At 68.5% G+C, this 57,671-nt stretch carries 46 protein-coding genes and 2 pseudogenes (1 of these 48 running past the window's edge); 14 read left to right on the top strand and 34 right to left on the bottom strand.

The genetic code is table 11. From position 1 onward, the window contains the following. The 6 genes from NGB36_RS28525 to NGB36_RS28500 form a co-directional block, all read right to left on the bottom strand. Positions 1–184, bottom strand: the 5' portion of a protein-coding gene (locus NGB36_RS28525) for a TadA family conjugal transfer-associated ATPase (RefSeq protein ID WP_255923464.1). 1,124 nt of this gene lie to the left of the window's left edge; the window shows 184 of its 1,308 coding nt (coding positions 1–184); its start codon is at positions 182–184; its stop codon lies beyond the left edge, outside the window. A gap of 41 nt (positions 185–225) precedes the next feature. Beyond that, on the bottom strand, positions 226–816 hold the full coding sequence (locus NGB36_RS28520; RefSeq protein WP_255923455.1) for a CpaE/TadZ family protein: 591 nt from the start codon (positions 814–816) through the stop codon (positions 226–228). Between the two features lie 239 nt (positions 817–1,055). Further along, on the bottom strand, positions 1,056–1,664 hold the full coding sequence (locus NGB36_RS28515) for an SAF domain-containing protein (RefSeq protein ID WP_255923454.1): 609 nt from the start codon (positions 1,662–1,664) through the stop codon (positions 1,056–1,058). A 249-nt stretch (positions 1,665–1,913) separates the two neighbouring features. Beyond that, a complete protein-coding gene (locus tag NGB36_RS28510) occupies positions 1,914–2,786 on the bottom strand; it encodes a hypothetical protein (RefSeq protein WP_255923453.1) in 873 nt (290 codons plus the stop codon). Further along, complete coding sequence (locus NGB36_RS28505; protein ID WP_255923452.1) at positions 2,780–3,379, bottom strand: hypothetical protein; 600 nt, start codon at positions 3,377–3,379, stop codon at positions 2,780–2,782. The genes NGB36_RS28510 and NGB36_RS28505 overlap by 7 nt, the downstream gene beginning before the upstream one ends. Positions 3,380–3,471: 92 nt before the next feature. Beyond that, entirely contained in the window at positions 3,472–3,933 is a 462-nt protein-coding gene (locus tag NGB36_RS28500) for an ATP-binding protein (protein ID WP_255923463.1), read from the bottom strand. Between the two features lie 374 nt (positions 3,934–4,307). Here NGB36_RS28500 and NGB36_RS28495 point away from each other — a divergent pair, with 374 nt between their 5' ends. Next, complete coding sequence (locus NGB36_RS28495) at positions 4,308–5,120, top strand: hypothetical protein (RefSeq protein ID WP_255923451.1); 813 nt, start codon at positions 4,308–4,310, stop codon at positions 5,118–5,120. 49 nt (positions 5,121–5,169) lie between these two features. On the opposite strand, the gene NGB36_RS28490 is transcribed toward NGB36_RS28495, so the two are convergent. Next, positions 5,170–5,484, bottom strand: a complete 315-nt coding sequence (locus NGB36_RS28490; protein ID WP_255923450.1) for a YciI family protein — start codon at positions 5,482–5,484, stop codon at positions 5,170–5,172. A 172-nt stretch (positions 5,485–5,656) separates the two neighbouring features. Between NGB36_RS28490 and NGB36_RS28485 the strand changes: the two genes are divergently transcribed. Then, entirely contained in the window at positions 5,657–6,295 is a 639-nt protein-coding gene (locus NGB36_RS28485) for a DJ-1/PfpI family protein (RefSeq protein ID WP_255923449.1), read from the top strand. Between the two features lie 271 nt (positions 6,296–6,566). Here the strand turns inward: NGB36_RS28485 and NGB36_RS28480 are convergent, their stop codons facing one another. From NGB36_RS28480 to NGB36_RS28425, 12 genes and pseudogenes are all read right to left on the bottom strand, one after another. Further along, positions 6,567–7,658: a hypothetical protein gene (locus tag NGB36_RS28480; protein ID WP_255923448.1), complete on the bottom strand. Its 1,092-nt coding sequence runs from the start codon at positions 7,656–7,658 to the stop codon at positions 6,567–6,569. Between the two features lie 81 nt (positions 7,659–7,739). Next, entirely contained in the window at positions 7,740–9,821 is a 2,082-nt protein-coding gene (gene fxlM, locus NGB36_RS28475; protein WP_255923447.1) for a methyltransferase, FxLD system, read from the bottom strand. Positions 9,822–9,845: 24 nt separating this feature from the next. Then, a complete protein-coding gene (locus tag NGB36_RS28470) occupies positions 9,846–11,120 on the bottom strand; it encodes a lanthionine synthetase C family protein (protein ID WP_255923446.1) in 1,275 nt (424 codons plus the stop codon). Then, positions 11,117–14,191 carry a lantibiotic dehydratase gene (locus NGB36_RS28465; RefSeq protein ID WP_255923445.1) on the bottom strand — a complete coding sequence of 1,025 codons (3,075 nt, stop codon included), beginning with the start codon at positions 14,189–14,191 and terminating at the stop codon, positions 11,117–11,119. The genes NGB36_RS28470 and NGB36_RS28465 overlap by 4 nt, the downstream gene beginning before the upstream one ends. A gap of 86 nt (positions 14,192–14,277) precedes the next feature. Continuing rightward, entirely contained in the window at positions 14,278–14,460 is a 183-nt protein-coding gene (locus tag NGB36_RS28460; protein ID WP_255923444.1) for an FxLD family lanthipeptide, read from the bottom strand. Positions 14,461–14,848: 388 nt separating this feature from the next. After that, the gene (locus NGB36_RS28455) at positions 14,849–15,121 is read right to left on the bottom strand and encodes a hypothetical protein (RefSeq protein WP_255923443.1); all 273 of its coding nucleotides are present in this window, start codon (positions 15,119–15,121) and stop codon (positions 14,849–14,851) included. Between the two features lie 83 nt (positions 15,122–15,204). After that, entirely contained in the window at positions 15,205–15,381 is a 177-nt protein-coding gene (locus NGB36_RS28450; RefSeq protein ID WP_255923442.1) for a hypothetical protein, read from the bottom strand. Further along, positions 15,378–15,623 (bottom strand): hypothetical protein, encoded by a 246-nt coding sequence (locus NGB36_RS28445; RefSeq protein ID WP_255923441.1) that lies wholly within the window; start codon positions 15,621–15,623, stop codon positions 15,378–15,380. Before NGB36_RS28445 ends, NGB36_RS28450 begins: the two co-directional genes overlap by 4 nt. A 184-nt stretch (positions 15,624–15,807) precedes the next feature. Next, positions 15,808–16,278, bottom strand: coding sequence for a recombinase family protein (locus NGB36_RS28440; RefSeq protein WP_255923440.1), 471 nt, complete (start codon positions 16,276–16,278; stop codon positions 15,808–15,810). Positions 16,279–16,424: 146 nt separating this feature from the next. Beyond that, positions 16,425–17,570, bottom strand: coding sequence for a helix-turn-helix domain-containing protein (locus NGB36_RS28435; protein WP_505016754.1), 1,146 nt, complete (start codon positions 17,568–17,570; stop codon positions 16,425–16,427). 209 nt (positions 17,571–17,779) lie between these two features. Beyond that, a pseudogene (locus NGB36_RS28430) lies at positions 17,780–18,942 on the bottom strand (IS110 family RNA-guided transposase). A gap of 244 nt (positions 18,943–19,186) precedes the next feature. Then, complete coding sequence (locus tag NGB36_RS28425; protein ID WP_372509550.1) at positions 19,187–19,861, bottom strand: HAD-IA family hydrolase; 675 nt, start codon at positions 19,859–19,861, stop codon at positions 19,187–19,189. A 520-nt stretch (positions 19,862–20,381) separates the two neighbouring features. Here NGB36_RS28425 and NGB36_RS28420 point away from each other — a divergent pair. From NGB36_RS28420 to NGB36_RS28410, 3 genes are all read left to right on the top strand, one after another. Further along, positions 20,382–20,822, top strand: a complete 441-nt coding sequence (locus NGB36_RS28420; protein ID WP_255923437.1) for a VOC family protein — start codon at positions 20,382–20,384, stop codon at positions 20,820–20,822. 73 nt (positions 20,823–20,895) lie between these two features. After that, positions 20,896–21,237, top strand: a complete 342-nt coding sequence (locus NGB36_RS28415; protein ID WP_255923436.1) for a hypothetical protein — start codon at positions 20,896–20,898, stop codon at positions 21,235–21,237. Between the two features lie 168 nt (positions 21,238–21,405). Next, positions 21,406–21,714, top strand: a complete 309-nt coding sequence (locus NGB36_RS28410; protein WP_255923435.1) for a hypothetical protein — start codon at positions 21,406–21,408, stop codon at positions 21,712–21,714. A 208-nt stretch (positions 21,715–21,922) separates the two neighbouring features. Here NGB36_RS28410 and NGB36_RS28405 read toward each other — a convergent pair whose 3' ends face one another. The 5 genes from NGB36_RS28405 to NGB36_RS28385 form a co-directional block, all read right to left on the bottom strand. Beyond that, positions 21,923–23,179 carry a hypothetical protein gene (locus NGB36_RS28405; RefSeq protein WP_255923434.1) on the bottom strand — a complete coding sequence of 419 codons (1,257 nt, stop codon included), beginning with the start codon at positions 23,177–23,179 and terminating at the stop codon, positions 21,923–21,925. 135 nt (positions 23,180–23,314) lie between these two features. Next, complete coding sequence (locus NGB36_RS28400; RefSeq protein ID WP_255923433.1) at positions 23,315–23,995, bottom strand: hypothetical protein; 681 nt, start codon at positions 23,993–23,995, stop codon at positions 23,315–23,317. Between the two features lie 287 nt (positions 23,996–24,282). Continuing rightward, entirely contained in the window at positions 24,283–24,936 is a 654-nt protein-coding gene (locus NGB36_RS28395; RefSeq protein WP_255923432.1) for a hypothetical protein, read from the bottom strand. Positions 24,937–25,394: 458 nt separating this feature from the next. Further along, positions 25,395–26,231, bottom strand: coding sequence for a hypothetical protein (locus NGB36_RS28390; RefSeq protein ID WP_255923431.1), 837 nt, complete (start codon positions 26,229–26,231; stop codon positions 25,395–25,397). 61 nt (positions 26,232–26,292) lie between these two features. Beyond that, positions 26,293–26,772, bottom strand: a complete 480-nt coding sequence (locus NGB36_RS28385) for a hypothetical protein (protein WP_255923430.1) — start codon at positions 26,770–26,772, stop codon at positions 26,293–26,295. A 399-nt stretch (positions 26,773–27,171) separates the two neighbouring features. Between NGB36_RS28385 and NGB36_RS28380 the strand changes: the two genes are divergently transcribed. Together NGB36_RS28380 and NGB36_RS28375 are read left to right on the top strand one after the other, a co-directional pair. After that, on the top strand, positions 27,172–27,438 hold the full coding sequence (locus tag NGB36_RS28380) for an effector-associated constant component EACC1 (RefSeq protein WP_255923429.1): 267 nt from the start codon (positions 27,172–27,174) through the stop codon (positions 27,436–27,438). Between the two features lie 80 nt (positions 27,439–27,518). Next, positions 27,519–28,178: a transposase gene (locus tag NGB36_RS28375; protein ID WP_443741616.1), complete on the top strand. Its 660-nt coding sequence runs from the start codon at positions 27,519–27,521 to the stop codon at positions 28,176–28,178. Here NGB36_RS28375 and NGB36_RS28370 read toward each other — a convergent pair. The 5 genes and pseudogenes from NGB36_RS28370 to NGB36_RS28350 form a co-directional block, all read right to left on the bottom strand. Next, positions 28,154–29,059: pseudogene (locus tag NGB36_RS28370) on the bottom strand (IS630 family transposase); the annotation flags it as partial. The gene NGB36_RS28375 and the pseudogene NGB36_RS28370 overlap by 25 nt on opposite strands. A gap of 83 nt (positions 29,060–29,142) precedes the next feature. After that, positions 29,143–29,886 (bottom strand): IS5 family transposase, encoded by a 744-nt coding sequence (locus NGB36_RS28365; protein WP_255923427.1) that lies wholly within the window; start codon positions 29,884–29,886, stop codon positions 29,143–29,145. A gap of 198 nt (positions 29,887–30,084) precedes the next feature. Continuing rightward, positions 30,085–31,116, bottom strand: a complete 1,032-nt coding sequence (locus tag NGB36_RS28360) for a hypothetical protein (RefSeq protein WP_255923426.1) — start codon at positions 31,114–31,116, stop codon at positions 30,085–30,087. A gap of 72 nt (positions 31,117–31,188) precedes the next feature. After that, positions 31,189–35,151, bottom strand: coding sequence for a DUF6531 domain-containing protein (locus NGB36_RS28355; RefSeq protein WP_255923424.1), 3,963 nt, complete (start codon positions 35,149–35,151; stop codon positions 31,189–31,191). Positions 35,152–35,158: 7 nt separating this feature from the next. Next, positions 35,159–35,884, bottom strand: coding sequence for a WXG100-like domain-containing protein (locus NGB36_RS28350; protein ID WP_255923423.1), 726 nt, complete (start codon positions 35,882–35,884; stop codon positions 35,159–35,161). Between the two features lie 479 nt (positions 35,885–36,363). Between NGB36_RS28350 and NGB36_RS28345 the strand changes: the two genes are divergently transcribed. Then, the gene (locus tag NGB36_RS28345) at positions 36,364–37,200 is read left to right on the top strand and encodes an SCO4651 family lipoprotein (RefSeq protein ID WP_255923422.1); all 837 of its coding nucleotides are present in this window, start codon (positions 36,364–36,366) and stop codon (positions 37,198–37,200) included. Between the two features lie 375 nt (positions 37,201–37,575). Here the strand turns inward: NGB36_RS28345 and NGB36_RS28340 are convergent, their stop codons facing one another. From NGB36_RS28340 to NGB36_RS28320, 5 genes are all read right to left on the bottom strand, one after another. Then, positions 37,576–39,108 carry a serine/threonine-protein kinase gene (locus NGB36_RS28340; protein ID WP_372509551.1) on the bottom strand — a complete coding sequence of 511 codons (1,533 nt, stop codon included), beginning with the start codon at positions 39,106–39,108 and terminating at the stop codon, positions 37,576–37,578. Positions 39,109–39,301: 193 nt separating this feature from the next. After that, a complete protein-coding gene (locus NGB36_RS28335; RefSeq protein WP_255923420.1) occupies positions 39,302–42,511 on the bottom strand; it encodes a type I restriction endonuclease subunit R in 3,210 nt (1,069 codons plus the stop codon). Continuing rightward, positions 42,508–43,800: a restriction endonuclease subunit S gene (locus NGB36_RS28330; protein ID WP_255923419.1), complete on the bottom strand. Its 1,293-nt coding sequence runs from the start codon at positions 43,798–43,800 to the stop codon at positions 42,508–42,510. Before NGB36_RS28330 ends, NGB36_RS28335 begins: the two co-directional genes overlap by 4 nt. After that, positions 43,797–45,788 carry a type I restriction-modification system subunit M gene (locus NGB36_RS28325; protein ID WP_255923418.1) on the bottom strand — a complete coding sequence of 664 codons (1,992 nt, stop codon included), beginning with the start codon at positions 45,786–45,788 and terminating at the stop codon, positions 43,797–43,799. Before NGB36_RS28325 ends, NGB36_RS28330 begins: the two co-directional genes overlap by 4 nt. A gap of 79 nt (positions 45,789–45,867) precedes the next feature. After that, positions 45,868–48,054, bottom strand: a complete 2,187-nt coding sequence (locus NGB36_RS28320) for an N-6 DNA methylase (RefSeq protein ID WP_255923417.1) — start codon at positions 48,052–48,054, stop codon at positions 45,868–45,870. A gap of 301 nt (positions 48,055–48,355) precedes the next feature. Here NGB36_RS28320 and NGB36_RS28315 point away from each other — a divergent pair, with 301 nt between their 5' ends. From NGB36_RS28315 to NGB36_RS28290, 6 genes are all read left to right on the top strand, one after another. After that, positions 48,356–48,895: a hypothetical protein gene (locus NGB36_RS28315; RefSeq protein ID WP_255923416.1), complete on the top strand. Its 540-nt coding sequence runs from the start codon at positions 48,356–48,358 to the stop codon at positions 48,893–48,895. A gap of 53 nt (positions 48,896–48,948) precedes the next feature. Further along, positions 48,949–49,380, top strand: coding sequence for a hypothetical protein (locus tag NGB36_RS28310; RefSeq protein WP_255923415.1), 432 nt, complete (start codon positions 48,949–48,951; stop codon positions 49,378–49,380). 85 nt (positions 49,381–49,465) lie between these two features. Beyond that, entirely contained in the window at positions 49,466–51,082 is a 1,617-nt protein-coding gene (locus NGB36_RS28305) for an RNase H family protein (protein WP_255923414.1), read from the top strand. A gap of 187 nt (positions 51,083–51,269) precedes the next feature. Continuing rightward, the gene (locus tag NGB36_RS28300) at positions 51,270–52,373 is read left to right on the top strand and encodes a metallophosphoesterase family protein (protein ID WP_255923413.1); all 1,104 of its coding nucleotides are present in this window, start codon (positions 51,270–51,272) and stop codon (positions 52,371–52,373) included. After that, positions 52,373–55,609, top strand: a complete 3,237-nt coding sequence (locus tag NGB36_RS28295; RefSeq protein WP_255923412.1) for a hypothetical protein — start codon at positions 52,373–52,375, stop codon at positions 55,607–55,609. Before NGB36_RS28300 ends, NGB36_RS28295 begins: the two co-directional genes overlap by 1 nt. 201 nt (positions 55,610–55,810) lie before the next feature. Further along, the gene (locus tag NGB36_RS28290; RefSeq protein WP_255923411.1) at positions 55,811–57,487 is read left to right on the top strand and encodes a DUF262 domain-containing protein; all 1,677 of its coding nucleotides are present in this window, start codon (positions 55,811–55,813) and stop codon (positions 57,485–57,487) included. The last annotated feature ends 184 nt before the right edge of the window (positions 57,488–57,671 follow it).

Below are 57,671 nucleotides of genomic sequence, written 5' to 3'. Positions count from 1 at the left end.
CGGCGGCGAGTTGGTCTTGTGCGTGGGCGTCCAGTCCCTCGGCCAGCAGACGACGCGTAACCTGTCGGCGCTGCCCGGCATCCTCCGGCGGCAGCCCCGCCTCCTGCCTGGCCTGCGCGTAGGCGGCCATCCGTCCCGCCACGTGGTCCCGCAGCGTCTCGATCAGGTGACGCTCCCTTTCCATCGACAGCGATAGCGACGGGGAGACATGGTCGATGCGGTTGCTCACGTTCGCTCACCCGCCTCGGCCAACGGCTGACCGCCGGTCTGCGCCACCGGGGCGGGGACAGCGTCGTGCACAGCCGAGTTATGGCCGGGGCGCCGCGTGACGACGGGTGGCATGAGGTGGAGGGCCATCGCGGTGGCGTCACGTACCAGGGGCGAGCTGCGCCACCGCCGGGCAGGCACGGCACCACGCCCGCGCAAGACCCGGGCGGTCTTCTCCTCCCATGGCACCAGGTGCACGCGCTCCACCCCCAGCACGCTGCTGATCTCCGCCACCGGGTAGGGGCTCGGCCCGACCACCACCAGCTCCACATCACAGCCCGCGCCGTGGTACTCCTCGACCTTCCCCGAAGCGTGCGCCAAGGCGTCCGCCTCGCCACGAGTCACCAGCAGGAGCCGGTCCGCCGCAGCCACCAACCCCACCGTCTGCGGCTGGAAACGCCCCACATCAACAAGTACCGAACCGGCGGTGCCCATCCCGGCCCGCAGCAGCCCCGGCCCCTGCCCGGCGAACAGACCCACCGCCGCAGCCGCCTGCTGGGCCCCAGTCGGACCCACGATCACATGCAGGTCGCCAGGCAGTACTTGCACGCATTCACTGAGCACCTGTGGTGACGCCGGACGCCGTGCCGCAGCAGCCAGGCTCACCAGTCCCGGTGACTCCGCCAGCCCGAACCGGGCTGCCACATCACCTCCGCCGGGGTCCGCCTCCACCACCAGCGGCGCGGGAAGTCGTTCCCCTCTCGGCCAGCACGTCGCCAATGCCAACGCCAGGGTCGTACACCCCGGCGAGCCCTTCACCGACCCGATCACGACCAGCGCCCCGCCCATTACGGGAGCTCCCGGCCCGTCGGGCTGAGCACCACCAGATGCGGCCGGGCAATCTGCGCCGCCCGGCTCGCGGCAGCCGTGTCCAACAGCACCGTCACCACTGACCCCGCCGACCCGCCGTCGGCGGAAGCCGCCGTGACGCTCATGACCGTCCCCACCACCGAGGCCGGTGTGGAACCGTCCGGTGGCGAGGTAGGCGAAGGCTCAGTACCACCGGTGTCGGAGGACCCGGGCAGGATCGCGACGCGCTGGCCGGCCTCAAGGCCCGCCGGAATTCCGCCCGGCTCGACCGCGAACGGCACCAGCGCCTTACCCGCGGGCGGAAACCCCGCCCGGCCACCGACCTGCCCCGGGGACAAGAGCTCCCCTGGGACGAGCGGCACGACGGCTACCCGGCGGAGCGCCGAGTCTTCCCGTGCTTTGCGGACGACCTCGCCGCCCGCATCGTGCACGCCCAGCCGCACCACCCGCACATCACCAGCCGTGACCACGCTCCCGGCCGGAACCGGGCGGGCCACTTCCAGCACCGGCACCGTCCGCCCTGCCTGTGCCAGCACCGTCGTGAAGCCGACCGAGCAGACGAGCACCACGCCAATGCCCGCCCACACCAACCCAGGCCGCCGCCGTACCCGACCTGCCGGCAGCCGCCCCGGCGCACCACGCGGCCCGCCCCCATCAGGGCCGGACCCAGAAGCGGTGAAAGTAGCGCCCGAACCTGACAGCACAGACCGTGACGACGGTGAAGAGGTAGAAGCCGAAGCAGAGAAGGAGATACCCACGTCAATTCCCCACAGGACATTAGGACGATCGTTCCGCATACCAGGCAGTCGCCCGCGAAGGCCGCTCCAGGGCAGGGGTTATATCGCGCCGTCCCCGGACACGATCACGCCTTGCACCTCACTCACCCGCACCAACACCTGGGCCCTGCTCCTCAGGCCCGGTACGGTGCCGCCCCGGCCGCCTCCGTGCCAGACCGCCGTCCACACCACCGTCGCGGTCACCGTGAACGCCTCACCCGGCTGCCCGGCCGACGAGCGCACGTAGGTGTAGCCGCAATCCGGAGACGACGCATCCGCCGGATACGCCGCCGAATACGGCGTACCAGGCCCTGCGCACGACACCGAGCCCCCGTCCCCCATCGACCAGATCACCTGCTGCGGCGTGGCCGTCGCCGTCACCGTCACACCCGGCACCTGCACCGTCTTCGACACTGGCCGCCACACACCCCGGTCGACCCACAACCAGGTGGGCACCCGCACCACCTGAGCAGCGGACGCATCGGGATTCATCCGGATCACCGGCAATGGCAGTTGCAACTGACGTACAGCCTGCTGCGCCAGCGCCTCGGGTGACGCGTGTGATCCCGCTGCCGCGGGCGCGGCAGGGTTCACACCCTGAGTCTTCAGGCCGAAACACGTGGCACCGGCCAACAGCGCGCAATCGGTGGGCGAGGGCGAGGGCGAGGCGGCCGTTGAGGCTGGCTGATCATCTGCCTTCGCGGCCTCGTGGCCCTGCGGCTTTGGGGCATTGGCAGTTTGAGCGGAAGGTGCCGGGACTGATGCCCTTCCTGGCGTCCCGGCCCCCACCTGGCATTGCGCGGCGGTGCAGGCCACTCCGGTCCAAGGATCGGCATTGCCGTCGGAGTACGCGACTGTCGTCGCGACCGCGCCGAGGACGCCCATCACCACAACGACGACAAGGCACGGCCTCACGTTCGAGTGCGTCAGCACGTTCCGGCCTCGTGGAGGTACAGAGAGGTCACCTTCCACGTGCCGTCGTTCAATTCGACGGTGGCGTCAGTGAGGTGGTGCCCTCCCGGAACATCGTTCTTGAGCTTGCCGGACTTCGTGTACTGCAACCAATGCGTGTCGTCGAAGCAGTCCCGAAGGGCGTATTTGACCGGTTGCGCCGTGGGCTGGCTCGAGACGACTACCGGGTCCAGGACCGGCTGGCCTTTGCTGACGACCCCTTCCTTCTGCTCCTGTTCGAGCCCGTACCGCAACAATTGCAAGGCGCCCGCAGAGGCGTGGTCGCTCAGTTGCGGGGCGTTCACGTCGGCTGTGAGGGAGGCGTGGACGAGATCGTTCCACATGGCGCGATATGCCGAGAGAGCAGCCAGCTGACGGGCGGGGATCGCAGCCGACGCGCTGGGTTTCTCATGCTGCGAAGCCTGCGCTGAATGCCCCTGCGTGCCCCCGCTGCATCCGGCAAGGACACCCTGAGCGAGCAGTACCGCAGCGGCGACGGCAACGCCTTCGAATGTTCTGCGCACGCGCATCAACCCCCAATCGCCACCCAGTGCTATCACGGAGCGCAGCAGCATAGCAACTGTGTGTAGCATATGCGGTAGGCAATCGACGAAACAGGCTCGGCGACAGCGCACGGGAGATAATCAGTCCAGTGCGCCACGTCTCATCACATACCCACCGTTACCCAGGCGATCTTCTTCTTTCCGTTTCTCGTGAGCCGGTAACCCCAGTGACCGCCGGTCAGATGATCGACGATCTGCAGCCCGCGCCCGCGCTCCGACATCAGCGCACACAACGCCTCCAGCCCTCCCCCGCAATGTTCAGGGTCCGGAACGAACGGAGTTACGGCCGGAAAATCCGGGAGATCGGGCATGCGCGGATCGCGATCATGAACTTCGCAGATGAGTTCGGCCGCCGTGGGGCGCAGCCACAGCTCGTACGGCCCTTCGGCGTGTTCGCTGGCATTGGCGGCGAGTTCGGAGACGGCCAGGACCGTGTCGCTGATCACTTCCCCCGGGATTCGCCTTCTATCCAGAGCGTGGCGTAGGGCTGTGCGGACACGGGCGGCTGCTCCTGGGGTGCAACTTGTCCAGGTGCAGAGCAATTCAGCGGTGGGGCGGCGGCGCATCATCGTGCACCTCCGCGGGCCGCGTGACGGCCCCGAACCGGGACACGGCGGTGACGTCCGCCTCCGGGGCCGGCGATGGCCCGCGCTTCGCCGATGGCGAGCGGTGCGGCGATTGGCAACACTGGAAGGAACAGAGTGGCAATGAACAGGGCGGGCAGCATCAACGGTGCCTCCGTGATGGTCGCAGCGAATGCACGACCACCACACCCCGACCCCGGCAAGAGGGGCACCGGCCGCCGGCGACGTCGTTACCCGAAAACCGACGTATACAAAGAGAGACGACCGCATGGTCGTGGGCGTCCCGGTTCCCCTCTGCCCGGCAACGACGTTATGGTCCACGCTGCCCGTTTGGCGCCGAATAGCCGGAGGCGATCATGCGCCGCCCGAACCTCGCTCTCACCGAGCAACTCGACCGTGCCGGATGGCGGCCGTCGCACCTGACCAGAGCCGTGAACGACCTTCTCGGTGACGGCTATCTGCGCCGCTCCACCGTCTCCGAATGGCTCCACGCGGGACGCATCCCCCGCGAACCGGTCCCCGCCATCGTCGCCCAACTCCTCACCGAAGCCACAGGCAGCCCCGTCTCCGTACGCGATCTATGGCCCGGTGCCGCCCTGGCACGGACGTGGTCAGTCCCGGCCGACGACGGCCTGACGAGGATCGCGGCTGCCCCCTGCCCAGCCGTCGCACTGGCCAACGACTGGCTCCACTACGCCAACCACCGGACAGGAAGCGACCAGCGACACTTCATCCCGGTCCCGCGCACCGCTCTGCCCGAGGGCGATGGGGACCGCACCCCGGCTAACCGTGCTTCTGCCCACCCGCACTCCGCTCCAGCAAAAATGACAGCGCATCACATCAGTGGCTTTCCAGTAGAATGTGCGACGCTCCAGTTCGCTCACCGGCAAGTACTGGCCTTCGCCGAACTCCTGATGAACTTGCCGCAGGACGACACCCTGATCCCCAAACTCCTCGTGGCGACGACCGCAGCCCAAGAAGCAGCACACGGCATCGGTGAACATGGGCTGGCCCAGCGATACGAGATGAGTCTTGACATTCTCGCGGAGCCATCCCAGTGGCGTAGCCAGGCCGTTCCGAACACGACTGGCGTCGCATCCCGCAGCCCGGCTCCTCGCTACAGCACCCGGGCACAGCCGAACGTAAGTCGCCGTCCTGATCGGGCATGACATGGTGCGTGCGGTTGCCGGATCCGCGGGGCGGGTTGGCGTGAGCCGGTCACTCGGCGGCTTGATCGCCGGTCGGCAGCAAAGCAGACCCTGCCTGGCACGGGTGGACGCGCACGTCGCGCCGGACGTCGTCGACCACGTACGGCACCACTCGCAACCATGCGTCGAGATCTTCGCGGGAGTCGGCGGCCATGACCAGCATTGAACCGATCATGTCGCCGTGGTTGTCGAGGGTGGCGGTCCCGAAGATGGCCTTGACCTGGATCATCGTCTCGGCTTGGGCAAGGTGCCGCTCCCGGGCATGGGCGCGACGTCGTCGTCCCTCCTCGCCCGGGTGGTCATAGCCGAGGACCAGGTAGTGCATCTCACGTCTCCGTCGGGTTCTTTGGCTGCCACCCGCCAAGGGGTTGTCGACAGTGCCTACAACACGGCGGTCGACGCTGTCCACGTAGCGAATGATCAAGCGGGGCGCTCATGCCTAGGATCGCCGGGGCGCAGCCGGCGCAATGGCCCTTTGCCGAGAAAGGTAGGTTCCCATGCAGATAGCTATTCTGCTCTTCGAACGCTTCACCGCACTCGATGCCGTCGGGCCATACGACGTGCTCAGCCACCTGCCTGGGGCCGAGGTGGTGTTCGTCGCCGAGCAGCCGGGCCCGGTGGTGAACGAGATCGGCAGCTTGCGATTAGTGGCCGAGGCTGGGCTCGGCGATGTGCTGCGGCCCGACCTCGTGGTGGTGCCCGGCGGTCCGGGCCAGAACGCACACATGGACGACGGGCCGGTGCTGGAGTGGCTGCTTGCTGTCGACGCACACACCACCTGGACAACCTCGGTCTGCACCGGATCACTACTGCTCGCAGCGGCAGGGCTCCTGGCCGGCCGCCGAGCGACCACGCACTGGCTTGCAATCGAGCAGTTGGCACCGCTCGGCGCCCACCCGGTCGAGGACCAACGGGTCGTCGTCGACGGCAAGTACGTCACCGCCGCCGGTGTGTCAGCGGGTCTGGACATGGCTCTCGACCTGGCCGGTCGCATCGCAGGGGACCCGGTGGCTCAGGCGATACAGCTGGGCCTTGAGTACGACCCACGGCCGCCCTACCAAGCAGGCTCGCCCCGCACGGCACCCCGTGAGATCGTCGACAACCTGCGATCCCGCCGCCTGACCATCCTCACCTGAAGCAGCCTGCCGGGTAGTGGCGGTTCGGGTCGGGGGTTCAAGCTGACGATGCGCTCTTGGGCCAACACACCCGGACCCAGCTCCACCCCGCCTTCGGAAGCGGCCCGGAACCGGGCCCGGGCCGCCGAGTCGGTCGGCGAGGTAACCGTAGGCAGCCACAGCGCGCCTGAGGGCACGCCAGCGGTCGGAGATCTACGGCTGTCGTCAGGCTGGACCTGGGCCGCAGAATGCATCGGCATGATGCCGTCCTTGACTACTTGCCAGATTCTGGTCAAAGACTCTCCCGGACCACCTTGTCGCTCGTGCGCAGCGCGATGGTGAGATCGTTCTGCAAACGCGGGGGGAGAGAACGCGATCCGAGAGCGCAGGTGCGTATCAGGTCGCTGCAGTCGTGTGTCTGTTGGCCTGTGATGAGAGCGGAGCACAGCGGATGCGCCAGGATCTCGCGGGCCACGTATCCGTCACGGGCTTCGGTTGTCCGGCGAACCAGGTCTTCGACGATGCGGTGCGCCGCCGGGTTATCAGCAATGCCGATGACGTCCAGTGTGGTCAGGCCGAGCCGGATATCGAAAACGGTCATGCCACGCTCGGCCTTCCACTCATGGAAGGTATTCACCAGGTCGTTCACGTGGGCATCGGTCAGTTGCCCGGCGTCACGGCGGCACAATGCGGTCAGGCATGCCGTGACGGCCTGCTCCCATGGATCGCCGGGCGCCGTGTCCGCGAGCAGGGCCGCAGCGCCCGCCGTGTCGCCTGTGGTGAGGGTTGAGAGGACGGCGACTTGGCGACCGTCGAGCATCCGTTTACCCACACCGCGATGGGCTTCGATGTGCGCCAGGGCCTCGTTCCAGCGTCCGGCGATGGTGAAGGTGCGTGTGCCGTCGGCGAGGAGGACCCGCCACAGCCACGCGCGGACCTCGTGCCGATCTTCCGGAGACGCGGTGAGGTCTGCGGGCACGGTGACGTCCTCGAACTGAGCGGCTGTGCCCTGGTCGACGGCTTCGTACAGGGCGAGGAGGCGCTGGCGGCCGTCGTCGGCGCGACCGGCGCGGATCTGCAAGCGGGCGAGGTTGACGACGGGCTCGAGGGCGCGGATCACGGACATGCCGGGCAGTGGGCAGGCGTGGAGGTAGGCGGCGGCGTGCTGGTGGCACATCTCGCGGGCCAGATCGGGAACGCCCACGTCGGAGGCGATCAGCGCGGCCTGGTTGAAGACCGCCGAGGCTAGCCCCTGGTCGGCTTTTCGTGTTGCGGTGTCCGCGAGGTCGACGAGCGCGCCCACGCGCTCGGGCAGCGGCAGGCATGCGGGCCGGAACCGGGCGACGAGCGGAAAACGCTGGGCTATGAGGCCGTGCGGGTCCATGGGTCTCCCAGGAGGCAAGAACGGAGGCGTGAAGACAGCGGTGCCCGTCGACGCTCGGCGACGGGCACCGTACTCGGGGCGTCACTGCCAATCGACGACGATGCGGTTCAGCGGGGTGTCGATGGCGAAGAGACCGGGCTGCTGCTCGATCGCGGGGGCGTCGAGCGGCTGGATCTCGAAGGAGGCTTCGCGCCCGCGGAAGTCGCGGTCCCAGGTGCGGATCGCGTCGGCGACCTTCGCGGTCAACTCGTCGCTGCCCGGCCCATGGCCGATGACGCCGAATTCCCAGAGCTTGCCGCCCTCGGGGGTCTTCTTCTCTGACAGGCGGCGGGCGAGGTAGGTGACAGCCCCCTTGTCGACGGACGCGGCGGAGGAGGGGTAGGGGTCGTCGGTAAGGAGGGTGCCCTTGACTTCCTTCGGGAACAGCATCCGGATCAGACCGCTGGGCAGGCAGCAGGTGACGAACAGCTCCATCCACTCAGGCGACTCCATGGCGCGGACCATCATGCCGGTCCACTCCTCGGTGCGCGGCTGGTCCAGGACTCCGGCCAAGGCGTCGGTGTCGATGTGCTGCCCGGCGGGGGCCTGGAGCCGTACGGTGCCGTCCGTGCTGAGCGGGATGACGCGGCGGTCGTCGTCGGCAATGCCTTTTCGTAGCGGCATGAAGGTGTTCATCTTGCTGCTGACGCTCATCCAGCGGCCGTCGTGCTGCTCGTAGGCGATGGAGCGGGACACGCTGCCCTTGAGGCGCTGGGGGACCACGAGCCGCCCGCCGGGGGCGAGTTGCTGCATCCAGGCGTGCGGTACACCGTGTGAGCCGACGGTGGCGATGATCCGGTCGTACGGTGCGCCCTCGGCGTGGCCGACAGCCCCATCGCGGGTCAGGGCCTCGACATTGGTGAACCCGGCTGTGGCGAGGTGTGCGCGGGCTCCTTCGACGAGGTCGTCATCGACGTCGATGGTGGTGACGTGACCGGTTTCACCGACCAAGCAGGCGAGCAGGGCCGCGTTGTAACCAGTGCCTGCGCCGAGTTCGAGAATGCGTTCACCAGGCCGCGCCTCCAGTTGGTCCAGCATGAGGGCGACGACTCCGGGCTGGGAGGCGCAGGAGATCGACGTGCCGTCGGTGTCGTACTTGATGTTGACCGGCGTGTCGGCGTAGGCCTCTTCGAGCGGCGCGTCGGGTACGAACAGGTGGCGGGGCACGGTGCGCAGCGCGGTCTCGACAGTGGCCGTGCGGGCGTACCCGGATTCGCGGATCGAGTCGACCAGGGCGTTGCGGAGCCGTTGCGCGTCGGCCTCGGGGGTGGCGAGCATGTCGGTGTTCACCACGTTGACGCTATCGGCCTCGGCCGTGGCCTGACTGGGAGACGCGGTGTTGTCACTCGATCCCATGACTACCTCTCGTGCGATGTGGGACATGGCGTGCTGGTCGTCCCGGTGGAGACCTGCGCGGTTGGCGTGGAAGATCACGTGATGGGTGATGACGGCTCGTAGGCCGCGGGTGAGGCCGCCTCTGGTGGCGAGGTGAGCGAGGGTGGCGCCTGTCCGCTCGAAAGCGGTCACCCACTCGGCGTGCCCATCGAGCGGACCGTTCGGACGGCACAGACTGTGGGCGTCGGTGGTCATCAGCTTGCGCATGGCCGGGACCTGAGCACTGGCCGTCTCCGGGGCGAGCGGTTCGGTCGTGGCCGGGCGCAGTTCGGCAACCTTCGCCCAGACATCGCCCTGCTCGAACCAGTCCAGGCCAGCCGACCACATCATGGCGCTGATCAGGAGAACGGCGGTCTCCCTGCGGCCCAGGTGGCCCGGGCCGGGCCGGTAGGTGAGCAGGTGGCGGCTGTCCTGGTGGAACAGGTCGTGGGCGGCGTCCATGGCCTTGGGGCCGCCGAACGCGGTGGTCTCCGGTTCGTAGATGCCGGGCAGCCACGAGTGGACGGCGCCTTGGCCGACGAGATCTGTGAGCAGTGACTCAATCAGTGGGGACGGCTTGGCGGCGCGGTAGCGCAAGGGCCAGGGCTGCTTGTTCATGAACCACCAGCCGGTGAGTTGCCCGGAGTCCTCAGCCGCGAGGAGGGCAGGGCCGAGGCGTTCGGTGATGACGCGGTGGCCGGTCTCGCGGTCGGCGAAGGTGATGTTGTGCTGGTGCCAGTCCGTGGGCATGACAGGTCCTTCGGTCGGCGACGGTCAGGCAATGAGCAGGCAGGCGTCCCACGCTGAGCGGGGCGGTACGGCGGTGGCGGGTGTCTGGAGCGCCAGGGCGATGCCCGCGGCACCGTTGAGGAATCCGGGCCCGGCTTCCTCGTCTTGGACCATCGTCAGGGCGGCCTCCCGCGGGTCGGTGCCTGGCGGGTATATAGCAGTCAGGAGTGCCGGGATCGTGGCGCGAAGCGCTCTGGCGGTTGAGGGGTGGGCGTCAGCGGCCATCCGGGCGGCGACGTGCGCGAGGCCCGCGGTGCCGTGACACAGGCCGTTGTCAGTGGTGGCCTTGAGCTGTAGTGGATCGGTGAGTGCGGAGGTCAGCGCGTTCTCCGCCTCGATCTGGCGCCGAACATCGCCCAGGGCCAGGGCGGCGAGTTGCCGGGCCCGGGCGAGGCCCGCGGTGCCGTAGCACCACGACGGCCGCCGCGGCGCGCAAGGAGCGAGCCGTCCCGCGCGAAGTTCGGCGCGGGTGACCCAGTACGGCCAGGTCGGTCCGCGGTCGGTGTCGAGGCGCCAGCGGTCCTGCCACGCCAGGATGGTGCGCACGGCGTCGTGGTGGCGGTCGACGACGGTGCCGTGCCGGGCGGCCAGGGCCAGCAGCGCGAGGACCGATGCGATGCCATGGGCGACACCGTTGTTGGCGTGCCCGCCGGGGAACTTCTCGTCCGGTCGGCCCGAGGGTCCGCTCGCTGTCCACCACCCCGGCAGGACGTCGCCGCAATCGGTGATCGGTTCGGTGAGGCGGACGCAGTAGTCGAGGATGGTCCGCACGGCATCGCTGCCGGGGTTGCGATGCAGGAGATAGGCGCCGTAGCCGGTGAGCCCGCGGATCGCGTCAAACTCCGCCAGCTGCGGGAGGAGTTTGGCGTCGAGGCGGCGGTGCGCGGCGCCGAGGCGCCGGCGGATGTCGGTGGCGATCTGCGCATCGAGGGTGTCCAGGGCGCGCTGGTACGGGCCGGGCAGGTGCTCGGCTGCGCAGGCCACGGTGTGTGCGAGGCCGGGGGCCCCGTAGAAGGGGTGGCTGTCGTCTCCGCTGGTGAACGGCTGCCGGGCAGCGACGGCGAGCCAGTCGTGGGCGCGCTGCCACGGCCCGATGCCGGATGCGGCGCGCTCGATGTGCAGCAGGGCGATCCCCGGTGGCCCGTATGCGAGTTGCTGCCGGTGAGTGATTGTCGTGCGAGGGTTCACCGGGGCGGTGTCGGGGTCGGCCAGGAGGTCTGCGACCGCGTCCGCCACCTTGAGCGCGAGCGGGTGGGTCACCGTGCCCTCCGGGACATCCAGGCCAGGGCGGTGGCGCGCGTGAGGTAGAGGCAGACTGCTTCCTCGGGGAAGTCGACCGCGATGTGCCGTACGAAATGGACGTGCAGCAGCGATGAGAGGACGTCGTCCAGGGCGATGCCCTGGGTGTGCGAGCCGGGGAGGTGCGGCCGGTAGGCGGCGAGCGCCGCGTCGCGACCGGCCCACGCCTCCACGATGGTCTGCCCTGCGGGAACGGTGCGCAATGCCGCCCAGTCGTTGGACGGATCTGCGAGCCGTACGGTCTCGGCGAATTCCGGGCGCGGCACCGGTGCGGGCGCGGTGGGCGGAATGTGGTCGATCAGCCAGCGCATCCCGGCCTCGGTACTGCCGAGGAACGCCGTGGCGATGGCGATGGAGTGCGCGGCCACCAGCGCACGCTGGTGCGGGCGCTGGGGCTGGGAGAGCTGAGCGACGACGGCGCGCGAGTCCGCGCGGAACACTTCCTCGGCGGCGTCCCAGGCGGCGCCGGAGCCCCAACGGCCCATCTCTTGGTACGAGGTGGGAAAACGCAGATCCGACAGCAATCCGGCGGCGCGCAGCTCGTCGGCCCACGTGCTGACCGATCGGGCGGTCTCGGCGAAGGCATCGAGGTCGGGCAATGAGATGCGCACCCGCAAGTGCTGGTGGGGGTCGCGGAAGCGGATGAACCACCACGGCGGACCGCCGAGTCGATCCAGCAGGTCTGGGAGATGCTGGGTGAGCAGGGTGTCCTGGCGGCGCAGGTCGCCGTACAAAGTAGCCAGCAACACCGGCGAGACGCCCGGAGACTGGATCTGCGCCGGAGAAAAGGTGCGGGCCGGCGCGGGGGCCGGCAGGGCTGGCCACCCCGGTGGCCGCGTCGCCTCCAGCGGTACCACGACCTCATGCGCACGGCCATCGCACCAGCCGTACGCGTCAACTTCCGGGGCTTCGACGAGAACTACCAGGCGGGCGCGGTTCAGGTGCTGGCGCAGCAAGGTTCGGTGTCCGGCCTGGTCGAGGTCGAGGAGGAGGCGGCGGTCGTCCTCGGCCAGGTAGACCCGCTGCGGCATCCGCCGCCGGCTCCGCCACTCGCGGAGAGCCGTCTCCCACTCGGCCCGGGGGCGGTCGCGGCCGGGCAGCTCCGGCGCTTCCAGCCGCCACCGTGCGGGAGCCAGGACTGTGCGTCCGTAGCGCAGTCGGGGCAGGAACGGCATCGCGTTTGCGGCGCCCCAGTCGAACAGCGTGACTTGCGCGCACTGAGCGCGGGACAGCTCGGTGAGGAACCGCACCAGCGGCGGGGTGTGCTCCTTGAGGTTCAGCGCGTGCATCCCCACGGCCTCGATCCGGTGTCCGCGCTGGGGTGCGGCCAGATACATGCGGCGACCGTCGCAAGCCACCGCGAGATCGTCAGGCGTGAGCACATCCCCGCTTGGGTCGGCGCGGTGCTCCTGCACACTGATCACGCTGGCCAGGACCTGCGGGGCGCGCGCGACATGGGCGCTCCTGGACAGCAGCGGCGGGAAGGACAACTGAGCGGGAACGGTGCCTGCATCCGCGGTCGGCAGGTCGGCCAGCTCCGCGGCCAGACGTTCTCGGTCCTTGGGGGCCAGCACGCTGAGGAACCGGCCCGTGGTGACTCCGACGCCGCGGGACACGCTCACGACCTCCAGCCGGAACCGCCCGCGGTCAAGCTCCTCAGCGCTGGAGGCGTGCACCCGGACACCGACCTCCAGGTGGGGCGGCACCCTTGGGTGCTCGGGCCCCACGTCCATCGCGGCGATCAACTCGTCGGTCAGGACCACCTCGTCGCGGCCATCGAGGACGGCGGCCTGCGCGAGGCGCACCAAGCTGTCGTCCCGTTCGGAGAGCCGGGGGCGGCGCCCGTCGGCCGGGGCGCCCGGATACCCGTCAGGCAGACCGGTACCGCTGTCCGCGACGACCTCCTTGAGCGGCACCATCGTGCCGATGCCATACCGCTCGTAAAACCGCCGCTGATACGCCTTCCACGCCGCCGTTCCGTACGGGAGGGCGCTGACCCAGGTCAGGACCAAGGCGACACGCTCGATCTCCCGGGCGATCTCCTCGGGCAGCTCGACGCGGGCGTCCAGACGCAGGTCGAGAGCGAGGGGGTGGCGGCGAAGGCCCGGGACCAGAGCCTGCATCCGTGCGGTGATGCGGTCCCGGCTACTGCGGATGCCGCACTCACGCAAATTGTTGTGCACGAAGTGCAGGTTGCGGATCGTATCAGCGGCCGGAGCCACGGTGCCGGCGTCCACGGCGTCGAGCTGGTCGACCAGGTAGCCCAGGGCGTCGGTGTCAGTGCTCGGCGCGTGCAGATTGGTGATCAGCACCTGGTACCGGATCAACTCCTGCACCAGCCGATGCGCCTTATCCAACCCTGCTGTGGGGAAGTCCGCAGCAAGCTTGTCAGCGAGAACACCAGCGCGGATCGGTGCCCCGGCCGCATCCAGGACCGCCCGCACCGGCTCCGTCAGGCCGATGGATGTCTCGACCGCACGACTCCGGCCACTTCGGGGCTCGCAGGTGTACGGCACGATGAGCCGATCACCACGTCGTGCGACGGCGTTGTTGACGACCACCAAAAGACGCTCCAGCAGTCCGGGGCACGACTCCAGCCGCTCGACAACAGCCGTCAGCCACTCCGCGCTCGCCCTGCCGATGACCACGTGATCCAAGCCCCATGTCGAGCCCGCTCGTGGTCCGAAGGTGGCTGAGGTCACGCCGGCGAACAGGCCGAACGGAGTCGCCCGGTGCTCGGCTCGCAACACATAGCGGGCCACGGAGGCGACCGCGCGGCGCACATCACGCTCGGCCGGGGTGCCGGATGAGCACAAGACACGCACCTGGGAGGCCAGGGCAGCGCTGGCGTGTTGCAGCGCCTCGGCAACGTCCTCCTCGGACCACACCTCCCGCAGCCACGCGAGCCGTGCAGCTGCGCCGCGAGGGGAAGGGTCGTCGAGGTCGGGGCACGGTGAAACGGGAAGCTCCGGTCGGGCGACCGCACGGACGAGAGCGGTCTTACCGGCGCGGAACGCGGTGCTCGAAGCCATCACAACCTCCGTGGTCCAGGCGGGCGGCCGGTGCCCTCGCGGCCCGCAGCGCGAAGACACCGGCCCGGGATGACGTGCGCCTCGGGTCAGGCCACGTTGGTGGTGCAGGCGCCGCAGGTCTCGCCGCAGCCGTCGTCAGTCAGGTTGGTGAGGCTGGCAGCGTCGGACACTTCCAGCAGGGTGACGTCCAGCTCGAAGCCGTCGGACGTCGTCGACTGCGGCGTCTGCGGGCGGACCTGCGTGGTGCTCGGATCGGTGCTTCGTTTCATGGCAACTCCCATGAATCGTAGGGACGTTACGGACGTACATGGCGCGCCGCCGATGCATCTGGGCGCGCGGCGGGGAGTGCGGGATCCCCGCATCCGGCTGCCCATCGCCCGGCCAGTCGAATGCGCGGACACCGCAGTTCCGGTACTACGCCAGGGCCAGGGCCTCATCCTTCTCGGCGGTGCGCGCCGCAAGCTCGGTCCTCATCACAGATGACCGAAACTGACCCATCGCCCCGCAGTGCGGATCGGACGATGGGGCGGTCCTCGGATGTCTGCCCGTGGCATCGGTCTGGTCCTCTCTCAGTTCAGGCGACGGGCTGCTGTCGCAGTACGCGTTCCACCCGGCCGCGGTGGAATCGGAAGATCAACAGGGCATGGGTCAGAGGCTTCACGGGTGTCGTCGTTGTCGGACATACACAGCGCTAGCGATGCCGGCGTCCGCGTGCGGGTTGGGCGTGGACAGGAACCCGCGCAGCCCCAGCCGCTCCTCGGCGGCGTGCATGCGCGCGCACCCGCGCTCGCGGCTGAACTTCGCCTCCTGTTGGAGGAAGATGTCCGGCAGGTGCTCGCTGAGGATGTCGAGTACGAGGTCGCGATGCTCGCCGTTTCGGCCTCCGTCGGCCTCGACGTTCCAGACCGCGACAGTAATGGTGTTGGTCAATTGGGCCTCTGTCGATGGTTGTGGTTGTGGTTGTACGGATTCGGTGACCCGCTCGGAGCGGCGGGTGTGTGAGCGACGGGGAGCTAGCCGTCATCCAGCGGCGGCGTGTCTTGTACGGACGCCGGCTGTGGGCGAGGGGCGAGCACGTGGTACGCGGCCACGACAGCCGGGCCGACCGAGCCGAGGGCGACAAGGGCGACCGCGAACCGCCACCCCGGTACCGAGATCGGCTCGGCGGGCGCAGCGTGACGGCCGGTCATCTGACATCCTCCAGCCGTGCGGGGGTGAGATCCTTTTCTGCCGCCTCCCACCCGATACCGCCGCCGGGGTAAGGCACCACAAGGGTCGTGTCCGAGCCGTTGCCCAGGTAGCCGCGCTGGTCGTACGGCTCACCGACCGCCATCACGCGGCCGAACTGGTGGCGGGCCGAGTCGTACACGACCCGGCCCGCCACCAGCCAGGCCGGGGGCTGCGCTGACGCGCTGTCTACGGCCGCGCTCACCGCTCAGTCTCCGGCCGCGGCGGGGTAGAGTCGCCCGAATTCAGCGTTATGGCGACTGTGCAGGGCCATGGTCCGGGGCAGCCAGCCGTGCACCGGCCGCTGTCCTTGTTGTAGCGGTGACGGCCGTACCGGGAGTGCTCGGCCGTAGTGTGCTCGCCACCCGGCACGTTGTGGACGGCGGCGCTCATGAGATCGCCTCCGGCATCCAGGGGCCGAATCCAGCCGCGGCATCGGCGATCCAGCGGAGTCGCTGGACCTGGCCGGGGGTGCGACGGGGCAGCGGGATGCCGGGGCGCATCTCGATCGGGGTACGGCTGTCGGAGGCGATGGCGAGGAATCCGCCACGGTCGGCGACCAAGGCCGTGAGCGTTTCGTACGCCGTGGTGTCGGCGGCGATCATGCGGCGTTGCCAGGTGACAACGCCACGGGCGCTCCCGGTACCAAGGGCGGCGGTGATCTCGCACCAGCCGGGCCGGCCGGTCAGGGGCGCGGTCGTGCCGGTGTCGCAGACAGCGGCGGCGACGGTCCAGTGACGGGCCTCGGCATAGTCCCGGCAACAGCGCATCAGATGGGACGCTTCGTCATCGCTGACATCGGTGGCGATGTAGAGGGCGACCGGAACGCGGCCAGTCGCCGGGCGGGAGTCACTCAACATGCCTTTAGCGTGGCTGCACCATGACTCACCGTGAAGAAACGGGGCGTGGTAGCGGCCCAGATCGCAGGCCGCCGACTACCACGGCCCGTAGTAGTTGCCCACGTCGCAAGTGATGGACTACCGCGTCCCGTGGTGGTCAGGCACCGTCAGACACCGAGTGGCACCCTGGCCATGGCGGCGATCCGCCGGACCCGGGACACGTTGTAATCGGCAATCTTGGCCGCGACCACTCCAGGCAGCGCCTGATGCCGCACCCATGCCGGGGCCATCATGCACACCTCTTCCAGCTCATCCGCTGCCGTATCCCATTGCCGCGTTTGCGTGCGCAGTAGGGCCACGTCGAGGCGCCAGCGGGCGCGGGTGGATAGCGGCATGTCGTCCGGCAGCGTGGTGGTCTCTGCCAGCCGTAGCGCTCGCGCAGTGTCGCCCAGTGCGATAGCCACCGACATGGCCTGCGTGGCGGCGTACGCGGGACCGAAGGGCTGATTCTGCTTGCCACGGGCGTGCTCGCGGCCGATACGGGCGGCAACGGCGTGCGCCTGGCTGAGCCAATCCCGGGCCGTGTCGGGGCTGGCCCCGCCGCGGGAAGCCGCTACGGCGGCGTTGGTGACCAACTGGCCATAGACGCTGAGGAGGTCGGGGTCGGTCTCGGACATGCGGGGTTCGGTCGCGGCGGCGGCCTTCGCGGCGACCTGGACGCCGTACTTGGTCTGCCCGTCGCGCAGGCTCACCCATGCGACGGTGGACGCCAGATGCGCGGCCCGCAGGTCGTCACCGACAGAGAGGGCAGTGGTCCGGCCGTAGTTCAACGCCGCGCGAGACAGGTCCCGCTGCCCCAGAAGGTTCGCCGCATACGCGGCGGTCTGGTAGGCATCGGCGAGCACGCCGGCGGCGGCACTGCGCTCCTCACCGGTGCTCGCGTCGTACACGGCGCGGGCCTCAGGCAGCAGGCGAGACAGCACGGCTCCCAGCTCAGGGTAGTCACTGACCCACAGCAGGGTGTCCGCGCGGCGAGCAGCTGCTTGCAAGCCGTCCAGTGGCCCGGGTTCGACGTGGTCGATGTCGCCCATCGCCGAGCCGTGGACGGCCGCCGACATGGCGCGCACGGCAGAGCGTTCGTCACGGTCCATGCCCCGGCGCGGTGACTGCTGGCCGAGGATCGTAGAAACGTCCGTCCCGAGGGCACCTGCGATCTTGAGCAGGAACGGCAACGACAAGGTGCCGCCCTGTTCCAACTTCCGAACGGTGCCGACACTGACGCCTGCGGATTCGGCGAGCTGCTCTTGCGTCATGTCTGAGCCTCGCAAAGACTTCACCCGCTCGCCGGTAGTGAGGTCTTGCCATGCCGTCATAACCCGGGCTCCGTTCCTGCGAGTCGCCTCACTGAGGACGTTACGCGCTTCGTCGGCGTGACAGAACCCAGGTGATACCCCAGCTCCGCAGTTGACGGTGAGACAGGCCCACATTGCTATCGGTGTCAGACATCCCATGGCGTCGGGTGTCAAGCTGTGGCGAGGTTGGCGTGGTGGGCCCAGGCGGTGGCTTCGTCGTAGCGGGTGCGGGTCTTGAGGCACCCGTGGAGGATGCCGACGAGTCGGTTGCCGACCTGGCGGAGGGCGGGGTTGTAGTCGAGGTCGCGGGCGCGTTGCTTGTCGTAGTAGCGGCGGACTCCGGGTGAGTTCTGCAGGGCGCAGAACGCCTGGCGCTGCAGCGCGTCGGCGAGGCGGTTGTTGCGGACGAAGCGGGCCTGGACGGTGTGGCTCTTGCCGGAGGCCCGGGTGATCGGGCTGGTGCCGGCGTAGTTCTTCCGTGCCTTGGCGGACGCGTAGCGGGTGGGGTGTCCCCGAACTCGGCGAGCACCCGGGCCCCGACGATCTCGCCGATGCCGGGCATCGACAGGTAGATCTCAGCGTCCGGGTGCGCTCGAAAATGTGCCTTCACCTCAGCCTCCAACGTGTCTATCTGCTCGTTGAGGGCGATCAGCAGCCGGGCGTGCGCGGTTGCTGCGGCGGCGCAGGCGGCTGCCACCGGGGTCGCGACGTCGTGCCGGGCCAGAACGGCGGTGATCTGTTTCTTCGTCAGCTTCGCCGCCCGCTCGGGTGTGGGGGCCTTGACCAGCGGCTCCAGGGCGTCGGTGCTGGTCAGCTCCAGGCTGGCGTATGCGGTCAGGGCGCCGGGGAAGTACTCGCGCAGCGTGTTCCGCAGCCGCTGGAAGGTGCGGGTGCGTTCCCAGATCAGGGTCTGGTGGGCGCGGGCGACGACCTTGACGGCCTGGGCCTGCTCGCTGTCCCCGGCGATCGGCCGCAACTGATCACGGTCGATGCGGACCATGTCTGCGAGAGCGTGCGCGTCGCCCTTGTCGCTCTTGGCACCGGAGGTTGCGTAGCGTTCCTTGAACCGGGCCGCCTGGCGCGGGTTGACCGCGTAGACCTGGTAGCCGGCCGCGAGCAGGGCCTGCACCCACGAGCCGCGGTCGGTCTCGATCCCGACCACCACCTGCCCCGGCTCCAGGTCCTCCCCGCCGTGCCGGGCGACCAGAGCGTGCAGCTTCGCGATCCCTTCGATGCCCTCCATCAGTCGGGCGGTCCCGAGCCTGCGGCCCGAACCGTCCTGGACCTCGACATCATGGTGATCTTCGGCCCAGTCGTCGCCGACGAACAGCACCCGCTTCTCCAACCTCTCGACGTACACGTGCGCGTGGCCCAGCGGAAGACACAGCTCGCGCCCTAATGGATCCAGTACTCACGCCGCCACAGCCCCGGCGGGCACGCCATCCCATCAGCAGTCGGGCCTTCCGGCCGACCAGCAGGGGCACGGTCTGACACCAGAGCTCGAAGGCTCCGGCCACAATGGTGCTCACCGGCTGGCGGCCACTCATCGAGTCTCGCTCACGACCCGATGAGTCCCATTAGGCTGCGGGCGCTGTACACAGGCCGAGCAGCGCGGCGACGCGGGCTGCGGTACCGTCCTGCCCGTCGGCGTGCACGGTGGTGATACCAAGCGCCGCAGCGGGGGGAAGATTCCGTTCGTGGTCGTCCACGAACACACATGCCTCACCGGGCAGGCCAAGGCGGTCCAGTGTCCGCTCGTAGATCGCCGGGTCCGGTTTGGCGATCCCCTCGACCTCTGAGATCACGTGTACGTCGAATAGGTCCCACACACCAAGAGCCTCATAGGGGTTGTACGGGTCCAAGCCGAAGGAATTAGACAACAGCGCAACCAGCAGCCCGGCCGCGCGTGCGTCGCGGGCAAGTTGGACCATCTCGGCTGCGGGCGCCACCCCGGTCCATGCGCGGCCCATCAGGTTCTCGTCGTCCACGCCGAGCAGCGCGGCCGTACGCCGGTTCCACTCGCGTTGATCGATCTCGCCCGACTCCAGCGCCACGTACAGGCGCCGCCCCTCGGGATTGGTCTCCAGCGTGTCGACCCACGCTTGCGGATCCAGTCCTTCCGACGCGCACCACGCGCGGTGAGCCGGATGAACGTCCACGGTCAAGACACCTGCGAAATCCAGGATCAGCGACCGATAGGGCGTGCCATTGCGAGTGCCGTGCGCCACGCTTCCACTACCTTCCCGGTACATGCCAGTCCTGCGAAGGTACCGCCTGCGGAAGGCGGGACAGGCGATCGGGGAGGTTCCGGGACGCGTGGCCGTCCTCGCACATGCCCGCTCGTCCCTCACCGGGCTCCGGGCGCTCGGTGCCCCGCCACGTGGGTCGAGGGCCATCGGTTCGCGACGACCCCGCGCGGTAGCAAGGGCTCCCGCACGCGCGCGATCCCTAACTGGTCCGTCGCATGGTCCTTACCGCCTCGAACCGTCCGTTCGTCTTGGACCCCGTGGAGCCGGCGCTTCCGCGGATGCGCTCGGGCACGGGGCAATTGCGACAGTACGCCCCGTCTACCAGGCAAAATCAGGACAGCGTGACGGATGTCACAGGCATGCGGGAGGCTTTCCGGAAGCCGCTGCCATCTGCCGCAGCCGGGCCGCCGCCGAACGCGTCTCCGGAACTCAGTCCGTTTACGGTGTCGAGAATGGGCCGCTGGCTCCGTCCTCGGTATACCGGTGGCCTCAAAGAGCCGCGCGACGCAGAGGGAGAACCGTCATGACGCTTCAACGGATGGACAACGTCGGCATCGTTGTCGAAGACCTGGACGCCGCCGTCGCCTTCTTCACCGAACTGGGCATGGAGGTCGAAGGCAAGGCACAGATCGAGGGCCTCTTCGCGGACCAGGCCGTCGGACTCGACGGAGTCCGCAGCGACATCGCGATGATGCGGGCCCCGGACGGCCACGGCAAGCTGGAGCTCGCGCAGTACCACACCCCCGCGGCGATCGGCGATGGATCGCACAACCCGCCGCCGAACACGCTGGGCCTGCACCGGGTCATGTTCGCCGTCGACGACATCGACGACACCATCGCCCGCCTGCGCCGCCATGGCGCCGAACTAATCGGCGAGGTAGCGCAGTACAAGGACATCTACCGCCTCTGTTACCTCCGCGGCCCCTCAGGCATCATCCTCGCCCTGGCCGAACAGATCAGCTAACAGCACTTCACGGCCGACCTGCAGGGAATCAGAACAACCCGGCCCGCAGCGACTGGTTGTCGTCTACCAGGAGTTGGACCACACCGCACCCGATGCCAAGGAGGCCACCTACGCCGGTGACGTGGGGCCGGGCCCGCGCTGGTTCTCCTGCTGGACCCACGGCGAATGGTTCAACGCCTTCGGCCGCGCCAGTGACATCTGGGTAGCAACCACCAACGACCAGGGCCGCAGGAATGTCTACATCAGCCTCGACTACATCTACCAGAACAACCAGCAGGACCTGCCTCCCTGCACGTGGCCGCCGGGACGTCGGCGCTCATGCCGACTCCCAAGACACCGTGCCGGGGCGGTGGGAGAAGCCGCCGCCGGTATCGACGAAGCCGGAGCGGGTATGCCGAGCCGTACCCGCCAATGAGAAGGGCAGACGCTGCTGCGTCGGACCTTCCCGTCCGGAAGGCAACGTCCTCCCCGTGCCGAAAAGAAGAAGAGGAGGACACCCACCGTCCCCGCCTCACCGTGCCGGCCAGGCGGGGACGGTCTGCCGCTCCCATGCCGCACGCGGCTGCGGCTCGTTGGGCCGGGTGTGATCATTACCCCGCTGGCCGAGGCACTGCGCCGCGACGCGGCTGTCTTACTGGACGCGTACCGGACACACCGGTGGGTACCCCAGCCGGGCGAGCGGGAGCTCGCCGACGAACTCGCCCGCGGCCGCTGGGACGCGCAGTTCCTCCGCGCTGCCTTGCGAAAGGTGCCGCCGGACGCACGCGGCGGCCGGCTCATCGACGTCCTCGAACCCGCCACCGAGGTCTTCGACCAGGCCGCCGACAAGGTACCCGCCGCCGTCATGCTGCAACTGCGCGTCCTGGTCGACGCGCTCACCACCACCCCCTGATCGGGATCCACACGCCCCTGTCGGCAGATGGAGCGCCGAGTAGGGGTTCGAGGCACCGTCACGCTGTCCGGCGGGTCAACTCCCCGCTGGCCAAGGATTCGGCGACCGCTGGCAGGACCACCGCCCATATGCACTCTGGCGCGTCCCACGTCCTCAACCGGCGCCCGTGATCCGTCCGACCCGGTCTCCACGGCGCACACGGCTGCGGTCAGGAGTCCACGAGGTAGGCCTTCTCGCCCATCATCAGCGGCGCATCGGCCGGTCCTTTGATGTAGGGGCCGCGCCAGATCACCCGATGCTCCTGGCGACTCGGATACCACTGCCGGACCTTGTGCATCCGCACTGGCCACCGGTGGTGGTACACCCGCGCCTTCTTCTCCCCCGGCGTATCCGTCGTACGCGGGGCCGGAGCCGTGAGCCGGATGACCCGAACCTCGGGATCGTCCGGCTCAGAACCGCCGCCGCGGTCGGCGGCCGTCCGCGGCCCGAACGGCGCCTGGGGCTGGTCAGCGGCCGTGATTCCTTGGCTGATGAGCCGCCAGAACGCGAACATGTAGCGGCCCGCGAAGTCGTCGAACGGGTCCTCGACACGGCCCCCGCCCCACTCCCCCATCTCGGGCACCGGCTCGGAGCGCCACTGGGAGGCCTGGGTGAGCGCCTTCTGCAGCTGACGGTGCCGCTCGGACAGATCCGCCATCGTCTCGGTGCTCTCCTCCGCCAGGCACCCATCCCCCCGCATCCCGTACATGCCATCCGGCACCAACGGCGGAAGCGGAGTCCCGGACGCGCGCGCCTGACGGACCGCCAACTGCCACTCGGCCGGCTGAACCGGCCCGTCGCGGTCCATGAACGTCGTCACCCGCACGCCCGCGTACTGCGCGGTGGGCAGGACCTGATGCTGGGTGACGAACTGCCAGCCGAACGCCGCGGTGTCCGACAGCGAGCCGGTACGGTTGACGACCACAACCGGCTCGGGCAGCACCAGCAACCCGATGGGCACGATCACGTCCCGGTCGCGGTCCAGGGTGCTGACGTCGGCCGGCTCGAGCGTCGCCGCTGCAGCCATCACCGCGGCGTGCGCGGCCGGGGAGATAACGAAGACCTCCGCCTGCCGCAGCAACTTCCCGATCTGCCGGATCTGCCACGCGGCGACCTCCCGCGGCGCCCGCGGCCACGGCGGCCTAAACCCCTGCTTGCCCAACGTCATCGACATCGCCGCATCCCACTCCAGGCCCGCCGGATCGTCGGCCACGTCCGAGAGATCGCTGTGGAGCAGCACGCCATGCAGCTCGCCGATCACGTTGTTGATGTTGGAGGCGAGCATCATCTGCACCCATGGATTACCCGACAGGTCACGCAGCGACAGCCTACGAAGCCTCTGCGCCGTCAGCGCCGCGCGGGATGCCATCCACTGCCCGGCCCGGTCCCTGCTGCGCTCCCGCTTGCCCCGGCTCGCCTTCCCCACCCCACAACCTCCCTCAAAACGGCGGCCAGTTGCCGAAGCCGTACCCGCCCCCAACAGACGCGACACGACGGGATTCACCCGTCGCCGAGAGGCGTTGACGTACTCGCCTGACGCTCGTGATCCGGTCTGCGCTGGTCATGTGTATTCCTCGCGGAGCGCAGCGACGAGTGCGCGGTACCCGCGTGCGGAGGAGAATGTCGCCGCTAGGCCGAGGACGCCCAGCAGGACAGGCGTCGTAAGGCGCAGTCCATACGGGTCGATTAGTGACGAGCGGCATGGGTCACGCGAGTCGATCCGGATCACCTTGACCGCCGGCGGTACGGTGTCTTCCCCAGCGCCGTCCGCAGTGGCGCTGCACGTCCGGCCGTCGTACCGCCAGGTGAAGGTGCACACCGTGTCGTGGTGGTCACCGCCTTCACCACTCGATACCTCGTGGCAGTCGGAGAGCGCCGCCGCCACCGGTAGCGTTGGCTTCACGAATTTGTCGAGCAGTTCATGGGCTGCGCTAGTGAGCAGCCATGCGGCGCCTGCGAGCGCCACTGCAGGGGCTACGAGCAGCCACAGCGCCGACAGGAAGTCCTTCGCTCTTCCCCGGATATAAAAGGTTGCGGTGGCGAGCACTGTCGCCACTGTCCCGGCGGCCACACCCCACCACGCGGCGCCCACTGCCGGAGACGTGGAGACCAACAGCAGCGATGCGATGCGCACCGTAGCAAAGCACACCGCCGCGGTCAGGCCGCTGATCGCGCCCGCGACCAGGATCCATACGGCGCGCTTCTCGCCGAACCGGCGCGACGGGCGGGCGGTGGCAGACATGACGGCCATGATTCCTGGCTGCTAACTCCTCTGTCTATTGGGAGTTCGGAGGAGGGCTGCTGTTGGTGGTGGTCCCGCCCGGATGTCGGTTATCAGGAGGCGGGCCGTCCGATCAGCGCCAGCCGCGAACACCCCAGCCGACATCCGTGCCGGACCTTTCACCGGATCGAGCTGTGCGAGCCGCATCCGCGGCCGGGCCGGCCTGATTCCGGGCTGCTCGCACCCGGTGGCCGCGCGGTTCAACCGAACGCGCCCAGAGGCCACGTCCACGGTGTCGGCGGCCTATTTCAGGCCAGCTCGGGAAAGCGGTCCAGGAGACGGCGTAGGTGTTTCTTGCGGTTGCCTTCCGGCAGCTCTCCGAAGTACATGCGGAGCCGGTGGACTGTTCCCACACGGATCTGTGCCGGGCCGATGATGTCGATGACGTTCTCCAGCGCACGGATTCCCCGGCTGACGTTGAAAGCAAAGTCATCCTTGATGACGGCGTCGAGCAGTGCCTCCAGATACTGGGGATCCGGCTTGAGGAAAAGGCGCGTGTAGGCGGCGAGCCGCAGTCCACCGTTCTCCGACTCGAGCCAGGAGGCAATCGGCGGGTCGGGGATACGCGCCGTCTCCCGGACCAGTTCTCCGAACACCTGCTGCATCAGGCGAGTACGCTCCGTCCCTGCGGGCAGGGACTGGCGTAGGGCCAGATAGTCGGCTGCCAGCCGATCCACCGTCTCTGCCGGGTCGGCGGCGAGCTCACCTGCGGTGTGTTCCTGCGCGGCGGTCAGGGCAACCTGGGAGGTGTCGGCGGCTCCTTCCACCTCCCGTTCCAGGCGGGCTGTGGCCGCCTCGGCCTCCTCCACCCGCGCGGTCAGCTTCCGGAACTGCACGCCTGCGCCGCCGGGCAGGGTGATGCTGTCGAAGATCTCGCCCAGCCAGGGGATTATCGCGATCACTAGTAACGTCACCGTGATTGCATCGAACCTGATGTGCGGCCACACCAGGTGTACAACCGCGGCCAGGACCGCGGTCACCGTAACCGCCAAGGCTGTGGATTTGCGTCGACGGGCATGGTGATTGCCCCCACCGCCTGACAATTCCCCCTCAGACATAGGTCAAGCATTCCAGAACAGCATTGCAGCAGCCACCCACCCGAGGAAAGCGATCACAGACTCCGGACGGCTCGCCCGCGCGCGGACGTCCCACTCCGCCTGGTCACCCCGCGCGCAACGACCGCCAACCGCCTGGTGGGAAGGATCTAAGCCGGTGTTCGCACGAGCAGCTGCGCCGCGTGGAGCGTGGCCTCGGCTGACGGCGCTCGCTGTCTGCTGAGCAGTACGGTCTCGGTGACGGCGGTGGGGGGGGGGGGGGGGGCCCCCCCCCCCCCCCCCCACCGCCATCTGCGTCTTCGGGGTCAGTCGTGGATGGTGAGGCAGCCGCGGTGGTCGATGTCGGTCCAGCCCAGGCAGAGGCGGAGGTTGTTGGGGAAGTCGTTGTTCATGGCGAAGTTCTGGGAGAGGAGGCCGCGGCCGCAGGTGTTGGATCCGATGCGGAACAGCCGGCCGCCTGCGAACAGCAGCGGTGTCGCGCAGCCGGTGTCGTCGAAGCTCTCATAGCTCTCGCCCGCGCCGAGCGTGTTGACGTGCAGCTTGGTGCCGTTCACCGCGATGCACACCGAGCGGTTGCCGAACCACTCCTGCCAGCAGGAACCCGCCGTCTGCGGCGTGACTGTGACGTTCGGTGTGTGCTGGGCGGAGGCCGGGATGGACACGCAGCCGTCCCAGTCGTTGCTGCGGGGGCTGCCGCCCTGCGAGGTGTAGGCGGTCACCACGTTGTCGGTGTCGACGTTGACGATCACGATGGCGTCCAGCTGGCGGTTGGAGATGGTGTAGGAGACGTTGTCCTTGCCGGACGCCGGCCCTTCGTAGGGGGCCGTGCTCAAGACGTGCTCGATGCACTGCACCGTGGTCGCGTTGAACGGCGGGTGGCCGGCGTTGATGTGCAGGACGCCGAAGGTGCTGGCGCTGCCGCAGCGTAATGCGACGGTGCGGTAGGTGTCCTGGTTGTCCACGGAGGTGACCAGATGGTTCGCGTCCGCATTGGGGGCGAAGCAGTCCTGGAAGCCCCCGGCCGGAACGGTGGTGGTCACCGCGGCAGCACCGGCGGCGCTCGTGACAAACCACGCCAACGTCACCACGACGGCCAGCACGCCGAGCCGACTCACGACACGGAAGATATTCGATAAGTTCATGACAAATCCCCGTTTCTCTTCAGCCGAGCATCGAACTCGGCGGGTCAGTAGGGCGGAGAGGTCAGCCGCCCAGTGCGTCGCGGATCTCGGTGACGGCCGCTGCCGGATACGGATGCGGCCAGCCCGCGATCGAGCCGTCCGGCCCGGCAGTGGCACCGGCCGCGGTGAAGCCATGCAGGAAGGCCGTGACGAGCTCCTGGCGGGGCGCCAGCTGCTTCAGCAGCACCTCGCCCCGGATCGGCATCCACTGCGCCGCAGTGCCGGTGATCCAATTCGGGATCGCCAGCGCGTGCACCACCAGGGCAAGGTGATCGGGCGCGACCGTAGCGAAGTCCAGGAAGACCCCGCCCGGCTCATCGCCCCACAGCACCGCCTGCAGACACGTCTCGGGCTCCGGATGGGCCAGGGCTGCGACGGCCTGAGCCAGGTGCCGGAAGGCATCATCGATCCCGGTCGCCCGGAAAGCGCGCCGCTGCGCACCGGAGCCCAAGGCGAGCTCACACCAACCCGCCGAGAACTGGAACACCACCGCGTCACTCATGCCCCACATCCCTCCCCGGCAACGACGCTAGCATGCAGGCCACGCCAGAAACGCCAACTCGCCCCCACATGGCCGAGAGTGACGCCCGCGGGGAAGCTGGGGGACGGCCGGTCATTTCCGCGCAGGAACGCCTCGTCGTGGGCCTGGGCAGTCGAGCGCCTCGCCGGAGGCGGCCACCGGTATAGCCGCCTACGGCCGCCACCGCGGCCACGGCAGCGGCCGTACGCGGCAGCCCGTGTGATAGAGACCCCTGCGCAGTGCGTGCCGTCGGTGTTGCCTGGTGTTTCCGCGGGGCCACGAAGCGCAGCGTGATCACTGGCATGGTGGCGAACCCTCCTCTTACGATGGGCACTTGCTGCGGTGATCACAGCGATGAGGCCGGGGCGTCATGCCGGCTGCGTGACGATCACCGACCGTGGAGGGAGGGTGGGCGAGGTGCGGGCGCGGATTGCTCTGAGCGGCGGCGACGATGTCGGGGAACGCGCTGCCTTGTGGGATTGGTTGCACGACGAGCCCGAGTTGCGGGGCGGCATCGCCTGGGAGAAGCCTCCTCCCGACCCGACTCACCTGGGCGGTGCTATGGAGGTGCTCACTGTTGCCTTAGGGTCCGGCGGTGCAGGGGTTGCCCTTGCCAAGTCGCTGGTCACCTGGCTTCAGAAGCTGTGACCAAAGCGATTTTGGGGCTTGAGGATCGGACGGGGTTTCGGCTCTCGGTTCCGTTCGAGTGATCGCGTACCAGCCGGCGCATGAAGGAAGGGCCTCCTGCACAGCTCGGAGATGTCGAGTCACCGGAGCAGGAGGAGGCCCTGTTGTCCCAGTCTGTCGCTTCCGCTATTGCGGCGTCCAACTGCGGCGTGTCGGACTGTGATTGCCTCGCGCACCGGTTCGGCAACGCCGCCGACCACGAGGACCGCGAGCGCCGCTACCCCAGCGATCTCACCGACGCCGAGTGGGCCGTGGTACGCGACGCGCTGCCGCTGCCGCGCTGGCTGGAGGGTCGCGGCGGCCGCCCGGAGGGCTACTGCCACCGCACCATGGTCGACGCCGTGCTCTACCTGGTCGACGGCGGCATCAAGTGGCGGGCGATGCCCGCCGACTTCCCTCACTGGCGGGCCGTCTACCGCTTCTTCCGCCGCTTCCTGACCCAGGGCCTGCTCACCGAGCTGCACGACCGGCTGCGCCGCCGGCTACGGGTCAAGGAGGGCCGTGACCCGGAACCGTCCGCGGGGATCATCGACTCCCAGTCGGTCAAGGCCGACGCCACCGTGGGTGCTGCCACACGCGGCTACGACGGCGGCAAGAAGATCAACGGCCGCAAGCGCCACCTGGTGGTGGACTGCCTGGGCCTGCTGCTGGCCGTGCTGGTCACCCCCGCCTCCACCACCGGGTTCGCCCACGAGGCGTAGGTCGGGGTGAAGCACAACTCGACCTTGTGCTTCTTGGCCCAGCGGCGGATGTCGGTGCCCTTGTGGGCGGACAGGTTGTCCAGGATCACGTAGATCGGGGCGCCGTCGGGCCGGGCGGCACGGATCGACTTCAGCGCGGCCAGCGTGTTGGCGGCGCCCTTCCTGCGCCGGTTGACGCCCCACAGGGTGTCGTCGCCGACCGAGTAGCAGCCGTGGAAGTACCGCACCCCGTGGGTGCGGTGATAGGTAGCGGGCAACCGGTCGGGGCGTTTGCGTTCCGCCCAGCCCGAGCCCGCGGTGGGCCGGATCCCGAGCGGGCCGAACTCGTCGAATGCGAAGACCCGGTCCGGGAAGCTGTCCAGGACTACCTCGATCCGGTCCAGCTTCGCCTCGCGGTCGGGGTCCGGGGACTCCTTCCACGTCTTGGTGCGCTGGAAGGTGACGCCGCGGCGGGCGAGCAAGCCGCGTAACGCCTCGCGGCCGATGCGGATCACGCGGCCGTCGACTTTGCGCAGGTAGGCGACCAGCTTGCGCAGTGACCAGCGGGTGAAGGGCTGGCCGAGCTTGGTCGGTCGGGTGGTGGCGGTCTGGATGACGAAGTCCTCGTCATCAGGGCTGAGCAGGCGGGGACGGCCTCCCGCCCACTGAGGGTCCAGGCAGGCCAGCCCGATCTCGTTGAAACGGTGGATCACGTCCCGGACGGTGTCCTCGTCGGCCTGCACCAGCTGGGCAATCACCGGAACCCGGTTGCCGCCGGCCGAGGCCAGCAGCAGCATCGCGCGCCGATAGCGCACCGAGTTGGTGCTCCCCCGGCGCACGATCTGCTGCAGCTTCTGCCCCTCCTGGTCGGTCAGTCTGCGCACACGGACAGGCTCGGCCACCGCACCTCCAGCGGTCGGATCGGACGTCACCGCACATCCAACCGCCACGACCACCAACCCGGCGAACCTATGCGGTCACAGCACTAGCCGTTGGTGCGCTCGATCACCCAGCGGCGGGGCAGCACCTGGAACCCCGTGGTGGCCTCGGTGCGCTTGACCACCGTGAGCGCCAGGTGCAGCGCCCGTTGGGCCCACTCGACCAGGGCGCCGCTGTAGCTGCTGTCGGCCCAGATCAGCCTCAGGCGGAAGTACCTCTCGCGCAGGCACGGCAGCATCACGGTTGCGGCGTCGCGGTCGGTGGTGGAGGCGGGGGTGACCAGCACGGCCAGCAGCAGGCCCAGGCAGTCCACCACCAGGTGGCGCTTGCGGCCGTTGATCTTCTTGCCGCCGTCGTAGCCGCGTGTGGCAGCACCCACGGTGGCGTCGGCCTTGACCGACTGGGAGTCGATGATCCCCGCGGACGGTTCCGGGTCACGGCCCTCCTTGACCCGTAGCCGGCGGCGCAGCCGGTCGTGCAGCTCGGTGAGCAGGCCCTGGGTCAGGAAGCGGCGGAAGAAGCGGTAGACGGCCCGCCAGTGAGGGAAGTCGGCGGGCATCGCCCGCCACTTGATGCCGCCGTCGACCAGGTAGAGCACGGCGTCGACCATGGTGCGGTGGCAGTAGCCCTCCGGGCGGCCGCCGCGACCCTCCAGCCAGCGCGGCAGCGGCAGCGCGTCGCGTACCACGGCCCACTCGGCGTCGGTGAGATCGCTGGGGTAGCGGCGCTCGCGGTCCTCGTGGTCGGCGGCGTTGCCGAACCGGTGCGCGAGGCAATCACAGTCCGACACGCCGCAGTTGGACGCCGCAATAGCGGAAGCGACAGACTGGGACAACAGGGCCTCCTCCTGCTCCGGTGACTCGACATCTCCGAGCTGTGCAGGAGGCCCTTCCTTCATGCGCCGGCTGGTACGCGATCACTCGAACGGAACCGAGAGCCGAAACCCCGTCCGATCCTCAAGCCCCAAAATCGCTTTGGTCACAGCTTCTTACTGCAGGTTGATCCGGTGCGGATGCGTCGGGTCGGCGGGGCAGACGAAGATCCTCAGGGAGCCTCCGCGGCCGACGGTGATGTGTGTGGGGATGTTGGCGTCCATCGTGTCGATCACGGCTCGGTCCTCGATGGGTACCCAGCTGCGGCTGCCGTTGTCCCATTCTTTGCTGTCGATGGTGACGAGGAGCTTCATGGTCCGGCCGCATGCGCAGGTGAGTTGCGTCGGGCCGGTGACATTCCAGGATGCGAAACCGCCGACCTTCCAGCCCGGTGGAATGGAGAGGTCGTACTGATAGGCGGGCCACTCCTCCTCTTCGGCTTCCTCGGCTTCTTCCTCCTGTTGTTCGTCCCACGCGTCGATGGCTTCGCGCAGCTCATCCGGGAGGAGTTCCGCGTACTGGTGTTCCAGGACCTCCTCGGGATCGACCACGCAGGGTTCGGGAACGTAGCCCTCGTACCCGACCACCTGCGGCTCGGGGGGATTGCCGAGCACCTGGACGACGTCGGCGCTGTTGCGCCAGTACAACTGGACGGACAGGTCGTGGCGGCCGTCTCCGTGGGCGTCGAATGGGCACCAGAAGATCTGCAGCAAGTCGTGGCCGGCAGGGCCTTCCAGGCCGGGGACCTCATGTCTGAAGAGCTGGGCGAGCGGCAGCAGCGGAATGGGATCGGTGTTCCGGAGCCCCGGGACGTGGTGCGTCGCCTCCAAAGCGGTGAGCCGGGCGATCTCCTCGTCCGTCGGTCCGCGCCGGCCGTCCGGTCCCGGCTGTCTGCTCCACGCCTCGGCGAGGATCCGGCGTCGTTCGCGCACGTCTTGGGGGCGCAGGCCGGTGTCGCGCGGATGCGGCTCCACGCAGACCGGCCACGGCTCGTCGGCGGGCCACAGGAAGGGCCCGCCCACCGAGCTCTGCTTCGCACTTGGCACGCCGGGCCGTGGGTGCAGGCGCGTGCCGATGGCGCGATAGTCCGACAGCTGCGGAAACAGTGCCTCGATGTCGACCGGCCGTGCCGGCGTGGTCCGCGTCATGGGGCTCCTCCGTCGATTGCAGCGTCCCCGAGCATAGTCAGCTACGCGCCGCGCCGGCGTGCCGCGGCCGCGTTACCGCGGAACGGGAATGCGTACGCCGGAGGCCGGGTTTTCGAGGTGGCCGGAGAGGTGGAATCCCCTGTTGCCGTGGGCGAGGAACTCCAGTCTGACGGGGATTGGATTGGCTCCCTCATAGATGGGTGTCACGTGGTATTGAACGATCTCGCCCTTCTTGACGGCGTCGTAAACCTTTTGCTCGAAGTTGTCTCGCATCAAGGGTGTGTTAACCGGGTCCTGGGTGAGCGTGACGAGGTTGTGCCGGGCGAGGCGGCCCTTGCCGACACCGCCGAGTCTGTTGGCGAGGAGATGTCCGCGGGCTTCGTTGAACGCGGTTCCGTCGCCCCGCCACCCGCGAGGCATCAGTCTCCCGGCCTCGCTTCCCTTGTCCAGCATTTCCGGCCGAATGGAGGCGGATATCCCCGTGGGCCGCCCAAGTTCGTCAAGCTTTCCGTATTTGACGCTGCCGTCCCAGGCGTACTGATCCTGGCATGCGGCGAGCCCGAGAGGATCGCTCCACGAGAACGGATTGCCCACATAGGCGAACTGGTTGGGAGCCGGGGCGAGTCCGAGCGGGTCGGGGGAGGTGTAGCGGGCTGTTTCCGGGTCGTAGTGGCGGAAGAAGTTGTAATTCCAGCCGGTCTCCTCGTCCGCGTACTGGCCGGGGAAACGCAACGGGCAGTCGACGGCGCCAGCCGTACGCTGCTGGGTCGTGACGCCCCAGACGGTAGTGCTCTGCTGCCACGCGAGCTCGCCGTCGAGCGTGACCAGTTCGCGGGGCGCACCGGTGAGGTCGGTGATGATGGCGTGGAAGCGCGCATCGACCTCGGCCTGCGAGAGCTCTCCGTCACCGGCGTTCGTCTGGTCGATCTGGGCGAGCGGGCGGTGCGAGTCGAGCAGGTACTCCCATGCGGTGCTGGCACCATCAGGAGCGGTCTGTTCGGCGAGCCGGGCACCGTCCCAGGTGAACCTGATCTCTTCCGCGACGCTCCCGTCCTGTGCCATCCGCTGCTTGGCGATGCGACGACCGGCCGGATCGTAAAGGTAACGCCAGCGGACGCCGTCGGGGGTGACCGTCTGCGTCAGCTGGTCCTCGGCGTTCCACGTGTAGTGCCAGATGCGTGTCTGACCGTTGAGCAGCCGCTTGGTGGTGCGCACGACGCGGCCTTGCGCATCGTGCTCGTACACGGTGCGGGTTGTGCGACGCAGCAGGGTCCCGGCGAACTCACGCTCCTCTTCCTGGCCGTCGCCGACGGGGGCGGCCGCCCTCGTCAGGTTGCCGAGATTGTCGTAGGCGTAGGTCTCGGTCCACTGGTGGCCGAGGGCGCGTCGGGGACGGCCGCCGGCGTCGAGCTCGTAGCGGCGGGTGCCCGCGAGCAGGTCCTGGATCTCGGTGAGGAACCCATCGGCGCGGTAGTGGTATTCGCGGTGCTGCACAAGCCCGCCGCCCGCCTCGCCGGACACGCCGACGGACTGGGCGGTGAGCCGGTCGGAGGCGTTCCAGCTCTGGGTGAGCATCAGATCGGCGCCGTACCTGCGCGTGGTCTCGCGGCCGTTCGCGTCGAAGGCGAAGCCGACCGTTTGGCCGCCGGTGGTCAGGGCCTCGGGGTATCCCTCCGCGTCGAAGCTCCACCTCGACACGATGCCGCTGGGTGTGCGCCGCTCCACGAGGCGCCCCAGCACGTCGTAGGCGTACGTCATGGTCCGGCCGCCCACGGTCTCGGCGACCAGACGGCGGGCCTCGTCGTAGGTCCGGTTCAGCTCACAGTGGGCGTTGACCGCATGCAGCAGGCGGCCGGCGGGATCGCGTTGGAAGCGGGTGACCTCGTCGCCGCTGCGCTGTTCCACGACCATGCCGACCTCGTCGCGGACGAAGATGATCGTTTCCTCGGCCGCGTTGGTCCGGGCGACGAGCTGACCCGCCGCGTCGTGGCGGTAGGCGAGGGTGCGTCCGTTGAAGTCGGTCTCGGACACCAGTCGGCCGGCCGGGTCATAGGCGTAGTGCCAGGTCAGCCCCTGCGGGTTGGTGACGCCGGTCAGCCGGAGTTCGGTGTCGTACGCGAAGCGATAGCGCGTGCCATCGACCGTGGTGCGTTCCGAGGGCAGGTCGAAGTGGGTGTAGGCGCTCGACGTGACGTGCCCGGCGGTGTCGGTGTGGGAGAGCTCATTGCCCTCGGCATCCCATTCCCAGCTCTCCCGGGTGCCGTCCGGATGCTCGTACCAGGCAGGGTTGCCCTCGGTCGTCCAGCCGAAGCAGTGCACGCCGCCCAGGGGGTCGGTGAGGGTGCGCACCCGGCCGAAGGCGTCGCGCTCGGCGGTAGTGACGCGGCCGAGGGCGTCGATCGTTTCGATCGGGAGACCGGCCGCGTCGTACCGGAACTGCTGGGTGTTGCCCAGGGCATCCGTGACGGAGATCAGATCGCCGGCCTCGTCGTATGCGTACCGCGTGACGGCCCCGGCCGTGTCGCTGGTGGACAGCCGATTGCCCCGTGTGTCGTAGGTGTGACGCCACCTCAGGCCATCGGGTTCGGTGGCCTCCACCGGGAGGCTCAGCTCGTTGTGGACCGCGCTCGCGCGGGTGCCGTCCGGACGCACGATGGCGGTGACGTTCTCCTCGTCGTCGTACTCGTAGCGGGTCGTGCGCCCCAGCGGGTCGGTGACAGACGTCAGCAGACGGCCCGCTCCATCCCACTCCTGCACGGTGATCTCGCCCAGCGGGCTGGTCTCGCTGACCAGGCGGTAGGCGTCGTTGTGCTGGTAGGTGGTGGTGTGGCCGAGTGAGTTGGTGAAGGACGTGGTGCGCGTCGATTCGTCGTAGGCGAAGCTGGACGACAGGAAGTTGTCCGAGCCCGCGGTTTCGATGACGCGGCCCGCGTCGTCGTAGACGTAGCGATATGCCGTGCCGTTGCGGTCGGTCCAGCCGGTCACCCGCCCCTGTGGGTCGTAGGTCAGACGCAGCGGGAGTCCGGAGGAGTTGATGATCTCCGTGAGATTGCCCGCGCTGTCGTAGCCGTAGCGCATCAGCACCGTCTCCGTGCCCGGGCCGTCGGTGTCGAGCAGACGGAAGGCGGTGATGCGGGGCAGTGCGGGATGGCGGTCGATGGCGATGCGATAACCGCCGTGGTGGGTCAGCAGGACCGGAGTGTCGTCGTCGGACCAGGTCACCTCGATGCGCCTGCCGCAGCGGTCCTCGACGGCGACGAGCCGCAGGCTCACCCCGCCCACCGCTCCAGGGGCGGGGCGGGGGTGGTCGAATACGAGGGTCTGGCCGGTCCCGGGGTCTCCGATCCGTATCGGCGTGTTCGGCTCACCACTCCAGGTCAACGGCCGCCGCGGCCCCTTGAGCGGATAGACCGCCGCGTCACCCCGCGGTATCGGATAGACCAGTCGCGCCCCGTCAGCTGCCGCGAACACCACACCCTCGGCATCGAGTTGCAGCCGCTGGTCGAGGGTTGACGCCCACGAGGGGCCGAACCAGACGCCGTGACGGTACGAGGAGACGTGGATGCGCTCCAGCACCAGCGGCAGCGCACCCGGGAGCCGCACGTCCACCTGCGGCAGCACCATGTCGCCGGTCACCACATCGACCGGGTCGGTCTTGCATGTCCGCTCGCCAGCGGGTATGGAGTCCTTATCCGTATTGCCGGAGCGCAGGTTGGCGTCGTGCTCCGCATCCCGCGCAGCATCCCGTTCCGCGTCCTCGGCCGCCTTGCCGCCGTCCTTAGCAGCGGCCTCCGCCCGCGACGCGGCCGAGTTCGCCAGACCGCCCTCGCCCGGCAGGTGCTCCTCCCCGTCGTGGGTGTGGATGTGGGCCTTGCCCGCGACGTCCTCTTCGACCTTGTCGAAGTGGTCCGCCGCGTCGTGGGCCATCTTCGAGATCCGGTAATGCGCCTTGCCCAGCGCCTGCGGGATCTTGCGCGCCATATGGTCGAGCATCTCGACCGTGGGCCTGACCAGCTTTTCGACGATCTCGCTCACGGTCGGCTCAGCCTCCGGTGGTGAACGTCAGAGCACCCATCTGGTTGCCGAAGGCCCGGCCGTGCTCGAGATTCGCCTCGGCCTGCTCGTTGATCTTGCCCGCGTGCTCACGGATCGCCCCGGTGTCCAGCTTCAGCCCCGGCGGCGGGCCACCGACGGCAACACCCGCGACCTCCTCGAAGACGAGCTTGTCGACCGCCTCGTCGATCTGCTGCTTCAACGGGCCCATCAACCCGCCCACCAGCTGCCCGATCACTTCCTGCTCAAACCGCTGCAAGATGCCGCTGAGCAGACGATTCTGCAGCTCGATCTCGCCAGCCGCCGCGAGTTCCGACAGGCCGAACGTGAAGACCGCGGCACCCGTGTCGACCAGCAGCTCACCCGCCGCGATGCCGAGCTGCGCAATACACTCGCCCTTCATCCCCTCGACGCCGACCGCCGCCACGTCCAGGCCGTCGGCCAACGCCCGGCAGGCGTCGATCAGCGTGCTCATGTGGCCCTGCGACTGCTGCGCCCACACCTGCGCCAGCGCGGTGTACGACTGCGCCGCATACGCCTGCTGCAGACCGCCGTTGACGATGCCGTGCGTCACATCGTGCGACTGCTGGCACTTGTCCGCGTACTGACGCAGCCCCCGGGCCGCATCACGCAACTGGTCCTCATCGATCTCCGGCCAGTTGAAGCCCAGCAGATTGACGACCTCGGCAAGCCAATGCGGCAAGTTGATCGACATGCGTCACGTCCCCCCGAGTCCCCCTCCAGACACAACCCTAGGGATTATACGATCAGTTGAACCTCGACCCCCGCGATACCCAACAGGTGGTCGAGAACTTGCCACGGGTTTGTCCCGTCCTGCGCGACAGAGCCGAAGACTGTACAGAGTCCCTTGCGACGCGGCCTCCAGGCTCGTGGTGCGCGCGTGCCGCCCTCAGCCAATGCCACGTTGCACGCTCGACGTAGAGGCGACCTTGACCAAGGGTCCGTACGGACTGGTCCGCTTGGGGGAGTCTGGGTCCCTATCCCTAGACAAAGGACGGACTTGACGGCGGGGAAGCGGGGCGAGGCGCGTCTGGGCTTCGTATTGCTCTCAAGTGCTGCCCGCGCGTGAGGCGGTTCGCCCATCGCCGGTTGGACTTTCCGAACTACATGGCCGTTGGCAAAGCGGTGTAGCGTCTGGGAGATCACAAAGTCGTCCTACGGGGGGAATCCCAGATGCGTCGCATACGTCCGCTCGTCGCCACCACGGTGGCCGCCATTGCTCTCACCAGCCTCTCCGCCTGCTCCGCGGCCCAGAAGGCCGCGCAAGGCGCTGCGGCTCCTATGGTCTCCGTCGCTGACGCGATGTCGATGACGACCAAGGCCACGCAGAAGTACACCTCGGCCAGCACAAAGATGTCGGAGCAGGTGACCGCCAAGGGCCAGGCGGTGGATATGACCGGCAGCGGCCATATCTCCTGGAGCCCGCTGGCTATGGACATGACCGTCACCAGCCCGCAGTTGGCGAGCAAGCTCGCCGGCGACTCCTCGCTGCGCATGATGATGTCCGGGACGACCATGTACATGGGCTTCACCGGGAACGCGCCTGCGGCCTTCAAGGGCAAGCACTGGTTGAAGATGGACCTGTCCAAGAACGCTGCGGCGGCTGAATCGCTGAACAAGACCAGCGGGACGGATCCGGCCACCCAGGTCAAGCTGTTTATCTCCTCCGGCGACATCAAGCGCGTCGGCACGCAGACGGTGGACGGCGTCTCGACAACGCGCTACTCCGGCGCTGTGGACCTCGCCAAGCTCGCCGCCAAGCAGGAGGACTCGCAACTGAAGTCGCTGATCCAGCAGGACAGCAAGCAGGGCATCACCAACATGAACGTGGACCTGTGGGTCAACGACCAGAACCTCCCCGTCCGGGTCCAGGAGGCCACCGCGCCATCCTCCTCGATGCAGCTAAAGGTGACGATCGACTACTCCGACTTCAGCACGACGCCGGTCACCATCACCCCGCCCGCGGCGAGCGACACGATGGACCTGCCCTCGCAGCTGCCCAGCTCCTGACCTCGTGGGCCGGTCGTCCAGTGAGCTGGTGCCTGGCGGACGGCCGGTCACGAATGCCTCGAGGCAATCGCTGAGCACTGGTCGCTCCCCTGTGCCGCGGTTTGTGCCGGCAGGTCGTCCCCCGCCACGGCAAGGCCATCGTAGGAGCGGCTCCAGCATCCGCCGCGATCAGCCTTCTGCCGGGCGGACGCGCCCCCGCGTATCAGCGGTCCGGGCTGTTACGGGCCGAACCTGCGGTCCTTCGGGACGCTGCTGGCCGCAGAAGGGCATCAGCACTGAGCGCATCGCGATACTGGTGGCCGAGCTGCTGGACAGCGAGGTGTCCCCCGGATTCGTCGACCGTTGCCCGGCACGGCCGGATGCGCCGGTCGCTGGTCAGGCGGAGGGTGAGGGGCGGTCGAGATCCAGACGGATCACGGCCAGGGTCTCGGCGACCTCGACCGTCAGCTCGTCGTCCGGGCCGAACACCAGGCACAGGTCCTCGTGGAGCGGTTCCAGGACGCTCAGCGCCTCCGCTGTCCGGCCCTGCGCGAGCAGGAGCATGCCGATGTCGCGGCGCAGCTCGACGGCGTCCTCGCTCACGTCACCGTCGACGGACCGTACGATCCCGAGGACTTCGCGCAGTCCTGCCAGCGCGTCGGTGATCTGGCCGAGTTCGCCGCGGCACCGGGCAGCCTGGGCCCGGCTGTCCAGCGCCTCCTTGCTTCTCGGGCCGCTGATCCGGCCGTAGGCTTCGGCGAGCGCTTCGAATTCGGGCAGCGCGGCCCGGTGGTCGCCCGCGAGTTGCCGGCTGAACGCCCTGCGCCTGCGCAGCCCGAGCACCATCTTGTTCTCGGAGCCGAGTGCGCGCGCCGCCGGGCCAATCAGCTCACCGACCACCTCGGCGGCCTGGGCGTAGCGCTCCTCCTCCATGAGCGCGGCATAGTGGGCGTGGACCTCCCTGATCTGAGCGCGCAGCGTATCTGGCAGCGGCACCGGAGCAGCGGGCCGCTCCTCTGTGGTGACCGGCGCGGACCGCGCAGTGCTGGTGCCGGCGCGTGAGCGGGGCGCGTACGGGTGTCGGAAGATCCCCGTGGGGTCGGGGACCGCGGCGGGCCCTGCCTCCTCCGGCACGGTCTGCTCGCCGGGTGGCGGCAGGAAGGGCCGCAGCCGTTCGTACACCTCCTGCACGTCTGCGGGGCGTGCCTCGGACGCCTTGCGGAGCAGGTGCAGGACCAGCTCCTCCAAGGCGGCCGGCACATCGGCGCGCAGCTGCCGCAGTGGCGTCGGGGCGGCGTTGACGTGCTGGTTCATCAGCTGGAAATCGCTGTCACCGGTGAACAGCGGGCGCCCGCACAGGAGTTCGTGGAGCACGCAGCCGAAGGCGTACAGGTCGGTCTGCGGGGTGACGTGCCCGCCGCGAACCTGCTCCGGCGACATGTACTGGTAGGTGCCGACGGGGCTGCCGGTCGCCGTCAGCTTGGTGACGTCGGTGCGCAGCATCGCCGCGATGCCGAAGTCCAGGACCTTCACCGTTCCGTCGCGGGCGACGAGGATGTTGCCCGGTTTCAGGTCGCGGTGCACCACCGGCACGTCGTGCGCGTACGACAGCACGGTGGCGACCTGCGCCGCGACGGCCACCGCCCAGCTGACCGGGAGCGGTCGCGCCGGGTTGATGTAGGCGGTCAGCGGCACGCCGTCGACCAACTCCATCACCAGGAACAGATGGTCGTAGGTCTCGTCGAGCACGGCGTCGTATACCTGCGGCACGCCCGGATGCTGGATGCGCGCGGTGATCCGCGCCTCGCGCCTGAACCGTTTCGCGAACTCCTCGGCCAGCTCCGGCGTCGTCACGGACTGGGGCCGGATGAGCTTCACGGCCACGGGCCGGTCCAGTACGGCGTCATAGCCGCGCCATACGTCTCCCATGCCGCCATGGCCGTAATGTTCGAGCAGTTCGTAGCGGCCTGCGATCGGTCGGTTAGGCACCGTGCCCCCGTCGAGCATCCGATGTGGTCTTAAGGATCAGTCTCCCTGCCCAGGATTCGCCCCGTCCAGGCGGAGCCGGGCCGGCAGGGACGTACGCCGTCGGGGCCCGGTGCGAACCCGGACCCCAAAGGGGTCACACGTCGTCCAGGCCCTCCTCGTTGCGGATCATCCGCCACGCGGCGCGCCGCGCGCTGCGGTCCAGGTTGGACTTGAAGCTGCGGTCGGCGCCGAAGTACCGCTTACCGAGGGTGTCGATGGTGGAGACATGGTCCATCATGTAGCCGTTGAACGCCTTGTCGAAGACGACGCCGAAGTTCTCCTCGTCGTTGACGACCGCGGCGGCGCGGACCTTCGGGTCGTTCTTGGCGGCGTTGAAGGCCGGGAGGATGTCCTCCTCCGTGAACTCGGTGCCGAACCTCGCGTTGAACTTCTCGATCAGCTCGGACAGCAGTGACTTCTCGGCCTCCTTGGCGGCGCCCACGCCGTCGCCGAACCCCTTGAGCTCGGCGGGCCCCTCGGGGCTGAGGGAGATGTCGTACTCGCCGGTCTTCTCGACGCGAAGGTGGCTGAGGTCGACCTCGCCTATGTCCACGCCGCCGTCGGCGTTGCGGGGAAGCCGGTTGAGGAGGTAGCGCCCGTACAGGTGCAGCCGCTCCAGCTCGGGGTCGTGATACGGCACGATCTGGGCGAGGAAGCCGTACTTGCGGACGTAGTCGTTGAGGTTGGCGCGGAAGTCCTCCGCCGTCTCGACGTCGTCCTCCTCCTCGCTCTCCATGAGGGCGGTGAACCGGGTGACGGCGGGGGAGAGGAGTCGGTAGAGCTCGGCGTGGAGCTTCTCCCACCTGGCCTGCGAGCCGCCTGCCTTCTCCTTCGCCTCGAAGTACGCGGCGGCGAACTCGTCCATGTCCTGCTCGGAGATGACCGGTGCGGACATGACGCGGCTTTGGGCCGTGTAGAGGAGGTTCGGGTCGGAGGGGAGGGTCGTCGCCTCCTCGAAGTACGGACGGAAGGCGTCCTGTATGTCCTCGGCGTGGTTGACGAAGTCCAGGACCGCCAGATCGGCCTGGGACTTGCGCTCGGCGGTGCGGTTGAGGCGGGAGATGGTCTGCACTGCAGAGATGCCGGTCAGCTTCTTGTTGACGTACATCGTCGTGAGCAGCGGCTGGTCGAAGCCGGTCTGGTACTTCTCGGCGACGACCAGGATCTTGTACTCCTGCTGCCCCTTGCCGCCCGCCTTGACGGCCTTGTCGTCGGCACGGACGTACGCGAACGCCTTGGGCAGCGCGCTCTCGGGAAGACCGCCGTTCTCCTTGCTCTCGGTGGTCTCCTCCCCGTCGATGGTGAGCGAACCGGAGAAGGCGACGAGGACGCCCAAGTCCGGGTAGATGGAGTCGTAGTCGCGGTCCTTGAGGTAGCTCTTGATGGCCCGCGCCATCTCCACGGCGGACTGCCGGGACGCCGTAACCACCATCGCCTTGGCACGTCCACCGAGCCGGCCACGGGTGTGCGCGACGAAGTGCTCCACGATCACCTGGGCGTGCTGGGCAACGGTGTGCTCGTGCATGAGCGCGAACCGGGCAAGCAGACTGTTCGCCTTGGAGGGATCGACCTCCTTCTCGTCCCGGTTCAGGTTCGCCAGCTTCCAGTAGGTGTTGTACGTGACGTAGTTACGCAACGGGTCGAGGATGAAGCCTTCCTCGATGGCCTGGCGCATGGAGTACGTATGGAACGGGCGGTATACCGCCTTGCCGTTCTCCATGCTTTCGGTGCCGAAGAGTTCGAGAGTCTTCGCCTTCGGGGTGGCCGTGAAGGCGAAGTAGGACAGATTGGCGGCCTGCGAGCGTTCTTCGGCCTTCGCCTTGAGCTTGCCGTCCAAGGTCTCCGGCGTGTCCAGGGTGACGGAGCTCGCGCCCTCGTCGTCGGAGTCGGCATCCAGGCCGAGGTCCCGCAAGGCGGCCTTGACGGCGGTGGCGGCATCGCCGGACTGGGACGAGTGCGCCTCGTCGACGACGATCGCAAAGCGAGTGCCGCTGATCTCGGTCGGGTTGCGCTTGATGTAGTCAAGCAGCGCCGGGAACGAATGCAGGGTGACAGTGACGATCTTGCCGGTGTCCCGGGAGAGGGCACGGGCGAGCTGCTCGCTCTTCGCGCCGTGCTTCTCATCGACCTTCACGACCAAGCCGTCGGTCTGGGAGAAACTGCCGACGGTCTCCCGGAGCTGGGCGTCCAGGTTACGGCGGTCCGTGATCACGATGACCTTGTCGAAGACGGGTTCGCCGGGCGTGATGCGGTTGTTGCGCAGGGCCTCGGGATCGAGCCCGTTCGGGGCGGTGTCGGCGTGCAGATCGCTGAGGCGGTGAGCAAGCCAGCCGACGGTGTTCGACTTGCCGGAGCCGGCGGACGCCATGATCAGATAGTTCTGGCCAGTGCCGTGGGTGGCCGCGTGGGCGGTGAGTTTCTTGACCACGTCCCACTGGTGGAATCGGGGGAAGATCGTGGACTTGGTGGTGCCGCCGCCGGGGGTCTTGTGCTTCTGCTGGTGCGCGAAGCGCTGGAGGAGGTCCAGCCAGTTGTCCCGCTGCCAGACCTGCTCCCACAGGTAGGAGGTGGCGTACATGCCGAATGCGGTGGGCGCTGGGTTCCCGGCCCCGCCGGGCTGGCCGGGGCCAGTGGAGCCGGTGTTGAACGGCAGGAACTGGGTGCTCTTGCCACGGAGCTGGGTGGTCACGAAAACCAGGTCCGGGTCGACAGCGAAGTTGGCGATCACGCGCCGGGTGAAGATCAGCTCGGTCGGGTCGCGGTCGGTCCGGTACTGCTCCTTGGCGTGCTCGACGCCCTGCCCAGTGAGTGGGTTCTTCAACTCGGCGGTGGCGACCGGGATTCCGTTCAGGAACAGGGTCAGGTCGAGGCGGTGGCCCCAGTCGGCCTGCTTGGTGGCGTAGGGGAGCTCGCGGACGATGGTGAGGCGGTTGGCCCGGTAGCCGTCGAGCACGGAGTCGGCTGAGATGAGGTTGGGCTTGAAGTACGCGACGCGAAGCCGGACGCCCCGGTCCTTCACGCCGTTCCGGAGGATGTGCAGCAGCCCGCTGTCGGCGATCGCCCGGTCCAAGCGCTGAGCGAAGCCCCGCTGGGCCTCGTTCGGGTCGCCACCGTAGACGGTCAGTAGCTCGTTCCACTCGTCAGGCTGGGTGGCGCCGATGAACGCGAACAGCTCGCTGGTGTCCAGCCCGAGATCGGGCCGGTAGTCCTCGGGGTTCGCCTTCCGCCAGCCACGTTCGCACAGGGCGGCAACGATAGCGGAGCCGAAGGCGGACTCGTCATGCGGCGCGGGTGCAGGGCTCATGCGGGGAGTCCTTCCGTTACGTTGCGGCCACTGGCGGCGGACACGTCGAACTGGCCGGTGACGGCGGCGGTGATGAGAGACTGGCGGCGTTCGCCCAGCAACGTGGTCTGCCGAATCATCGCGGCCTGCAGCTTGCGGATAAGCGCAGAGTGAATCGCCAGCTGATCTGAGATAGTCCTCTGCACGGAGATCGGCGGAAGAGGAAAGGAGAAGCCACCAATCTGATCTCCACTCAGGTGTGGAACTGAGACACCCGTGAGTTCGCCCTCCACCGCTTGACGGAATTGAGAGGAGCGCAAGCTCCAGTAGACATACCGCATATCTATGTCTGCAGAATTTGGCCGCAGGCAAGCAACGCGTTGAAGCAGCAAGGCAGGTAGGTCTTCTTCGTCAATGAAGGTGATACGCATACCGCTGGAGATCCAAGGGCGATCCATACCGAGAACCAGATCCCCCGCGCGCAGGTGGAACCGCACAGGCGTTGGTGTTCGGTCTTCATCCCATGAAACGCAGTCCGTCCAGGACGTCTGGTCGACAGAGACGTTGACCCCGCGCAGGAGCCGCATCTTGCCGCTCGGCGAAAATCCGTCACTTGGAAACGCATAGCCTGGGATCACCTCGCATAGACGGCTCACCTTCCCCTTCGCCCAGCCCAAGCTATTGGTTTCGACACCTAGTTTCTGCAGCGTTTCAGAGTCGCCGGCCAAAGCGCCATCGACGAGTTGCGTCAGCAGAAGACTCAGCAGGTCTCTTTGCGAGTCACGTAGTCGACCAACTCGGTCGATGCGAGCTGTCTCGGCATCGAGGAAGTCGGCGATGCGGCGCTGCTGCGCGAGGTCCGGGGATACGAAACGGATGTTCGCGTAACGCTCAGCGTTAAAGTTCTGGATTGTCGATGATACCGACTCCGCATGGATAGTGTGCTGGAATGGAGCGCTGCGGGCAACGTAGGCGAGGAACCGCGGGTCCACATCCGAACGGGGACGGAATCTCACCAGATAGCCCGCGAACGTCATACCTGCATCGCCAGGACGAACAAGGTAGGACTGCCCAGGCGGCGTTCCACTGCGGGAGAGCAGTAGATCCCCCGCTACAAGGGTGAATCGCTCCTCGGAAACGGAGTCTACGAAGACTCCGCAATCTTCAGGAATCAGGGTACCAGTGCTGATGTCCGTGGTACGCAGCAGCCGTACTCCTGACTGGGCATACGCTTCTGCCGATACGTTGAGACCGTATTGACCGGCGTCGAGACAGAGGTCTTTAAGGCGAACACTGCGCCACCTGCTCACTGGGTGACCTCCCCCAAGAGCATCTGGATCTCAGCTTCCAGCGCTTGCAACTCCACGTCGATTTCCGCCAACGGTCGCGGCGGTTCATACACGTAGAAGTGCCGGGTGAACGGGATCTCGTACCCCACCTTGGTCTTGCTGTGGTCGATCCACGCGTCCGGCACGTGTGGGTGGACCTCCCGCTTCAGGTACTCCTCGACTTCCTCGCCCAGCGGTACGTTCTCGTAGTCCCGCAGCTCCGGGTCCGGCTCGGGCGTGCCCTTGATGAGCTGGACCTCGCCCTCCGGGTCCCGCACGCCGATGGCCTCGCGTAGCGCCCTCGCGAAAGGCGCGCCCGTCGGCCATAGCAGCCCGGCCGCGACGACCGCGTCCTTCAACGCCACGAACGCCTCGGACTTGGTTTCCCACGTCGAGCCCAGCAGCGTCCGCGCCGCCGACAGGAACTCCTCGCTGGCCTCCAGCTTCTGCACCGGCTTGGCTGCCGCCAGCGCGGCCAGCGTCTCCTCCGTGACCTCGAAGCGGAGCTTCAACGGCCGCTCCACCGTGATCCGCTGGTACCCGAAGTCCGTGTTGGCGAAGACCTTGACCTTCGCGTGGAGCGGGTGTTCGGGGTTCTCGGCGGCGGCAAGGGCCTCGCCGTACAGCCGCGTGATCGTCGCGATGTGCTCCTTGCCGAGCTCCTTGCGCTTGTCGCCGAGGGACTTGCGCATCTTCTGCCACTGGTCGCGCGCATCCAGCAGTACGACCTTGCCCTTGTGCTCGGGGTTCTTGCGGTTGGTGAGGATCCAGAAGTAGGTGGAGATGCCGGTGTTGTAGAAGAGCTGGTCCGGGAGGGCGATGATGGCCTCCAGCCAGTCGTTCTCCAGGATCCATCTCCGGATCTCCGACTCGCCCGAGCCTGCCGCGCCCGTGAACAGGGGTGAGCCGTTGAAGACGATCGCGATGCGCGAGCCGCCCCCGCCGTTGACGTCGACTGGCTTCATCTTGGAGATCATGTGCTGGAGGAACAGCAGCGAGCCGTCGTTGATGCGCGGCAGCCCCGCACCGAAGCGGCCGGCCTCGCCGAGCGTCTGGTGCTCGTGCTCGACCTCCTCCTTGACCTTCTTCCACTCCACGCCGAACGGCGGGTTGGCCAGCAGGTAGTCGAAGGTCCTGCGCGTGTGCCCGTCGTCGGAGAAGGAGTTTCCGAAGACGATGTTCTCCGGGTCCTGGCCTTTGATCATGAGGTCGGACCGGCAGATCGCCCACGACTCGGGGTTGAGTTCCTGCCCGAACATCTCCACCGTGGCGTCGGGGTTGAGCGCCTTGATGTGGTCGTCCATCGCCGAGAGCATGCCGCCCGTGCCGCACGCAGGGTCCATGACCGTGCGGACCACACCGGGCAGGTGCAGCGCGTCGCCGTCCGGGGCGATCAGCAGGTTCACCATGAGCTTGATGACCTCGCGGGGCGTGAAGTGCTCACCCGCGGTCTCGTTGGACTGCTCGGCGAAGCGGCGGATCAGCTCCTCGAAGATGTAACCCATGTTGTGGTTGGGCACGTTGTCCGGGTGCAGGTCCAGGTCGGTGAACTTGCCGATGACCTTGTAGAGCAGGTTTGCGCTGTCGAGCCGCTTCACCTGCTGGGCGAACTCGAAGCGGTCCAGCACTCCGCGTGCGTTGTCCGAGAACGCCCCCACATACACCTGGAGGTTCTTCGCGGCGTTCTGCGGGTCCGCCGCGATCTTCTTCAGACTCAGGTTTGACTTGTTGTAGAAGGAGTGGCCCGAGGCGCGGCGCAGGAACCCGTCCGGGTCGATGCCGCTGTCCTTGTATTGGGCGGCCAGCTCCGCGACCTTCTCCCGTGTCGGCTCCAGTACGCACTCCAGGCGCCGCAGCACGGTGAACGGCAGGATGACCTTGCCGTAGTCGGACTGTTTGTAGTCGCCGCGCAGGAGGTCGGCGACGGACCAGGCGTGGTTCGCCAGTTCCGTGTGCTTGCTGCTGTTCAACGGGTTCCCTTCACAAGGTCCGTCCGGTTGGGTGCGGAGGAAGCCAGTGTGCTCGATGCCGGGGGCGCTCGTCCCGGCGTCAGGCGGAATCGGACTCGGGTTGAGTGCCGGGGGGCAGGAGGGCGCCGCCGGTGAGTCCGGTGCCGAGGAGGTCTGCGGTGGCGGTGGCCAGGTCGGCGGCTTGCCGGGCGGCGGCGCGTAGCTCGTACAGGCGGCGGAACGCCTTGCCGTAGCGGCGCTGTTCGGCCAGCGGCAGCAACGGGAGGCGCAGGCGCCTAGGGTCGATCTGGATGGTCGTGGTACCGGTGGATGCGGCGTTGATGTTGTCCTCGGCGGACAGGAAGCCCGCCAGGAACCAGGAGTCCAGGCGCTCGGGGTCGGGGCGGAAGAGGTGCAGGTTCGGGCCGAGGAGGCATCCGGCGTCGGTGGCGTCCGCGACTCGAACGATGGCGCCCGGGGCGACGGTGCGGAGGCTCGACAGCAGGATGTCGCCCTCCTCGACGAGGACGGAGGCTGCTCCCGCCTGCCCATCGGGGTCTCCGGAGGCGCATCCGCCGGTCGCCACGTCGTACCCGGTGAGGACAGCCCGGCCCGCGTACTCCTCACCCTCACCCGGTCGTTCGGATTCCTGGGCGCCGCGCGTGCCGGGGGCGGCGCGGTGGAGGGTGAGGGCTCCGCCGCGTGTGAGGTCGGCGATGGTGGCGGTGCGCCAAGAACGCGCGCCCTCCCCCGCCGGCTGCCAGCCGCCACCGCCGCTGGACGCCGCCAAGATCGTGACGCCCTCCTTCAGCCGGCGTCGCAGTTCCTCAGCGCGCTTGGCGATCGCGGCCGGGTCAGCAGCGGACGGGCTGGTCCGGACGTGACGAGTCGGGGTGATGTCGACCAGGTCGTCGAGAAGCTCGATGACCGGGACGGCGCGCGCCACGCCGGGCTCGTCAGCAAAGCCAGCAGGATCGGCAGCAAACAACCGCCAGTGAGCCAGGACGGTGTCGCTCAGCGCGGTCCAGTCAAGGTCCGTTCGTCCCTCCCGGGAGCGGGCCGGCGTGCCCGCCGCTTGGGTGGGCAACGTGTGGGCGGGGCTAGGTCGTTGGTCGGCGGCGGTGTCGATGAACAGCACCGTGTGCTGCCCGGTCTCGTCCGGCCGCGGGCGTTGCAGGATCCACAGGTGCAGGCCGATGTGGAAGGGGGTGGCGGCGCCGGGCGGCAGCGCGATGACGGCGCGCAGGGCGCTAGCGCGCAACAGTTCGGCGCGTACCCGGCGGCCGGAGGCGCGTGAGGCGGTGGCGGGCGGCAGGAGCATGACCGCGAGGCCGCCGGGGGCGAGGTGGGCCAGAGCGTGCTGGACCCAGGCGAGTTCGGACTCGGCGCGCGGTGGCAGGCCGTAGGCCCAGCGGGGGTCGTAGGCCAGGTCGTCGTGGCCCCAGTCGCGGTCTCCGTACGGTGGGTTGCACAGGACGGCGTCCACGGTGAGGCCGGGGAAGGCGTCGGCGCGCAGCGAGTCCCCGGCGCGCACGGCGACCTCGGCGCGGGGGGCGGACAGGTGTAGCCGCACGGCGCTGCGCTGGGCCTGGACGGGGATGCTGTCCTGGCCGAACAGGCAGGTGGCGCCGGAGCGGGCGGCGGCGAGCAGGCTGCCGCTGCCGCAGGCCGGGTCGAGCACCCGCGCCGGATACGGGCCGGGGCCGGGTGCCAGCAGGCAGGACATCAGATCGGCTAGCCGCTGGGGGGTTTGGTAGGCGCCGCTTGCGGCGCTGTCCTCCAACTCGCGCTCGGCGAGGACGTCGAGAGCGGCCTGGGCGCTCTGCCCGTGCACGCAGTGCAGCAGGGCGCGCAGCAGGGACGCGTCGTCCGGCGTGTAGGTGATGGCGTCCGCGTCGGGGACGACGTCGGTCAGCTTGCCCACCGCTTCCTGGCAGCGTGCCGCGAGATCGGCGTCGGGGAGCCCGCTCAGCGCGGCCAGGTCGTCCTTGTCGCGCTCGGCGGCGGCCAGGACCAGGGGCAGCAGGCGGGTGGCGGCGCCGTCGGTCCCGGTATGCAGGCGCAAGACGGTGCGCAGTTCCTCGGCCGGTGAGGCGGACGATACGTGGCCGCGCGCCGCGAGCCAGGCGCGCACCGCCTCCAAGTCGTACAGCGGGCTGGCATCGGTGCCGGCGACCGGGGCGGGGAAGTCGGCATGCCTGCGGCGCCAGTTGCTGACCGTGGCACGCGTCACCCCCGCCAGCCGGGAGATCTCGGCGGCGGTCACCTGTGCGGACGGCTTCGGCATGACCTTCCCCCACTCGGTGGCGAGCTGACGCACACACCCTACACGACGATCCACTCCAGAAGATGTGATTGACAGTGCTTTCATTGTTCTGCTTATCTGGCTCTGCTTCCGCTCGAGGCTTGGTCCTCGTAGCGACTGCGCTGATCTCCAGCACGCAGGAAGCCCGGCCCTGCCCCGTCCCTCCGCCCACCGGGCGAACGGGGCTCGCGAGTCGACCGGACAGACCAGTTCCAGAAGTTCCAGACGTAGGCGCCGCGCGGGACAAGCAACTGCGCAGGACAACAGGGGAGGAACACGCCTCATGAATCACAACCAGCCCCCGGCTAACCCGTACCCGTACGGTCAGCAGCCGGGATACGGGCCGCCCCAGCAGCCGCAGAAGAAGTCCAGGAAGGGCCTCTTCGGCTGCCTCGGATGCTCGGGCGCGCTGGCTCTGCTCGTCATCATCGGTCTCGTAGCCGCCGGCGCGACGGGCACGACCACGGGCGCGCACAGCAACTCCTCCGGCAGCCCGACCGCCACCGCCCCGTCGAGCAGCGCTCTGAACCAGAAGCCGACTCCGACGGCGGCGCCCACGGTCGTCATGACCGACAGCGGAAGCGGAATCAAGAACACCCCGTCCTTCACAGTCGGCGGCAACTGGACGCTCCAGTACACCTTCAACTGCGCGGCGCTCGGGCAGCCCGGCAACTTCATCGTCACCGACGAGACGGGCATGCCGCTCGCCAACGAGCTGAAGTCCCAGGGCAGCGGCCAGGATCCGCAGTACGACGCGGGCACCCACCACCTTCAGATCAACTCCGAGTGCGACTGGACCGTGAAGGTCGTCAACGGCGGCTGACCCCCTCCCGGCCACGCAACGGCCGGGACCCCTCACGAGAAAGGAATATGGACATGACGAGAGACAGAATCGTCACCGTAGTGGCGTGCTGCGTCGCTGTCGCCGCCGTCACCGGCGCGGTCGCCGTGAACGCGGTCGACTCCTCCAGGATCGCCGGCAAGGACCGGGCGGTGCAGGCGGCGCGGGCCGAGACGCGCGCCGCCGACGCGAAGGCGGCCAAGCCGATCACCGTCACCAAGGTCGTCCAGAACCCGATCTTCGGGAAGTCCGTGCTGCTGGGCATCCACGCGGCCGGACAGATCACCTCCGGCGGCGTCTACGACAACGCCTCGACCACCCCGGACACCACGCCGGACGACCAGACCTGCTCGACCGAGTACGCGGACGACGCATCCGCGTCCAACATCACCATCGACCGGCAGCAGTACATGAACGCCTGCGAGAACAACGTCTACGCCACCGCCCGCCAGGACCCCGGGAAGTAACCAGCCCGCCATTCCGCCGCCCCACCCGGCAATCGCCCCGCCCCGCACCCGACCGAGCCCGGGACAGAAAGGGATACGGCCGCCCATGACCCCTCCCGAGACCACCGCCCTCATCGCACACCTCGCCTCCGACTTCGACGCCCTGCAGAAGGCCGCACTCGCCCACGCCTACGGCACCGCCTCGCCATCGACGATCGCCGCGCTGACTTCCCCTCAGCTCGCCGACGCCCACGTCGGCGCCCTCCTGCACGCCGAAACACTCGCCCGCGGCGGGTTGCACCGCGCCCGGCTCAGCGCCATGCCCACGCGGGAACGGCGAGTCATGACCGTCCGGCTGCAGCGGATCGCCCAGGCCCGCAAGCGCGCGGCAGCCGCGGCGAAGCACGCCCGCCTCGAGCCCGGAAGCTCCCCGAGGCCCCGGCTGCCGCTCGCCGCGCGCGTCCTGGCCAAGGCCCGCCCCTATGCCTTCCACGCGGCGTACGAAGCCGCGTGCGCCGAGCGCGAACTGGCGCCAACGGAGCTGGACGTGCCCGCTTCGAACGTATGGAACTGGGCGCGCGCACGAGGATTGGTCACCTCCGAACTCCCGCCGGACATCCAGCGGCTCCTTGCATGCTCCGATGAGGAGTTCGTCCAGGCACTGCTCCACGACGCCCGGGAAGAGGAGAATCCGCACCTGACCCACGACGCCGTCGTCGAGCACTGGGCAGCGCACGCCCGCACCGCGCAGGCGTGGGGCCGATACGCCATAGCCCTGGCCGAACGAGCCATACTCCAGCGCCCGGCGAACGCCCGAGCAGCCGAACTCGACGCCCTCGACGCCGCCTACCAGGACGCGGCCGTCCTGGCGCTGCGCGCCCACGAGGCCACATGGCGACATGCCGGGCTGCGCCGCCGCATCAGCCGCCTCGCCCATCCAGTCATCGGACAGCTGCGGCTGAAGTGTGGTTCCGAAGCGACCCGGCGCCTTGCCGCCGCCGAGCCCGAACTGTGGGAGGAGATTACGGCCGCAGCCGCCGCACACGAACTCTCCTGCAGGAACAGCAGCGAAGGCTGCCCCGCCTGCGCCCCCGGCCTGGCCGCGCCCTACCTCGCCCGCGACGACGAACCTCGCTCCCCGGCTGCCATCACAGCACCCATCGCCCTGGACGCTGCCCGCTACGCGCTGCTCGACGACGTACCGGCCAACATCCCCTGGGCGGTGGCCGACGCCGCCGTCAACACCGAGGAGTCCGCACTGTGCGGCTACGGCTGGGCCGCCGCCGACGGGACCGCCGGCTGGGGCGACTCCCTCGCATCCACCAGCGGCGAAGCCGAGGTCATCGCCGTCTGCCAGGCGCTTCTCGCCCTGGTCGACCGTCATCCGTCGCTCCAGCGCGTCCTCGTGCTGTGCGACAGCATCCAGGCGGTCGAGGCCGTGCGCCACGCCGTCAACGGCTCGGAGCCGTCCATCATCCAGCGCACCGTGCTCTTCCCCGATGGCCGCGCGCTGCTCGACCAACTCGCGCCTCACCGTGACCGCATCGAGGTCCGCTGGCTCAAGGGTCACATCGGCCACGACCTCAACGAGGCCGCCGACGCCCTCGCCCGCCTCGCCCTCCACCGCGCCAGCGGCCGCACCCCCGAATCCGTGGCACGCAAGTCAGCAGAACAGATCACCAACTCACTTCGTGCTGGCGGCCCCTCCGGGCTGGTCGCCTGATCGCAGACCAAAGACAGACCAGATCATGACCGCAAAATCTTCCTGATAGCTTCACTCTTCACGCTCATTCGTGACATACTCTTGGAGGGCGCTCCATGCTTGGAATCGCTCTACGCGCGGTTGGCTCCGCGTCCGCGCGGTGTCTCTTGCGCCGTGCCCCGCTCCGGCGTTCGCATGGAGTGGCCCGGTGAAGCTCCTGCTCTTCTCCGATCTCCACTTGGACACGCCATTCCGCTGGGCACGGCCGCAACTGGCGCGGGCACGCCGACTGGCGCTACGCCAAACCCTCGAGCGCATCCGCGATCTCGCGATATCCGAAGATGTCGACGCGCTGCTGTGCGCGGGCGACCTGTACGAGCACGACCGGGTGGCAGCCGACACCGGCGCGTTCCTCTGCTCTGTATTCGGCGCACTTCATCCGCGCCCGGTGTTCCTAGCGCCCGGCAACCATGACTGGTACGGACCCAGCAGCCTGTACCGGCAGGTTGACTGGCCGTCCAACGTGCACGTCTTCACCGAGGCACGCCTGTCCCCGGTCGAGCTCGCCGACGGCTTAACCCTGTGGGGAGCGGCTCACCGGGCGCCGGCCAACACCGATGGTTTCCTGGACGGGTTCCGGGTGGACCGCGGTGGTGTGAACGTGGCACTGTTCCACGGCTCCGAGCAGTCCGAGCTGCCCTACCAAGAGTCGGGCAAGGCGCCGCACGCGCCGTTTCGGGCCGCTCAGATCCGCGAGGCAGGGCTGGACCACGCCCTGCTCGGCCACTTCCATCTGCCGAAGGACGCCGAGACGCACACCTACCCGGGCAATCCCGACCCGCTCGAGTTCGGTGAGACCGGCGAGCGCGGAGCGGTGATCGTCACGGTGACGTCCGACGGCACCGTCGCGCGGACACGGCAGCGCGTCGCGCACAGCGAAGTCCACGACGTGACCGTCCGACTGGACGGCGTCGAGCACACCGGGCAGGTACGCGAGCGCGTCGCAGCAGCCGTGGCCGCAATGACCGGCATCGCCCGGGTGACTCTGGAGGGCGAGGTCGCGCCCGACATCAACGTGCGGGCAGAGGGCCTGGAGGGCGTCGCCCCGCATCTGGAGGCGCTGGTGGCCAGGCTCGGCGCGGTGCGCCCGGCCTACGACCTCGCGGCGCTGGCCGAGGAGGCCACCGTACGCGGCCAGTTCGTCCGTGATGTGCAGGCAGCAGCGCATCTCGACGAGGACACCCGCCGACGAGTCCTGATCACCGGTCTGCGGGCCTTCGACGGTCGCGCGGACGAACTGGAGGTGCGCTGATGCGCATACACACGGTCACCGCGCGCGCCTTTGGCCCGCTGGTCGGCGAGACCCTGATCCTCACCCCCGGTATGACGGTTGTCCACGGCGGCAACGAGTCCGCGAAGTCCAGCTGGCACGCGGCCACCTACGCTGCGCTGTGCGGCCGACGCCGTGCCAGGGGCCGCCAGACCACAGAGGACCAGCGCTTCGCCGACCGGCACCGCCCGTGGGACCGTCCAGAGGAGTGGGGGGTTTCCTGCATCCTGTCCCTGGACGACGGACGCCGGATCGAACTGCGCCACGACCTTGCTGGAATGGTCGACTGCCGGGCCACCGACCTGGCGCTGGGTCGCGACGTGTCCGCCGAGATCATGCACGATGGTGCGCCCGACGGCTCCCGCTGGCTAGGCCTGGACCGCCGTTCCTTCGCCGCCACCGGCAGCGTCACCCAGGCCGAGCTGCTGTCCGTCCTCGATGCAGCCGGCAGCCTGCAGGAACACTTGCAACGCGCAGCGGCGAACGCGAACACGGACAGCACCGCCGCCCAGGCGCTGGAATGCCTGCAGGCGTTCCAGCGTGAGCACGTCGGTTCGGACCGCAGCAACAGCACCCGCCCACTACGCCGGGCCAAGGACCGGCTGGTCCGAGCCGAAGAGCACCTGAACGTCGTCCAGCGGCTCCACGAGGACTACCTGCAATTCGTCGCCGAGGCCCAGGAATGTCGAGAGGCGGCCCGGGCCGCCGCTGACGAGGTTCAGACCCGCGACCGTGTCATCGTCCGGCTGGACCGGCTTATCGACCATGCCGCGGATGCCGCGAGGAAACAGGAGATTGCAAACCGGCTCGTCGAGCGGCTGAACACTGTGTCCAGTGAGCTCAGCCGGGAGCGGCATCGCCTGGAGCGTGCCAGGCAGCTCCACAGCGTCCTCGGTGGCAAGGCACCCGACGACGGCCTGATCGGGGAGAGCACCGCCCGGCTGGTCGGTGACGCCATCAGCGCCTGGAAAGCCGCACCCGCCGCACCCGTTCTCACGGGGCCGACGTCCGCTGAACTCGCCGCAATGATCGCGGAACTGCCGGAGCCACCGGACGGCGACACCGCCGTCCACGACGAAGTGCGCGCTGCGACCTCCGAGTTCGAGAAGGCCGCAGCGGTGCTCGAAGAGCACCTTCGCAGCAGACCGGCGGAATCGCAGGCCGACACCGAGGTGGACACCGCCGTCCGGGTGGGACCGGCGCGGCTGCGAGAGCTCGCCCAGGCTATGACCGCGCCTCTCCCCGAGATGCCGGACGGACTCCTGAGCGAACTCGACGCTACCGCCGCTGAGCGGAGCAGGACTGCCGAGGCTCTGGAGCAGGCACGCCGACAACACGGCGAGGCACAGCGTGACCTACGCGACGCCGAATCCGCTCGCGCCGCGGTGCAGGGACGACTGGCCGCACAGCAGGAGGCACGGGTCGCGGCCGCGGCCATCAAGGCTGCCGCCACAAAGCGGCGCCGGACGGAGCTGGCCGGCGCGGGAGTGCTCTCTCTCGCAGGGGGTGCAGGCCTGCTCGCAGCCGGGCAATCCGTCGTCAGCGCCGTCAGCGGAATCCTCGGCGTGGCCCTGCTCGTGGTCGCCGCACTGAGGCGGCGCGCGCGGCCGAATGCGAACACCGAGGAAGAGCCCGCGCCCGAGCTGGCTGCCGCCGAGCAGCGGCTGGCCCAGGCGAGCCAGCGGGTCACTGACAGCGATACCGTTGTGCGGCGGCTCGAAGCCGAACTGGCCTCCGCCGAGGGCGCGGCCGCGGCCGCCCAGGCGCGGCAGGACGAGCATCAGCGCGCGGTGCGCACCGCCGAGACGGTCCGGGAGAAGACAGCCGCGCTCTGCGCCGAACTCGACGTGCCAGGCGACGCGGAGCGGCTGGCGACCCTGGCCGCCCAAGCCGAGCATGCCATCGCCACGACCGAGGCGACAGCCCATTGGACCGAGCGGTTCGAGCGGCTTCGTGCCGGCGTTGACCAGGCCGAGCGGCTGCTTCGCGACACACTGGTCGCCCATGGCACAGATGGCACCGGTGGCTCGATCGAGGCGATGCGGAACGACTACGAGGACCAGTGCCGTGCCCGTGCCGAGCAGGCCGCAGCTGCGAGCCAGCGCGCGGCCCTTCTCCAGCAACTCGAAGCCCGCCGCGAGCGCGAGCACAATGCCGCCCAAGCCGAGGCGCTGCGCGCTGCCGCTCTAACTGACCTGGTAGCCGCGGCGGAGGCCGCCGCAGTCAGAGTCGATTCGGCGTTGAACACGGACGACGTGACCGGCACCGCCTGGGCACTGACCGCCGCCCTGACCCAGTGGCAGCACGAGCGCGCGACGGCGCAGGCTGCCCTCGATGAGCAGCGATCGCAATGGAGCACACTGCAGACCCTCCTCGACGGCGCCGGCCTCGACGACCTCGCCGCCGCCGTCACCACCATGGAGAGCCGGCATGCGCAGGCGGAAACCGAGGCACATACGGCCGAGGAGCAAGCCCGAACCGCAGCGGCCAAGCTCGCCGAAGGCGCAGAACGCGAAGGAATACCGCACCCGGACACCGTCCGCCTCACAGGACTGCGGGAACGAGCCCGCCAGGCCCTCGGCGAGGCTCGCACTACAGCCAGCTACGCTGCCGACTGCGCCGCAGCCGCCGACGGTGCCCTCCAGGAACGCACGCGGGCCCTGCCCTCGGTCCCCGAGGCAGAGGAGGGGGCAGCCGCGGCCCGACGTGAACTGGACCGTGTCGAGCAGCTCGACATCGTCCTGTCTCTCACCCAGCAGTTCCTTCACAACGCTCAGGAGCGGGTACACCGCGACATCGCACCTGTGCTGGCAGGCAGCCTCAAACAGTGGCTCCCGCGCATCACCGGCGGCCGGTACGTCGACGCGATCGTCGATCCGTCGGACCTGCGCGTGCGTGTCTGCGGCGACCAGCGGACCCTGCGCCACTCCGAGCGGCTCTCCCGCGGAACCGCCGAACAGATCTACCTACTGCTGCGGATCGCCCTCGCCAGCCATCTGGCCGTCCGCGACGAATCCTGCCCGCTGCTCCTCGACGACGTGACCGTACAGTCGGATGCCGAACGCACCCGGCGGCTCCTCGAACTACTCCACGAACTCTCCGCTCACCAGCAGGTCATCCTCTTCGCGCAGGAGCAACTCATAGTCGACTGGGCCCGTGACACACTCACCGGCCCCGCTGACTCCGTCGTCGCGCTGCGCCCGGTCGCCAGCCAGTGACATCCGCGACCGCTGACTCCCCGGCCACGTCGTGATCAGGCGACTGTCGGCCTGACCGCTGATCAGTCAGCCCTGGAGATCTCTGGAGACACACTCTCCTATCACGAGGAGGAGCTGCGCAGACATGTCAACACCGTCGTGCTGTGGAGCAGCGCTGCGCTTCCCGAAACGCGATGATTCCTGTTCCGGAAGGATAGGCACATGAAGCAACTAGAGGCTCACGAAGTGCCGCTGCACAAGGTGTTCTGCAGCGACTACGACTTCCGCATCCCGAACTACCAGCGCCCCTATGCCTGGCAGCCCGAGCAGGCCGAACAACTGCTCTCCGACCTCGCCGAGGCACTGGACAGCAGCGGGGACGAGCCGTACTTCCTCGGTTCGATAGTCCTCGTCAAGGAGCCTCGCGATGCCGCAGCAGACGTCATCGACGGGCAACAGCGGCTCACAACGCTGACGATCCTGCTCGCGGTGCTACGCGATCTCGCCGAGGACCCCGGACTCCAAGCCGAGTTGGATGCCCAGATCGCCGAGCCCGGCAAGATGACCCTGGGGCTCACGGCCAAGCCTCGGCTGACCCTGCGGAGCAAGGACGCCGGCTTCTTCCGCACCTATGTGCAGACCAAAGGCTCGATCGCCACGTTGCTGGAACTGAAGACTGACAAGCTGAAGACCGATGCACAGCAGGCCCTGCAAGCCAATGCCCGCGCGCTGCATCTACAGCTGTCCACGTGGTCGCCCGAGCGGCAGCTGAAGCTGGTGCAGTTGTTGGCCGCCCGCACCTTCCTCGTTGTGGTGAGCACCCCGGACCTGGAGAGCGCTCACCGCATCTTCAGCGTAATGAACGCCCGCGGTCTGGACCTGTCGCCAGCCGACATCTTCAAGTCGTTGATCATCGGAGATCTCGACCTCGCGACCGGGGACGATTGCGCCGCGAAGTGGGAGGACGCAGAGGAGAGCCTCGGCCGCGACGACTTCGCCGACCTGTTCCTACACCTGCGCATGATCTTTGCCAAGGAGCGCGCCAGACGCGAACTTCTCAAGGAGTTCCCCGAGCAGGTCCTCAACCGGTATTTCCTACCAGGCAAGGCGCAGGACTTCGTCAATGACGTGCTGGTGCCCTACGCCAACGCCTACGAGCAGATCCGTGATCACAGCTACAGCACGCCGACCGGAGCCGAGCAGGTCAATGCCTGGTTCAGGCGGCTGGCACAGATCGACAACAATGACTGGCGGCCCTCCGCGCTGTGGGCGCTGCGTAACCACGGCCAGGACGCGGGCTGGCTTGACCGCTTCTTCCGCACGCTGGAGCGGCTCGCCGCGAGCATGTTCATCCGCCGCATCTACACGACGCCGCGTGTCCTGCGCTACGCCGAACTTCTGAAGGAACTTGACGGCGGTTACGAGCTGGATGCCCCGTCATTCACACTGACCGGAGACGAGCGGGCGGCGACCCGGGAGCGGCTCGCCGGACCAATCTACCTCGACACCAGAACCCGTAAGTACGTCCTGCTGCGTCTGGACGAAGTACTGGCCAACAGCTCTGGCGCCGTCTACGCCTATCCGTTGATCACGGTCGAGCACGTCCTGCCGCAGAAGCCGAAGACGGGGTCTCGCTGGCTGGACGACTTCGGTGAGGACGAGCGCGAACGCTGGACGCACCGGCTGGGCAACCTCGTGCTGCTCAACCGCGCCAAGAACTCCGAGGCGCAGAACTATGATTTCGCGACCAAGAAGGCCAAGTACTTCACCAGCAAGCTCGGCACGGTCAACTTTGCACTGACCGCGCAGGTCCTCAACTACGAGACCTGGACCCCTGAAGTGCTGGCGAAACGTCAGGACTACCTTCTGACCGCGCTCAGCACTGAGTGGGATCTGTGACCCTCCGCTTGCCGAACACGTCATCCGCCCTGGCAAGGCGGCACGTTGGTTGCTACTCGTGGGGGATACCCGAGCGGCCGTTCCGGCATATGTCGGGTGGCGGTCTGGGGTCGGGATTGAGATCCGTTCCGAGGCAGTGCTGAGCGCGTTCCCTGGCTGACGCCATCTGACCGGGGCAGCGGAT

Source organism: Streptomyces humicola (assembly GCF_024436035.1).
GTDB classification, from domain to species: Bacteria; Actinomycetota; Actinomycetes; order Streptomycetales; family Streptomycetaceae; genus Streptantibioticus_B; species Streptantibioticus_B humicola.
Note: the sequence above shows the minus strand (reverse complement) of the source record. Positions and strands in the feature narration are given on the sequence as shown.

What these genes read in the sequence shown, in the direction of transcription:
- NGB36_RS28505 (WP_255923452.1), bottom strand. Translation starts at nt 3,379, where the DNA reads ATGCTGCTGCGCTCCGTGATAGCACTGGGTGGCGATTGGGGGTTGATG.
- NGB36_RS28500 (WP_255923463.1), bottom strand. Translation starts at nt 3,933, where the DNA reads ATGCGCCGCCGCCCCACCGCTGAATTGCTCTGCACCTGGACAAGTTGC.
- NGB36_RS28495 (WP_255923451.1), top strand. Translation starts at nt 4,308, where the DNA reads ATGCGCCGCCCGAACCTCGCTCTCACCGAGCAACTCGACCGTGCCGGA.
- NGB36_RS28490 (WP_255923450.1), bottom strand. Translation starts at nt 5,484, where the DNA reads ATGCACTACCTGGTCCTCGGCTATGACCACCCGGGCGAGGAGGGACGA.
- NGB36_RS28485 (WP_255923449.1), top strand. Translation starts at nt 5,657, where the DNA reads ATGCAGATAGCTATTCTGCTCTTCGAACGCTTCACCGCACTCGATGCC.
- NGB36_RS28480 (WP_255923448.1), bottom strand. Translation starts at nt 7,658, where the DNA reads ATGGACCCGCACGGCCTCATAGCCCAGCGTTTTCCGCTCGTCGCCCGG.
- fxlM (WP_255923447.1), bottom strand. Translation starts at nt 9,821, where the DNA reads ATGCCCACGGACTGGCACCAGCACAACATCACCTTCGCCGACCGCGAG.
- NGB36_RS28465 (WP_255923445.1), bottom strand. Translation starts at nt 14,191, where the DNA reads ATGGCTTCGAGCACCGCGTTCCGCGCCGGTAAGACCGCTCTCGTCCGT.
- NGB36_RS28460 (WP_255923444.1), bottom strand. Translation starts at nt 14,460, where the DNA reads ATGAAACGAAGCACCGATCCGAGCACCACGCAGGTCCGCCCGCAGACG.
- NGB36_RS28450 (WP_255923442.1), bottom strand. Translation starts at nt 15,381, where the DNA reads ATGACCGGCCGTCACGCTGCGCCCGCCGAGCCGATCTCGGTACCGGGG.
- NGB36_RS28440 (WP_255923440.1), bottom strand. Translation starts at nt 16,278, where the DNA reads ATGTTGAGTGACTCCCGCCCGGCGACTGGCCGCGTTCCGGTCGCCCTC.
- NGB36_RS28435 (WP_505016754.1), bottom strand. Translation starts at nt 17,570, where the DNA reads ATGACGCAAGAGCAGCTCGCCGAATCCGCAGGCGTCAGTGTCGGCACC.
- NGB36_RS28425 (WP_372509550.1), bottom strand. Translation starts at nt 19,861, where the DNA reads ATGTACCGGGAAGGTAGTGGAAGCGTGGCGCACGGCACTCGCAATGGC.
- NGB36_RS28420 (WP_255923437.1), top strand. Translation starts at nt 20,382, where the DNA reads ATGACGCTTCAACGGATGGACAACGTCGGCATCGTTGTCGAAGACCTG.
- NGB36_RS28400 (WP_255923433.1), bottom strand. Translation starts at nt 23,995, where the DNA reads ATGTCTGCCACCGCCCGCCCGTCGCGCCGGTTCGGCGAGAAGCGCGCC.
- NGB36_RS28390 (WP_255923431.1), bottom strand. Translation starts at nt 26,231, where the DNA reads ATGAACTTATCGAATATCTTCCGTGTCGTGAGTCGGCTCGGCGTGCTG.
- NGB36_RS28385 (WP_255923430.1), bottom strand. Translation starts at nt 26,772, where the DNA reads ATGAGTGACGCGGTGGTGTTCCAGTTCTCGGCGGGTTGGTGTGAGCTC.
- NGB36_RS28375 (WP_443741616.1), top strand. Translation starts at nt 27,519, where the DNA reads ATGAAGGAAGGGCCTCCTGCACAGCTCGGAGATGTCGAGTCACCGGAG.
- NGB36_RS28360 (WP_255923426.1), bottom strand. Translation starts at nt 31,116, where the DNA reads ATGACGCGGACCACGCCGGCACGGCCGGTCGACATCGAGGCACTGTTT.
- NGB36_RS28350 (WP_255923423.1), bottom strand. Translation starts at nt 35,884, where the DNA reads ATGTCGATCAACTTGCCGCATTGGCTTGCCGAGGTCGTCAATCTGCTG.
- NGB36_RS28345 (WP_255923422.1), top strand. Translation starts at nt 36,364, where the DNA reads ATGCGTCGCATACGTCCGCTCGTCGCCACCACGGTGGCCGCCATTGCT.
- NGB36_RS28340 (WP_372509551.1), bottom strand. Translation starts at nt 39,108, where the DNA reads ATGGGAGACGTATGGCGCGGCTATGACGCCGTACTGGACCGGCCCGTG.
- NGB36_RS28335 (WP_255923420.1), bottom strand. Translation starts at nt 42,511, where the DNA reads ATGAGCCCTGCACCCGCGCCGCATGACGAGTCCGCCTTCGGCTCCGCT.
- NGB36_RS28320 (WP_255923417.1), bottom strand. Translation starts at nt 48,054, where the DNA reads ATGCCGAAGCCGTCCGCACAGGTGACCGCCGCCGAGATCTCCCGGCTG.
- NGB36_RS28315 (WP_255923416.1), top strand. Translation starts at nt 48,356, where the DNA reads ATGAATCACAACCAGCCCCCGGCTAACCCGTACCCGTACGGTCAGCAG.
- NGB36_RS28310 (WP_255923415.1), top strand. Translation starts at nt 48,949, where the DNA reads ATGACGAGAGACAGAATCGTCACCGTAGTGGCGTGCTGCGTCGCTGTC.
- NGB36_RS28305 (WP_255923414.1), top strand. Translation starts at nt 49,466, where the DNA reads ATGACCCCTCCCGAGACCACCGCCCTCATCGCACACCTCGCCTCCGAC.
- NGB36_RS28295 (WP_255923412.1), top strand. Translation starts at nt 52,373, where the DNA reads ATGCGCATACACACGGTCACCGCGCGCGCCTTTGGCCCGCTGGTCGGC.
- NGB36_RS28290 (WP_255923411.1), top strand. Translation starts at nt 55,811, where the DNA reads ATGAAGCAACTAGAGGCTCACGAAGTGCCGCTGCACAAGGTGTTCTGC.